This is a genomic window from Brevibacterium renqingii (assembly GCF_017808095.1).
Lineage (GTDB): Bacteria > Actinomycetota > Actinomycetes > Actinomycetales > Brevibacteriaceae > Brevibacterium > Brevibacterium renqingii.
Genome location: NZ_JADBHG010000005.1, coordinates 1 through 54,801, shown reverse-complemented (window position 1 = coordinate 54,801; position 54,801 = coordinate 1). Strand labels below are relative to the sequence as shown.

Below are 54,801 nucleotides of genomic sequence, written 5' to 3'. Positions count from 1 at the left end.
ACCGATCTACGCGGTGGGCGGCCAGAACCTCGGATTCCTCCCGGGCAGCGAGGGAGAGAAGATGAACCCGTGGGCCGAGGCGGTGTTCGACACTCTGAGTGCCCTCGTGAGCAAGAACGTCATCGACGAGGTGGTCGACCGCGGGATCCTCGAGGTGCTGCCGCTGACGCACATCAGGGGACGTTCGCTCCACGACGCGTTCGTCATCGTCGACGAGGCGCAGTCCCTGGAGCGCAATGTGCTGCTGACCGTGCTCTCACGCATCGGCATGAATTCGAAGGTCGTGCTCACCCATGACGTCGCTCAGCGGGACAACCTGAGGGTCGGCCGCCACGACGGCATCGCTGCGGTGATCGAGAAGCTCAAGGGCCATGACCTCTTCGCCCACGTGACGCTGACCCGGTCGGAGCGTTCGGAGATCGCGGCTCTGGTCACCGATGTGCTTGAGGAGTTCGATCCCTTCCGTGCCTGAGGAGCGGCCGGCGGTGCAGCGGTTTTGTGGTCGCAGAGCCGAGGAAATCGGCGCAGATCCGCCGGTCTGCCTCGGTTCTGCGACCACAAACGGCGTTACGCTCCTCGGCCTGAGGCACGAAACGGCGCCCGGACGTGTTCGTCCGGGCGCCGTGTACTGCACCGGCGGGCCGAGAGCTTACCTGTAGTCGCCGATCATCGTGGTGACGTCGAGTGCCTTGTCGAGGTCGGCCTCCGTGATCGAGCCGTCGGAGACGAAGCCGAGTGCGATCGTCGCCTCCTTGACCGTGATCTTGTTGGTCACCGCGTGCTTGGCGATCTTCGCGGCTGCCTCGTAGCCGATGACCTTGTTCAGCGGGGTGACGATGGACGGGCTCGCCTCGGCGAGGAAGCGGGCGCGCTCCTCGTTGGCAGTGAGACCGTCGATCATCTTCTCGGCCATGACGGTCGAGGAGTTCGCGAGCAGGCGGATCGACTCGAGCAGGTTCGACGCCATGACGGGAATGCCGACGTTGAGCTCGAAGGCTCCATTGGTCGACGACAGCGACACGCTCGTGTCATTGCCGATGACTTGGGCGGCGACCTGGATGGTGGCCTCACAGATGACGGGATTGACCTTGCCGGGCATGATCGAGGAGCCGGGCTGCAGGTCGGGGATCGCGATCTCACCGAGGCCGGTGTTCGGACCCGAACCCATCCACCGCAGATCGTTGCAGATCTTCATGTAGCCGTAGGCGATGGTCCGCAGCTGGCCGGAGGCCTCGATGAGCCCATCGCGGTTGGCCTGCGCCTCGAAGTGGTTGCGCGCCTCGGTGATGGGCAGGCCGGTCTCCTCGGCGAGGATCTCGACCACGCGGGAGGAGAAGCCGTCGGGGGTGTTGATGCCGGTGCCCACCGCGGTTCCGCCCTGCGGCACCTCGGCGATGCGGGGCAGAGAAGCCTCGATGCGCTCGATGCCGTAGCGGACCTGCGCGGCATAGCCGCCGAACTCCTGGCCCAGCGTCACCGGGGTGGCGTCCATGAGATGGGTGCGGCCGGACTTGACGATGGAGGAGAACTCCTCGGCCTTCTTCTCGAGTGAGGAGGCGAGGGTCTCCATTGCAGGGATCAGGGTGCCGACGAGTGCCTTCGTCACAGCCAGGTGGACGGAGGTGGGGAAGACGTCGTTCGAGGACTGTGAGGCGTTGACGTGGTCGTTCGGGTGCACGTCGATGCCGTCGGCCTCGAGCGCCTTGGTCGCCAGCGAGGCCAGAACCTCGTTGGTGTTCATATTCGACGAGGTGCCCGAGCCGGTCTGGAAGACGTCGATCGGGAACTGCTCATCGTGCTTGCCGGCGATGACCTCGTCCGCGGCATTCTGGATGGCGGTGGACCGCGCCTGGTCGAGGACGCCGAGTTCGAGATTGGCCTTCGCTGCGGCTTTCTTCACCTGTGCGAGAGCGGCGATATGAGCCGATTCGAGGGTCTTTCCGGAGATCGGGAAGTTCTCGACGGCGCGTTGCGTCTGGGCGCTGTAGAGGGCGTCTTTGGGGACTTTGACCTCACCCATGGTGTCGTGTTCGATGCGAAACTCTTCGCTCATTGCTGTCCTTTCCGTTGAGCTGGCGGGATGATGTCGGTGACGTCGACGACCGAGGCGGTCGGGGGTCAGGAGGCGTAGCTCGAGACGGCTGCCTCGTTGCCTCCGTATTGGGCGACGACGGTGGTATGACCGTCGTGGAGCTGATAGGTGAGTCCGACGATGATGAGTCGGCCCTCGTCGACGGCGGTCTTGATGATCGTCGACAGCTGCATGATCTTGTCGACCGTGTCCATGGTGTTCTGGGCGACGGTTTCGTTGATCGTGGTGCGATTGTTCTTCCTGGCCCTGGCCACGGTGGGCAGGAGGCGGGCGACGACGTCTGAGATGAAGCCGGGGGGAGTCTCCCCGGAGTCATAGGAGTTGTACGCCGCTGTCACAGCACCGCAGCTGTCGTGGCCGAGGACGACGAGCAGGGGCGTGCCGAGCATCTCGACGCCGTATTCGAGGGAGCCGAGCGTCACGGGATCGACGACCTGGCCGGCGTTGCGGACGACGAACATGTCTCCGAGACCGACGTCGAAGATCATTTCGGCGGCGACTCGGGAATCCGAGCAGCCGAAGAGGGTGACGAAGGGCTTCTGATCGTTCGACAGAGCTTCACGTCGTGCTGTGTCCTGATTGGGGTGCTGCGGAACGTCGTCGACGAACCGCCGATTTCCCTCCAAGAGTCGATTCCAAGCCTGATTGGGCATCGCTATCGAACCTGCTTCCGATGTCGAGATAGAGAGAGTCGCACCCGGGTTCGGGTCCGGCCGGGAGGTCAGATGAGTCCGCGTCGCGCGGCCTCCTCGGCGGCCTCCACGTATGAGTGGGTCTTCGCGGCTTGATGTTCGGCGAAGACCTGACGGACGGTGCCGGACTTCGAACGCATGACCAGCGAATGAGTGGTGACATGGCCGCCCTGGAACTTCACCCCGTCGAGCAGGTCGCCGTTGGTGACCCCGGTGGCGACGAAGTAGCAGTTGTCGCCGGTGACGAGCTCATCGGTGCTGAGTACCTGATTGACGTCGAGCCCTGCCTTCGCAGCCGCCTCGCGCTCGGAGTCGTCCTGCGGCCACAGACGGCCTTGGATGACTCCGCCCAGGGCCTTGATGGCGCACGCGGTGATGATGCCCTCAGGGGTGCCGCCGATGCCCATGAGCATGTCGACACCGGTACCCGGACGGCAGGCTGCGATGGCGCCGGCGACGTCACCGTCGGAGATGAGCTGGATGCGGGCGCCGGCTGCGCGGATCTCGTCGATCATCTGCTGATGGCGAGGACGATTGAGGATCATCACGGTCACCGACGTGGGGTCCTTGGTCCCCTTCGCCTTGGCGACGCGGCGGATGTTCTCGGCGATCGGCAGTCGCAGGTCGACAGCGTCGGCGGCCGCTGGGCCGGTGACGAGCTTCTCCATGTAGAACACGGCGGAGGGGTCGTACATCGCTCCGTCCTCGGTCACGGCCATGACCGAGATCGCATTGGGCATGCCGAGGGCGGTCAGGCTGGTGCCGTCGATCGGATCGACGGCCACGTCACAGTGGGCGCCGCCGCCATCGCCGACCTGCTCACCGTTGAAGAGCATCGGCGCCTCATCCTTCTCGCCTTCGCCGATGACGACGGTTCCGGCCATGCGGACGCTGGAGATGACGTTGCGCATCGCTGCGACGGCAGCGCCGTCGGCGGCGTTCTTGTCGCCGCGGCCGACCCAGGGAGCGGCGGCGATGGCTGCGGCCTCAGTGACTCGGACGAGCTCGAGGGCGAGGTTGCGGTCGGGAGCATCGGCTCCGACCTGCGCCTGCTGGGACCAGGAGTCGGTGACTGCGACGGGCGGAGCCTCGTCGTCGACCCGGCCACGGTCATGATGAGATTTCACGTCAGGATTCTCTATGGAGTCACTCATGCTTCCAATTGTGCCACTCCGCCGTCGAGACCAGGGACAGCGGCATGGTCTGTGGTCTCGACCACCTCGGCGCGCCGGGGATTGGCCCTACGCGCGCGGGACGAGGACAATGGCGTTGTGAATGTCCGAACTGCCACCGATGCGAAGGGATCTCAGACGGCCGTGAACGTCACGGAACCGGGTCCCAGGGGAGAGTCCATGTCTGACGAGTCCGGAGTCATGCTCCCGGGTTCCAGGGAAGAGATGCGTTTCCTGCGGAAGAACTCGAACTGGGTCAACATGATCATCGCGATCCTCGCCTGTTTGGCGGTTGTCGTCGGAATCCTGTTCATCGCGCCGCAGCCGGAGGTCGACTCCGAACGTGTCGTCGACTACCAGGGCATCGCCGAGCAGTCCGAAGGCAATGCCGACTTCGATCTGATCGTCCCACAGATCCCCAGAGGATGGTCGGCGAACGAGGCAAGCCTCGATCGGTTCAATGACTCCGAATACGTTTCGTGGTACATGTCATTCATCGGTCCCGAGGACCAGTGGGTGAGCATCGAACAGGCCAAGGCGAGCGAGAACTGGGCGAAGAAGAGCACCGACGGTGCCGTCGCCGCTGAGACCGTGACCGTCGGCGGAGTCGACTTCCAGGTCTATCGCACCGACGAAGCGAAAGAATACTGGGTCACGCACAAGGACGATGTGTACGTCGTCATCACTGCGACAGCTTCCCCGGATACGATCAATTCCTTCGCCGATCAGGTGGCCGCGCAACTGAAGTGACCGCGCCCGCCTGAGCTGCGCGTCCGGCTGAGTCGCGCGGCCGGCTGAGTCGCGGGTCGCGGTGCCTGCGGTCACTCGGTGTCGGCGGCGGTTTCCTCGCGGGCCTTGTCGAGGCGTTCCCTGGCTCCGTTGAGCCAGGACTGGCAGCGATCGGCCAATGCCTCGCCGCGTTCCCACAGCCGCAGCGACTCCTCGAGCGGCAGATTGCCGGTCTCCAGTCGTTTGACGGTCATGACGAGCTCTTCGCGGGCCTGCTCGTAGCTGAGCGTGCTGATATCGGGCTGATCCTGCTGCATGGCGGGTTCGGTCATCGGTGTCTCCTTCATAGCGGCGGAACTGTGTGGTGGCGGGGTGGATGAACTGGTTCAGTTCGCGGCCGATGGAGTGACGCTGCGCTTTGCGACTGTCTGCTCCTTCGGCTCGTCTGTCAGCTTCCGGACTCGGGGCCGGTGTCCTCGGCTTCGGAGCTGTCAGGGGTGGTCTCGGTGATCTCGGCATCGAAGCGTCCCTGGGCGACACGGACGTGCACCGTGTCTCCCTCCGCGACGTCTGCGGCATTGCGGATGGCCTGGCCGGCGTCGGTCTGCACCACCGCGTAGCCGCGTTCGAGGGTGCGCAGCGGTGACAGGGACCGCGCGTGCGAGCGGAGGTGATGGATCTCGTTCTGGGCCTGGATGACCAGTCCGTTCGCCGCCTGCAGGCCGCGACGGCGGATCGTCGTCAATTCGTTCTCGTGCGCGGTGACGAGTGTCTGCGGTTCGGCCAGCACCGGACGGGAGCGCACGGCGGTGAGCATCTCCTGCTCCCGGTCGAGGATGCGGTTGACCGCCGCTTCGAGTTCGGCCCGCGCCCGCAGGAGGTTCATCCCCTCCTCGGCGACGTCGGGCACGACCCGTTTGGCCGCATCCGTCGGTGTCGAGGCGCGCATGTCGGCGACCTCATCGAGGATGGGACGGTCAGCCTCGTGCCCGATGGCCGAGACGACAGGGGTCCGTGCAGCGGATACGGCGCGGACCAGGGCTTCGTTGGAGAACGGCAGGAGGTCCTCCATGCTGCCGCCGCCGCGAGCGATGATGACGACGTCGATCTGCGGATCTTCGTCGAGCTCGGCGAGGTTCTTCATCACACCGGGCACCGCATCGGGGCCCTGCACGGCACAGTTGCGGATCTCGAACTCCGCGGCGGGCCAGCGCAGGTGGACATTGCGCACGACGTCCTTCTGCGCGTCCGAATCACGGCCGGTGATGAGTCCGATCCGATTAGGCAGGAACGGAAGTCGCAGCTTCCGACTCGGGTCGAAGAGCCCCTCTGCCGCCAGCTGCTTCTTCAAGCGCTCGAGACGGGCGAGGAGCTCACCCAGTCCCACGGCGCGGATGTCGTTGGCGCGCATCGTCAGGCGACCGGTCTTGGTCCAGAAGTCCGCCTTGAGATTGGCCACGATATGGCTGCCCTCGGTCAGAGGGGCACCGGTGCGCTCGAGAACGTTCCTCCAGATCTGCACAGGCAGGGACATCTCGACGTCGGAGTCGCGCAGAGTGAGATAGCTGGCCTTGCCGCGGTGGTTGAGCTCGACGACCTGCCCCTCGATCCACACGCTCGACATGCGGTCGATATAGGACTTCATCTTCGACGAGAGCAGACTCAGCGGCCACGGGTTCTCCGCCGTGGTCTCGGCTGCGGTGGCCGCGAGCTCCCTCGGTTCGACGGTTTCGCCGAGTGTTCCGGGAGTGCCGGAGATTCGTTGCGCCATGGTGTGTCCCCTTCCGATCTCCAAGCCTAACGAACGCCACTGACGCAGCCCACTTCTCGAATCCTGTGCGCTGCCCGCGTCCCCGGCCTAGACTGGAGGGATGACCGCCGTATCCGTTCCCACCCCGACGATTCCGCGTCAGCGCCTGGCTCCGAAGGAGATCCGGACCCCTGACGGCACCGAGCAGCGAGTCCTGCTGGCCGCCCCGCGCGGCTACTGTGCGGGAGTCGATCGGGCGGTGATCGCCGTCGAACGCGCCATCGAACACTACGGTGCCCCGATCTATGTGCGCAAGGAGATCGTGCACAACAGACACGTCGTCGAGACCCTGTCCGAACGCGGTGCGGTCTTCGTCGATGAGACCGACGAGGTGCCGGAAGGGGCACGCGTCGTATTCTCTGCCCACGGCGTCTCTCCGACCGTCCACGCCGAGGCGGCCGAGCGCTCCCTGGCCACGATCGATGCGACCTGCCCCCTGGTGACGAAGGTGCACAAGGAGGCGATCCGCTTCGCTCGCGACGGCTTCCGGATTCTGCTGGTCGGCCACGCCGGTCACGAAGAGGTCGAAGGGACCATGGGGGAGGCACCGGAGCACATCACCCTGGTGCAGAGCCCTGAGGAGGCGCGCACCGTCGCAGTGCCCGCAGGCGCGAAGCTCGTGTGGATCTCGCAGACCACTCTGAGCGTCGACGAGACCATGGCAACCGTCGATATTCTGCGCGAGCGCTTCCCGCAGCTGCAGGATCCGCCGAGTGATGACATCTGCTATGCCACCCAGAATCGGCAGGTCGCGGTGAAGAAGATCGCGCCCGAAGCGGACTTGGTGCTCGTCGTCGGTTCGGCGAACTCATCGAATTCCGTGCGTCTGGTCGAGGTCGCCCTCGAGAACGGGGCGAAGGCGGCACACCGCGTCGACTTCGCCCGCGAAGTCGACGAGACCTGGTTCCACGATGTTGCCACTGTCGGTGTCACCTCCGGGGCAAGCGTGCCTGAGAACCTGGTCCAGGACGTGCTGCAGCTGCTGGCCGACTACGGATTCCACGCCGTCGAAGAGGTCGTCACCGCCGAGGAGGACCTCATGTTCTCCTTGCCGAAGGAGCTGCGCAGAGACCTAAAGGCGGCCGGGCGGAAGACGTCGAACCGTGCAGACGGCGCCGACCGCAGCCACGACCTCGGCTGAGGGCTTTCTCGGCTCTCAGCTCGTTCCCGTATGACGATCACGCAGATCGGCGGGACTGCGCTCATCGAAGGACATCGACCGCGGACGTGTGAGCTCCTCGGCGCTGACGCCGCGTGAGCGCACGTCGAGTTCCGCAACAGCATCGAGCTCCTCGGCAACGATCCCCGTGGACGGAAACTTCCGTGCGGTCACGAGGAACCGTGTTTCGAGTGATGAGACGAATCGGTTGTAGTCCTCGACGGAGCGGTCGAGACTGGACCCCATTCGTGAGACGTGGGTGATCAGGGTGCCGACTCGTTCGTAGAGTTCGGTGCCGAGCCTGAGGACCTCCGTCGCCGAGGTCGACATGTCGGCCTGGCGCCAGTTGAGCGCTACGGTCTTCAGCAGCACCAACAGGGTCGCCGGCGAGGCGAGGACGACGTTCTTGCCCAGGGCATGATCGATCATCTTCGGATAGCTCGCAGCTGCTGAGGAGAGCAGGCCGTCGGTGGGGACGAAGCAGACGACGAAGTCGGGGGAGGAGTCGAAGGACTTCCAGTATTCCTTCGACGCCAGGGCATCGACATGCCGCAGCAGCGCCCTGGTATGGTCTTCGCCCTCCGTACCGTCGGCGGAGGAGTCACTGGCGTCGGCGCTCATGCGCGCCGACAGCGGCGTCTTCGCATCGATGACGATGGTTCCGCCGCCGGGCAGGTGCACGACCATATCGGGCCGGTGGCGCTTGCCGTCACGGTTCGCGGTCACCTGGGTGTCGAAGTCGACGTGGGGGAGGAGGCCGGCGTACTCGACGATGCGTTTGAGCTGCACCTCGCCCCAGTCGCCTCGGTGAGTGGTCGAGTTCAGGGCGTTGGCCAATGAACCGGCGGACTCCTGCAGACGGAGGTTCTGCTGGCTCAAGTGACCGATCTGAGAGTTCAGGCGTGTGATCTGTTCGATCTGCGTCCGGTCCTGGGAGTGCAGGTTCTCCTGCAGGTTCTTCACGCTCGCCGCCAGCGGTCCGATGGCCGCGGTGATCTCTCCGGCCATCTGCGCATCGGCCTCGAGGTCCTCGGTCCGTTCGGACAGAATGCGCGAGGTCGTCTCGGCACGAGTGAGTCGTTCGAGGTAGCGCGACCGAGTGAGTGTGCGTCCGAGGAGGAAGCCGAGGGCAGCGGCGAAGACGATCGCCACGACGAAGGCGACGATGACACCAGATGCGGGGAAAGCGTTCATGGATCCAGGGTGACAGAGGGCACGGACACGGGAATTCGAGGACCACCTCGGCGACGGCTAGACTGGGATACCGTGGCTCTGACTATTGGAATCGTGGGACTGCCCAATGTGGGCAAGTCGACCATGTTTAACGCACTGACCAAGAACCAAGTTCTCGCCGCGAACTACCCGTTCGCGACGATCGAACCGAACGTGGGTGTCGTGCCCCTGCCGGATGCGCGACTGACGCGACTGGCGGAGATCTTCTCCTCCGAGAAGATCCTCAATGCGACCGTGGACTTCGTCGACATCGCCGGCATTGTGCGCGGCGCCTCCGAAGGCGAGGGCCTGGGCAATCAGTTCCTGGCCAATATCCGCGAAGCAGACGCCATCTGCCAGGTCATCCGTGGATTCGTCGATGACGATGTCGTTCATGTCGACGGCAAGATCAGTCCCGGCGACGATATCGACACGATCAACACCGAGCTCATCCTCGCCGATCTCCAGACCCTGGAGAAGGCCCGGCCCAGGATCGAGAAGGAAGTCAAGGGCAAGCGCGCACCCGCTGAGCAGCTGAGCGCGATCGATGCCGCCTCCGAGATCCTCGAGAGCGGGAAGACCCTCTACCAGGCGATGCAGGCCGACAACTTCGACGTCAGTGCGCTGCGTGAGCTGCAGCTGATGACGGTCAAACCCTTCCTCTACGTGTTCAACGTCGATGACGAAGTGCTTGCCGACGAGGGCAGGAAGGCCGAGATGCGTGCCCTCGTGGCTCCTGTCGAGGCGATCTTCCTCGATGCGAAGTTCGAATCCGAGCTCGCCGAACTCGACGAGGACGAGGCCCGGGAGATGCTCGAATCGACCGGACAGGAGGAGAGCGGACTCGACCAGCTCGCCCGCGTCGGCTTCGACACGCTCGGCCTGCAGACCTATCTGACCGCCGGCCCGAAGGAATCCCGGGCGTGGACGATCCCGAAGGGAGCCACCGCCCCCGAGGCGGCCGGTGTCATCCACACCGACTTCCAGAAGGGCTTCATCAAGGCCGAGGTCGTGTCCTTCGACGCTCTCGACGCCAACGGTTCGATGGCTGCCGCGAAGGCTGCCGGCAAGGTCCGTATGGAAGGCAAGGACTACGTCATGGTCGACGGAGATGTGGTGGAGTTCCGGTTCAACGTATAAAGAGCTGTTCTGTGCGTCGGTGAGTCCTGACAATGAGGTCCGCAAACCGACCGAGGTGAAATCCGCGGTTCGTCGCCTCTGTGACGCTCACTCGGCAGCGGCGCGTTTTCAGGTGCACTGCCCACCGCAGCCGGCTTGTCTTCGTCCTGTCCGCTCACGAAACAGCAAGGTCGCGGGGGAGTGGCCTGCGTTAGAGTGACCCCTGGTGCCAGCATGATCGCAATCATGAGATCTGATGCAGGTGGAATGCAAACCTGAAAGATCGAAAGTCGAGGACTGAAGATGACCGACAGCACGAGATCGTCACAGCGATCGGTGCCACGTGGCATCGGGAAGGCAGTCTTGACGGCGGTGCTCATTCTCGCGCTCGTGATGGGCGTGATCGCTGCGATCATCGGAATCGCATCGCTCGTGCCCGGGCTCGGGCCCCTCAGCCCTGCTGCGGCGCGTTTCGCGCCCACTGTGGCACCGATATCGGCTCTGGTGGGTCTGATAGTGCTCGTCGTCGGAATCATCGCTGTACGCAGGGGCCAACGCCGCACTGGTGCCGTCACGTCAATGCTCGGCGGGGCCGGCGCGGCTGCGAACCTCGCAGTCGTCATCGTTCTCGTCGGCGCCATCACGTCCGCGGGCGGCTCGGTGAACCTGTTCACCGCAACGTTTGGCTTGTCCGCTATCGATGCGGCAGCGCCCGACCGCCAGGAGGTCTACGAGAAGACGAGTTCGGGAGACGATCTGTCCGTGTCGGTCTACGAGCCGGCGGGCCAGAAGGATTCGGCACCGACCATCATGTACGTCCACGGCGGCGGATGGATCGCAGGCGAGCCCGATGCATCGAGCTCAGAACTGCGGGAACTCGCAGATCACGGCTACTTGGTCGTGTCGGTCGAGTACGAACTCGCCACTCCGGACAACCCGACCTGGCATAGTGCACCTTCGCAGGTTGCGTGCGCGGCCACCTGGATTCAGGGCCACGCAGACGAGCTCGGTGCAGATATGGACCGTCTCGCGTTCTGGGCTGAGAGCTCCGGTGGCAACATGGTCGCCAACACCGCCGGTGCCGCCGCACAAGGCGCCGCCGAGTCCTCGTGCGGAGGTGAGGTCCCTGTCCCGGACGCCGTCGTCGCTGATTACCCCGCGTTCGATGTGACGGGCCTCTACGAGAACGCTCCTGCCGGCCCGGGCGCGGGTACTGGCACACGCATCTTTGCGACCAGTTTCACGGGCGGCACACCGGAGGAATACCCGAAGCGCTACGCCGCGGTGGATTCCCTCACGCATCTCACTGATGCCGCGCCGCCCATGCTCGTGATGACCGCGATGCGCGATGACACCATCACGCCGGCTGACCAGCTCGCTTGGGCTGATTCTGCCCGTGACCGCGGAGTCGACGTCCGGGCGGTGCAGATTCCATTCGCAAACCATGCCTACCCGCAGAAAGCGAAGAACTCGCTCGGCAGCCAGGGCCACCTGAGCATTGCAGAGAACTACTTATCCGAACGACTTCGCTGACCACGGAGTGAAAGCTTGTCCCAGGGCGACCCATCGTGGAAGCCGTACGCGTGTCCGCGCAACCGTCCTGAAGACCGGCGATTGGCTATGGTGGTGGTTGAGCGAACGATCCGGTTCCGCCACCATTCGAAACAGGAGCCTTCACCAATGAGTTTCTCCGTCTATCTTTCCGGCGAGATCCACACCGATTGGCGCGATGAGATCCGACGCGGCGCAGAGGCCGCCGGTCTGGACATCGTGTTCACCGCGCCGGTGACCGACCACCCTGCCAGCGATGCCGCCGGAGACCACCTCGGTGAGAATGACAGCCGATTCTGGCGGGACCATCAGTCGGCCAAAGTGAACGCCATCCGCACACGCACCCTCATCGAGAAGAGCGACATGGTGGTGGTGCGGTTCGGCGACAAGTACAAGCAGTGGAATGCGGCCTTCGACGCAGGCTACAGTGCCGCTCTCGGCAAGCCATATGTCACGCTGCACGACGCGGACATCGTCCATCCCCTCAAAGAGGTCGATGCCGAAGCCCAGGCCTGGTGCACGACAACCGATCAAGTGGTCGAGACCCTGCGCTACGTGCTCATGCCCTGACCCGATACGTGCCGCCGACCTCGAGTGCCTTATTCATCGGGACGATGTGTGGTTGGATGAGGGGCATGGCACACCGATCCGATCTCAATGACGACGACCGCAGATTCCTCCGCCGCAGTGTCGACCTGGCACATGAGGCGCTTGAGTCCGGTGACGAACCGTTCGGGTCCGTCCTGGTTGATTCCCAGGGCCAGGAGCTCTTGGTCGATCGCAATCGAGTTGCCGGCGGCGACCACACCCGTCACCCCGAATTCGCGATCGCCCGCTGGGCGGCTGCCCACCTCAGCCCGGAACAGCGAGCGGTATCAACCGTGTACACCTCCGGCGAGCATTGCCCGATGTGTTCGGCAGCCCACGCATGGGTCGGGCTGGGACGAATCGCCTACGCCAGCAGCAGCGAACAGCTGACGGGATGGCTCAATGAGTGGGGTCTTCCCACCGGCCCTGTCCTCCCGCTGCCGATCAACGATGTTGCACCCGGCATCGACGTCGCCGGACCGGACCCGGAGCTCAGCGACGAAGTGCGCCGACTGCACGCCCGATTGCACGGGATCACGCTCTGATCGGGACTGCACCCGAGGGACGAGGTCGACGATGGTGGAGGATCGAAACCGCCGGGTTGCGCAGCCTCGGGGACGTCACCGACTTCCGTCGCCCTCGAACATGACTCGACCAGGCACCGGCTGAAGAGACCCCGTGCCCGGCTGTTGTCTCAGACGAGGGCGCCCGCGACGAAGGCGGCTTGAGCGACGTGCTGGACGGCGTCATCGACGACCGAGACCAAGCGGACGCCACGAGTGACTGCCGGCGTCCAGTTCTCATCGATGACTTCGCCGAGGTCGGCATCGTCGAGGGTGTTCACGTACTCGGCGCACGCGTCGAGCGTGGCTTTGAGGTAGTTGACGAGAAGCTGCTGATCCTCGACGCGGACCTGCGCGGCCTGCTCGGGAGTGTGCCCGAGCCCGACGGTGTCGCCGACCTCACCGAGAGCGAACTGCTCCCGGAATTCCTCCCACTGCTGCGGCCGTCCGGTGAGGTCGGAGAGCTGCACATCGATCTCGCGGCCACTGTGCCACAGCAGCCAGGCGATCGAATTCGGATGACCGCCGAGGTGGGTGTTGAGCTGTTCGGGGGAGAGCTCGGGCAGTGCCTCGGCGGCCTGGGCAGGACGCTGGACCAGATCGGAGAGAATATCGTTGGCATTCATGGTGCCCATTCTGCTCCCCGATGCTGCTCCTGTCACGGGGCAGCGATCTCACCGGGAATGTCAGGCCCCAAGGAACTGCAGCCAGGACTCACGCGTCCGCACTCGGTTCGGATCAATCGGGACGCGGCCGGCGACGATTGCGCTTGATCTCAGAGCGCCGCTGCTCGGAGCGGACCCGACGGCGACGGGAACTGCGTGAGGGCTTCGTCGCTCGCCTCTGCACCGGTGGGGCCAAGGCCTCCCGCAGCAGGTGGGCCAGGCGCATCCGTGCGTCCTGTCGGTTCTTCAGCTGCGAGCGCTGCCGCTCCGACGTCACCGTGAGCACCGTCCCGGACAGCCTCGGTGCCAGACGGATGAGCACCCGATCGCGCTGTCCGGCGCTGAGAAACGACGCAGTCGCCAGGTCCAGGCTCAGCTGCACGCGGGAATCAGAGGTATTGACGTGCTGGCCGCCTGGGCCCGAGGACCGGGAGAACTGCTCGGTGAGTTCGGCGGCGGGGATGACCAGTCCGGCAGGGATCCCGGGCCCAGCCGGAACGCGCACATCACCGTCCATGTCAGCTCGGTTCCGGGTCGCCTTCGCAGACGCCGGGTGCGGAGTCCTCTTCGCGCAGCCTCGGCGTGATCTGCTTCTCCGGTCGGATGCCGTGCTTATCGGCATAGAACTCACGGATGCGGTCCATGTCCTCGGCGATGTCCCCGGTCATCTCCAGAGTCGGCCCCAGGCCCGTCGTCCGCGTGAGAGAGTCAACGTATCCCAGGGTCACCGGCATGCCCGTCTGCACAGCGATGCGATGGAATCCCGACTTCCAATGCGTATGCCCGCCCCGGGTTCCGTCAGGGGTGATGACGAGACCGAAGACCTCATCGGCACGGACTCGGTCGACGACCTCGGCGACGATCCTGCTGGGATCGGTTCGATCCACGGGAATGCCGCCGAGGCCTCGCATGATCGGCCTTCGCCACCCGGCGAACAGGGAATCCTTGCCCAGCCAATGCACCTCGACTCCGAGACTCCACGCGATGGCGAGCATGAGCACGAAGTCCCAATTGGAGGTGTGCGGTGCCCCGATGAGGATGGTCGGACGCTTCGGGGCGGGCTCGGTGACGAGCTTCCACCGGCCGAAGGTCCAGAAGGCGCGGGCGATGAGGCGTCGGATCATGGTCTCAACGGTAGAGCACTTGAGACGGCGAACCTATCGGCGTCCATGTGAGTGCGCTGAGAACCGCGCGTGTGCGGCTGCGAGCACCGGGTGCAGCCTGCGAGGGCTGAGGACGAATCCGCCGCGGATGAGCAGACGCGGGTTCAGGCCCCTTCCCCGCAGCCGACGGGTGGCCTCCTCGGTGAGCAGGCATACGAGGGCCTTCGGCCCCCGAGTCGTGGCTCGTTCGTAGACGACCTCCTCGACGTCGTGCCAGGCCAGGAGATGCTCGGGCAGAATCCGTCCGCGACGGGCGAGCGATATGCCATCGGGAGAGATCACAAGTGACACGCGTCGACGCAGGCGCACAAGCACTCCGATCGGGGCGAGGATGAGGCATCCGATGATGCCCGCGACCAAGGCCCATACTCTCAGATTCACCGCGAGACCGATCCAACTGCCGCCCTGGCTCAATGTGCTGTCGATGAGGAGCACGAGGACGGCGAGCAGGCCGACGCCGAGGATGAACATGACGATCGCCGCGCGGACGATACGCCGCGCCGAAGTGGGTATGAGGGCAGGCCTTCCCAGGTCCAACTGCCGCATGATGGCGGCGTGCGAAAGGTCCCCGGGCATGCCACCAGCTTACTGTGCGGAATAATCCGGACGTTCCCGTCGCTATGTCCGAGACCACGCATCACCAACAGCAGAGGAAGATATGTCTGATTCAGCTCGCGTCGTCATCCTCGGCGGGCATGGAAAGATCGCGCTTCTGGCCGCACCCAAGATCAAGGTCGCAGGCTTCAGCGTCGATTCCGTCATCCGCAATCCGCAGCAGTCCGCCGATGTCGAAGCCACCGGGGCCAACCCCGTCGTGCTCGACATGGAAGCCGCTGACACGCAGGCGCTGGCGGACGTCTTCTCCGGCGCCGAGGCAGTCGTCTTCTCTGCCGGCGCCGGAGGTGGAGACCCCGCACGCACCAAAGCCGTCGACCTCGATGCGGCGAAGCGTTCGATCGATGCCGCAGTTCAGGCCGGAGTCAAGCGCTTCGTCATCGTCTCCTACTCCAGTGCCGGCGTCGACCTCGACCGAGTCGACCCAGAGAGCTCCTTCTACCCCTACGTCCAGGCCAAGCACGGAGCCGATGAGCACCTGAGGGCCAGCTCTTTGGACTACACGATCCTCGGCCCCGGCGGACTGACCCTTGAACCCTCGACAGGCAAGGTCCTCATCGCCGATGCCGCCGGAGACCTCGACGGCAAACGTCCCGACCCAGACGTGCGAGTGACCTCGCGCGAACTCGTCGCCGATGTGATCACCCACGTCATCTCCGCATCGGCTGCGGTGCGTGAGACCGTGAACTTCTACGACGGTCAGACTCCCATCGCCGAGGCGATCAGATGAGATGACGCGTGACCGAGGCGGCCGGTCGGAGTCAATCGACGTCCGACCGGCCGTTGTCGTGCATCGGCGGTTCAGCGCACGCGGTTCCACAGCTGATGGGTCAGTCCACTCGCAGATCCGATGGTCTCGATCGAGAATCGGTCTTGGACATCGGGCAGGCCCTGCCACAGCGGTTGTCCCCGCCCCAGGGTGATCGGCACGATCGCGATGTTCATGAAATCGACGAGATCGGCGGCCAGGAACTGCCGGATCGTCGATGGGCCCCCGCCGATGCGCACATCGAGTCCACCGGCGGCCTCGTAGGCCATAGCGAGGACTTCGTCGATGCCGGCGTCGACGAAGTGGAATGTCGTCCCGTTCTCGAACTCGAGCGGATCACGAGGGTGGTGGGTGAGTACGAAGCACGGTGTCCGAAACGGCGGCTCCCCACCCCACCAGCCGCGCCACCCGTCGTCGGGCCACGGCCCGGTCTGCGGCCCGAATTTGCGTCTGCCCATGATCTCCGCCCCGATGCCCTGACCCCAGAGCGCGAAGAGGGTGCGGTCGAGGGTGATCGGACCGTCGATCGTGTGGACTCCATCGATTCCCTGACCATCGAAGTGGCTGAAGAGCCTCCCCGCCTCGCCGATGGGTTCGTCGAAGGTGACGAACTCACCGGCGGAGAACCCGTCGAGTGAGACGAATTGACTGTGGACTCGAGTGCGGGCCATGAGCCCTCCTCAGTGATTGCGGATTACAATTGGTTCTAGCCTAGACGTGCCTATTTCCAGCTGCAATCAGATTCGGAGGAATGATGCCGACCGAGCCACGATCTGGATGTGCGATCAATGCCGCAGTCGAGGTGCTGGGTGATTCATGGAGCCTCATCGTGCTCCGCGACATCGTCTTCGGTGGGCGGCGCTACTTCCGGGAGCTGCTGGTTCGCAACGATGAGGGCATCGCCTCGAATATCCTCTCAGCTCGTCTGCGCAAGCTCGTCGATGAAGGTCTGCTGACGCGGGAGACCGCGGCTCGGGGTCAGCGCGCGCAGTACTCGCTCACTGAAGCCGGCATTCAGACCCTGCCGGTCATGGTCGCGCTCGGGGCGTGGGGGATGGCTCACCGGGAGACCGCCGCCGAGCTGACGATCCGCGCCAGGCTGATGGCCGAGGATCCCGGGCTGGTCGCCGAGCTCATGGACGAGCTGCGGGAATCCCACCTCGGTGTGCCACGGCCGGGCCCCGGGGCCTCGCGAGCCTCGGAGCGGCTGCAGGCGGCCTACGAGGCCGAGGTCGCTGCCGACTGACCGGGATCGAATCGGCAGCGGTCGATGTGGTCTTGCCGGTATCGGTCGGATGTGGTTCCATGGAATAAGTGCTTGTGAAATGCAATCACTTTCCCGTCGAGCATATCTCAGAGGAGCGATTCCCCGACGGAGAGGCCATGGTCTACGAGCACGACGACTTCCGCACGGGTGGGAGCTTTCTCGCTCGATGCGGGACTCCCGGTGAGCTGGAGTTCGCGTCCGTAGGGCAGTACAGCGCGATCGAACCGGGGCGTTACGTCGTGTCGAGCGAAACGGTCAGCCACAGCAACTCGGTCCTGTCGGCCGCGCTCATCACCTGGACGCTCGAGGCGATGCCGACCGGAACGCGAGTGAGCATCGTCGACCAGGTCGCCTCCTTCGTCGGGCAGGGCATGATCGACGGGCACAAGAACGGCCACGAAGTGTGCCTGCGGCAGCTCGGCAGCTTCCTCAGCCGGTGAGGTCCTCCGCCCACGGGAGGTCGGCCCCCTCACGCCCCACCGTGAGCGCCGCCAGCCGCGCCGCACGTTCGCCCAGACGCCGGAGTTCGGCTTCCCCGAGAGTGCACAGGGGCTTCCGCAGCGTATGCAGATCGTGGATGAGGGAGACCATGAACGTGTCCCCGGCCCCGATGGTGTCCTTGACCTCGACCTCCGCCGACTCCACCGGAATCCGCGCCGAGGCGGTCGCCACGATCGCCCCGTCGCCTCCGCGAGTCAATGCCACCAGATCCGGTCCGAGCCCGAGGACGCGATCGACCTGAGCCTGCGCATCGAGGTCGGGGTAGAGCCAGGCGGCATCGGCATCGCTGAGTTTGACGAGGTCTACGCGAGCGGCGAGCTCCTCGAACCGAGACAGAGCCGCTTCGTGCGGTCCGATGGTCGAGGGTCTGATGTTCGGATCGAAGGTCAGCAGCGGAGCTTCCGGAGGTGCCTCGCCGGGTGAGGCGAAGCGTGCGATGAGACGGTCGACCGCCTCGGCCCCCGGTTGGAGGAACGCGGCGATCGAACCGAAGTGAAAAACCGCTCTGGCACGGTCCTCGACCAGGGATTCGTCGGGATCCCACCGCAGCCGGAAGTCGTAGTCCGCGGTACCGTCCCGGGCCAATCGTGCCGCCGCGGTCGAGGTTCTGCCGTTCGGTCGGGCGAGGACCTCGACGTGGGACTCCCGCAGATGCGCGAGCAGGAATCCGCCGTGGAAGTCGTCCCCGAGGTCGGTGAGGAGTGCGACCTCATCGCCGAGGCGGCCGAGCCCGAGCGCGACATTCGCCGGGGCGCCCCCGGGAGCGTAACGGTTTCGAGCACCGGATGTGCTGACGATGTCGATCAGGGCCTCACCGGCGACGAGAATGCTCATGGCGCTGATTCTACGGTCGATTCCGCAGTGCGTTCATCTGCACCAATCGTACGGGAATCGATAGTCGGCAACGCCTGAGCAAGTTTCATGTCAGTGCCGTCTGGAAGTGTGTTGTCATGGATAAGAACACGCTTGATTCAGACGTCAGAACGATCATCGATGGAGCATCCGCCCGCCTCCTCGCCCCACGGCCGGGCGAATGCCTGGTCTGCTATGTATTCCGCCAGCTCGGGGAGTTCGGCTGCAACGGTACGCACCGCTTCGCCGCGGGCTACCGCGACCGGACTGCGCCTCGGGCCACAGCGCTCCTCGAACGTTTGGGAAGCATGGGCGCATGCTGCTGTGACTGCGAAATGTTCCTCAATGCCTTCACCCTCGCCCATAAGCCGTGGATCACCAGCATGCCCTTCGGCGAACTGATCGGCACCAGGTTCGACCGTGACGAAGCGGTCGACCTGCGCGGGGCGTTCGGCATCGACGAGCCGCCGTCGAGCACCGTCTACCTGTGCTGCCGACTCGTTCGCCGGGGATCGACCCAGCCCTGCGGGAACTGGTCGAGGATCCGTCGCCGGTGACAGCGGATGAAACGGTCGTTCGAAGGAGCATGGGCGGCGAAGTCGGGCAGAATGGGACCATGTCTTCCACGATCCCTGTGTTCCTCGACTGCGATCCCGGAATCGACGATGCGCTCGCCCTCGCCTATCTGTGCTGTCAGGACGACGTGGACGTCGTCGGAATCGCGGCCTCCGGCGGCAATGTGGATACCGAGCAGGTCGTGGCGAACACCCTTGGGTGGCTCGAACTTGCCGGACGCAGCGATATCCCGGTCCACGCCGGCGATCCGCTGCCGCTTGCGTGGCAGGAACTGAGCGAGGCACGCGAAGCAGGCGCTCCCGAATATGCCGACCTCACCCATGGCAGCACCGGTACCGGATACGCTGAGCTGCCGACGCCGACGGTCCCTGTCAGTCCGGTGTCAGCGGCGCAGGCGTGGATTGATGCGGCACGCGCGCACCCCGGGGAGATTGTCGGCATCGTCATCGGACCGTCAACAAATCTCGCACTCGCACTCGCCATCGATCCGGAGCTGCCGAACCTGTTCCGACGGCTCTTCATCATGGGCGGGGCCTTCAACTATCGGGGCAACACGCATCCGACGACCGAATGGAACGTCACCTTCGACCCCGAAGCAGTTGCCCGGGTGCTCGCGGCGTTCGGCGCGGCCCATGCCGCCGGGGCTCTGGCCCACCTGCCGGTCATCGCGCCGATCGAAGCCACCGAAGCCGTTGAAATGACGCCCGACAGGTTCGCCGACATTGTCGACGCGGCAGGCGAGACCGATCAGAGGTGGCGGGCGATGCTGGCCGAGCTGTCCGAAGCACTGCGGTTCTACTTCGAATTCCACGAATCCGACGGGCTCGGTCATCTGGCACACATCCACGATCCGTTCGTGCTCGCCTGTGCCCTCGAATGGGCCCGCCAGGGCGATGCCGCCGGGGTGGTGACGAACGGAAGCCAGGGCGCGCTGCCTTGGGCGACGACGCTGGGTGCGCCCGTCGACGTCGAACTTACGGGTACCCTCACGCGGGGCGAAACCATCGCTGACTGGCTGGGGCGGTGGGGCCGGGACGTGAACGCCGAGATCGTCCGCTCGATCGATTCATCCGCATTCCTCGACCATCTCAGCACCACGCTGGTGAAAGGACCACCGGACACCCCCTGATCCCGGACGTGTCAGTTCGGACCTCTGAGGTCTCACGATCTCGGCGCGGCGGATGGTTCTGTGGTGTAATGGCGGCACGATGACTGCCCGCGGGGAGGATGAGCGATGATGCACGGTCCAGCGGCGCTGTTCGCTTCGTGGGCGCTGCACGACGTCGAGAAAGTGCTGACCTTCCCCGCCACAGCCGATCATCTGGCCGAAGTCACTGGCATCGAAGCGCTGCGGATGAACACGAAGCAGAGTGTGGTCGCAGTCGGACTCGTCGGTGCAGTTGTCGCCTGGGCAGGAGCTCGGGGGGGGGGGGGACGGCCGGTGACTCACGCCTCTACCGGTATGCGGTCGCAGGTCTCGAGGGTCATGTGTTCACTCATCTGCTGTCGTCTCTGCTGCTGCGAGGGTATACGGCCGGCGTGATCACCGCTGTGCCGATCATGTGGCCCGGGGCTGCCGCTGCGCGAAGAGAGCTGGCTGCTCTGGGCAAACCGTTGGCTGACGCCGAGTGGAGGAACGGCGGTGGGCTCATGACAGGCGTGGCCCTGGCCGCCCAGATTGCCGTTCGAATCGACTGGTTTGCTCGGCTCAGAAGTCGTAGGACGAGTCGGAGGTCGCGGCCTCGGGCCCGCGGATCCTTTGCAGGTGGAGGTGCCGGATGAGGCGGATGACCGGGCGGATGAGCATCTCCACGCTGCCGATGACGAACAGCCACGTGCCCGAATAAGTCAGGGACTCGGAGAAGAACATGAAGCTGCCGATCAGGAACCACAGACCGATGAGGACATCATTGGCAATGCTGATGAACTGGTAGCGCTGACGGATGACGAGTTCCTCTCGTCCGATCCGCAGATGGAAGTCGTGGCTGTCTTCATCCATTCTTCTCTCCTCCCTCGGTCTTTGCCACAGAAGCCTACTGCGGCGGGGAAGAGTTCGCAGGTCATCCGGCGACTCCGTTGCGTCAGTGTCGACGACTGGCGTGAGCGCATGGACCCGCACCCGAGGCCGCGTGACATGAGCAGACAGGTCCAGATCACCGCCGGCAGCTCAAATGAGACTTTTCTCAGAAACACCGATCACGCATTGGTTCGCTGTTACCGTGAGGGCTATGAAGACGCATGGCATGGCAATCAGCACGGTGACAGGCATCGCAGCGCTCGCTCTGGCCCTGGCCGGCTGTTCGGGTGCCGGCTCCGAAGACGACTCCGGTGACGCGCAGTCGTCGCCCGCGGCCACCGGTTCTGCCGCGAGCGGCGAGTCCGGTTCCACCGATGAGCCGAGCGATTCGGCCTCCGAAGAGGGCGGCGACGCGGACGCGTCTGGCAAGGCTCTGCCTGCCGATGCCGACCTGAGCAAGGAATCTCCATCAGTCAGCCCCGAGGATGCGATCGACACGGCGCTGAAGAAGACCGGTGACGGCATCGTGCACGGCATCGAACTCGATTGGGACGAGACCGACAGCGCTTGGCAGTACGAGGTGTCGATCCTCGACGGCAACACCGACCACGAGGTCGAGATCGACGCCGCGACGGGCAAGATCGTCGACCACGACAAAGACGACACCGATGATGAGGAGAAGGCCATCGACCTCAAGGAGCCGATGACCTTCGATGAGGCGCTCGACCTCGCACAGGAGAAGTCCTCGGGCCGTCTCGTCGGATGGAAGCTCGAATACGACGACGGCAAGAAGGAATTCCAGTTCGACTTCGACCAGGACGGCGAAGAGACCGAAACCACGGTTGACACGGAAACCAAACGCGTCACCGTCGACGATGACTGACGCAGGCCGCCTCACGGTGATCGCCGGGCCCATGTTCTCCGGCAAGTCAGAGGAGCTGATGCGGCGGGTCCGACGCGCCACGATCGCCGGAGTCGAGGTTCTCGTCGTGTCCCATTCCCTCGACACGCGGTCGGACATCTCGACGATCACCTCCCACATCGGGATGAATATTCCCGCCGTACCTCTCGGCGACGTCGAATCCCTCGTCGAGGCGGCTGGTGCCGAGGACTACGACCTGGTCGCCATCGACGAGGCTCAATTCTTCGGTCCCGATCTGGTGCCTGCCGTCGATGACCTCCTCAGCAGGGGCGTCGACGTCATCGTCGAAGGGCTGTGCGTGACCTTCGACGGCGCCCCGTTCGAACCGCTGCCGAGCTTCATGGCCGTGGCAGAAGAAGTTCTCAGGCTCACTGCGGTGTGCACCGTGTGCGGGCGCGACGCCGTCTTCCACCAACGTGTGGACCGGACCGAGGCGCGAGTCGCCGGAACAGGGACCGCGAGCGCAGACTCCGAACGCCCGACTGTCGCCGCCACCGAGATCGATGCCAGCCACGTCGGGGGCCTCGACTCCTATGTCGCTCGCTGCCGCAAGCACTTCACCGGAGCGGCACGGTAGACCTCAGTCGTCAATGCTCTCCCACACCTCGCGCCAGATGCGGGCGAGGTCGGCGATCTGATAGTGGGCGTTGAGGCCACTGGGCTGCGGGACCACATGGAGAGCCACTTCGGACGGCCACCGAGCGATGAGAGAGGTGTCCTGACGACCGAACCGGGCTTTGGGCTGCTGATAGCCGATCCGGAACGAGGTGATGCCGGCGATGGCCACCGCGTGGGGTCGGATCGCGGACAGTCGGTCGATGAGACGATCAGCACCTGCACGCAGCTCCTCGCGGGAGAGTTCGTCGGCCCGCACGGTGGCGCGCCCGGTCAGGTTCGTCAGCCCGATGCCGCGTCGGAGCAGCTGCTGTTCGTCGGCGGGGTCGAGTCCGCGGGAAGCGTCGACCTGGTGGTCGGTGAGTCCCGCCTGATGCAGTGAGGGCCAGAACCGGTTGCCGGGCCGGGCGAACGGGGCGTTGACCGCGGCCGTCCATAGGCCCGGATTGATGCCGACGATGAGCATCTTCACTCCTGAGCCGTCACTCGGCAGAACGTCGTCGATCGCATTCGGATCGTCGGTGGAGACTGCCGCGAGATCGTCCTTGGTCGGTTTGCGGCCGCCCAAGGGGGAGGGCCGACGGTTGCTGGCGATGCTTTCCTCACTCACGTCTTTCACACTACCGTCGTACCATGACCCATGTGCATGTGACCCCTCGGGCCGGGGAGTCCTCGCCCTTCCACTTCGACGACCAGTGGACCGCCGAGGCCGAAGCCGAAGCCGTATGGGCGATACTCGAAAGGGTCGAGGAGTGGCCGCAATGGTGGCGGGGCCTGTCGAGTGCCGAACCCGTGGGTGAGCGGCTGGTGTGCGGAAGCCGAGCGCGCATACTGGTGCACACACCACTGGGCACGCCTCTGCGCTTCGTCATCGAAGCCCAGGAGGTGAGGGCGCCGCAGCTGATCAGCTTCAGCGCCCACGGTGATCTGCGCGGCCACGGAGTCTGGACGCTCAAAGAGGACCGTCGGTGCACACAGATCGAGTCGCTGTGGTGCGTGACGACCGCGCGCCGGTCGATCCGCATGCTCCGGCCCCTGTCGGGTCTCATGCATGCGGTGGTGATGAGAGCCGGTGAGCGTGGTCTCGCCGCCAGACTGGCAGCCGGGCCGCCTCAGGCCTGAGCCGACCAGGCGGTGATGCCTCCGGCCAGGGAACGCAGTCGCACTCCGGGCGGGACGGCGTCGTTGAGGAGTTCGACCGCCTCGGCCGAGCGCGCTCCTGACTTGCAGTGGATGACGATGTCGCCGGGTGACTCTCCGCGTTCGGTTCTGCGCCCGATCGTTTCGGCGACCGCATCCCAGCCGCGTTCGCGCACGCTGGCCAAGGGCAGGTGCAGGGACCCGGGGATCGATGACAGTTCCCTTTCCCAGTCCTCACGCACGTCGATGAGCACCGCCTGTGTGCCGAGTCCGACCAGCTCGGCAGGGGTGATCTCCTCGATCCCGGCATCGGGCCCGGCAGCTGTCCCGGGCGCAGCGGCGGCAGCACAGGCTGCGGCCACCTCGGTGAGGTCGGTGACGGCCGGCCGCTCGGGGTCGGGGGAGAACCGCAGCGTCGAATACTCACCGTCCAGAGCGTCATAGCGCAGCAGGCGGCCGATGAAGGGGGTGCCGATGCCGCAGATGAGTTTGATCGCCTCGGTGGCCATGGCCGACCCCACGGTTCCGCAGAGCACCCCGAGGACACCTCCTTCGGCGCAGTTGGGCACCGAATCGGGGTCCGGGATATCGGGGAACAGGTCGCGCAGCATCGGACCGTGACCGGGAACGAAGGTGCTCACCTGACCGGCGAACCGGAAGATCGTGCCCCACACCAGGGGAGTGCCGGTGAGTTCGGCGGCATCGTTGGACAGATATCGGGTGGCGAAGTTGTCCGCCCCGTCGAGGACCACATCGTGGTCGGCGAAGAGGTCGAGTGCATTGTCAGGACTCAGCCTGGCCTCGATCGTGCGCACGTGCAGAGAGGGGTCGAGCCGCCGCAGGGCCTCGGCGGCCGAGTCGACTTTCGGCCGCGCGACATCGACGCTGCGATGGATTACCTGACGCTGGAGGTTCGAGGTCTCGACCACATCGTCATCGATGATCGTGATCGACCCGATCCCGGCGGCCGCGAGATAGTTGAGCACCGGCGCACCGAGTCCGCCTGCCCCGATGACCAGCACCGAGGCCGCCCGCAGACGTCGTTGACCCTCGAGCCCGAATCCCGGCAGGCTCAGGTGCCGGGCATAGCGTGCCAACTCGTCCCGGTTCAGCGTGTCAATGGGTTCGACCAGGGGACCGGGATTCACGCTGTCCGCACTCGCAACGGGCGTGGTCGCCTGCGCTCCGGTCATCGGGCTGCGACCAATCCGTCGAAGGTCGACGATGCCAAGGCCAGTGGTCGTTTCGGTATCCGCCCGGCCCCGGCCGCCAGATAGCCGGATTCGACTGCCAAGGCCATTGCCCGGGCCATCGCCTGGGCGTCGTGGGCGCGGGTGACTGCGGAGGCCAGCAGCACGGCGGTGCATCCGAGCTCCATCGCCAGAGCGGCGTCGGAGGCGGTGCCGACACCGGCGTCGAGGATGATCGGCACGTGGGCGCGGGAGACGATGGTTTCGATATTGTGCGGGTTGAGGATGCCCAGGCCGCTGCCGATCGGCGCGCCGGCTGGCATCACCGCTGCCACTCCGGCGTCCTCGAGTCGCTTCGCCAACGCCGGATCGTCGTTCGTATATGCGAAGACCGTGAATCCGTCGAGGACGAGTTCCTCGGCCGCGGCGAAGAGTTCGATCGGATCGGGCAGCAGAGTGTCCTCGTCGGCGATGACCTCGAGCTTCACCCAGTTCGTCTCGAGTGCTTCCCGGGCCAGCTGTGCCGTGAGCACGGCATCCCGGGCGGTATAGCATCCGGCGGTGTTCGGCAGGATGCGGATGCCCAAGCGCTGCAGCATGGTGAACACGGAATCACGCGATTCGGCGTCGAAGCGACGCATCGCCACGGTCGTCAGTTCTGTGCCCGAGGCCCGCAGTGCGTCTTCGAGAATGCTCAGCGAACTCGCGCCTCCGGTGCCCATGACGAGGCGGGAGCTCAGATCCGTGCCGTCGATCGTCCAGGTCATATCAGCCTCCCTGCACAGCGGTGACGATGTCCACGGTGTGGCCGTCGGTCAGAACGAAACCGGACCAGCCTCCGCGCCGGATCACTTCGCCGTTGACAGCGACGGCGATGCCCAGACGGCCCCCATCGGCAGGGGTCCCGTCCTCGCGCAGCTCCCGTCCGGTGACTTCGGCGACGAGGTCGAGCGCCGAGGTGGCACCGGCCAGTTCATGCGGTTCGCCATTGAGGACGATAGTGGCTGCCTGTGCTGATTCGGTCATGGTTTGCTCCTCTTCGAGGTCGTGGTGGGCAGAACAGCGGTGTCGGCGGCATCATCGAAGCGCCGAGGTGAGACGGAGGCGAGAGCGCCCGGTGGCAGCCATTCGGGGCGGCGACCGACAGCGAGTTCGGCACCCAACAGACCGCCGAGCGGGGCGAGGAGGATGCCGTGCCGGAAGTAGCCGGTGCTGACGACGCAGCCGGCGTCGATCCGACCGATCAGGGGCACATCGTCGGGGGAGCCGGGGCGGGCACGAGTGGTGATCTCGGTGATCTCGCAGTCGAGTATGCCCGGAACCAGACGCTGACCATCGTGGAGGAGGCGGTGGACCGATCCGGCGTCAGTGCCGGCTCGACCGTCCTCACGGGAGCTGGCTCCGAGCACGAGCTCCCCATCGGGGCGGGCCACGATGTAGACGGAACGGCCGTTGACGAGGCCGCGGATGGTGCTCGACAGCAGGGGAGTGCGCGCGGCGGGAGCACGCAGGCGCAGAACGTCGCCCCATACCTGGCGCACGGGCAGCCGCGGGGCGCCTGCTACGGCATTCGAGGCTGCTCCGGCGGCGAGGACGACCTGGTCGGAGATCAGCTGCCGCCCGTCCTCGAGCTCGACACCGACGGTGGCGTCTCCGTCGCGCAGCAGCCCGGTCACTCGCGCAGACAGGAGTTCGGAGGCGAACACCGAGCGCAGGGCCGAGACCACTCTCCTGGGGTCGATGGACTGATCCTCGGGGATGCGCACGGCACCGGCGACCGAAGGTGACAAGGACGGTTCGAGCTCTCGCGCCCGTGAACCGGTGATGAGTTCCGTTGCGAACCCGGCTCCCGACTGGGCATCCCGCAGCTCGCGCAGCGCCTGCAGATCGGCACGATCACCGGCACATACCAGGGTTCCGGTGTCGGTGAGGCCGAGATCGGCTGCGTCCGTGTCGGCCACCTCGGCGGCGAACTCCGGGTACATGTCGGCCGCGGTGCGCAGCAGCGGGTACAGCAGCTCCTGCCCCCATACGACCTCGGCGGCCGGAGCGAGCATGCCCGCCGCGGCATGGGAGGCGCCCATCGCGGGATCGGGATCGATGACCGTGACATCGGCGCCGAGGTGGCGCAGGTACCAGGTGGTGGACAGGCCGATGATTCCGGCACCGACGACGATGACGTGCATGGATTCTCCCTCCGGCGGCATGATCCGCATCAGGTCTGACGGTCGGCTGTTACACCCTCTCAGCCTCGTTGGGAGGCTCCCGCGAACTTCCTCTACTCTATGACCATGACCACCGATATTCCACCGCACACCGACGTGTCCGACTCGAGAAGAGCCTGGCGGGAAGCCGAATTGGCTCGGGCTAGCCTCTACCTGTGCACCGATGCCAGGAGTGCCCAGGGTGATCTTCCCGAGTTCCTCGATGCTGCGTACGCCGGCGGCGCCGACATCATCCAACTGCGCGACAAGACCCTCGAAGCCCGAGACGAGATCGCCGCCCTCGAGGTGCTGAAGGAAGTCGCTGAACGGCATGGGAAGCTGTTCTCCGTCAACGACCGTGCCGATATCGCACTCCTGGTCGGCGCCGATGTCTTCCACATCGGCCAAGGGGATCTCACCAGCGCTCAGGCTCGCGCCGTGCTCGGACCCGATGTCCTTCTCGGTCGCTCCACCCATTCGCGGGAACAGGCGCTCGCCGCCGAAGCGGACGGCGAGATCGACTACTTCTGCGTCGGTCCCGTGTGGGAGACTCCGACGAAGCCCGGCCGGCCGGCCGTGGGCACGGGTCTGCTGGCCGAGACGGCTGCTTCGGCGGTCAAACCCTGGTTCGCCATCGGTGGGATCAAGGCCGGTCCCAGACTCTCTGAGGTCCGGGAAGCGGGCGCGGAGCGTGTCGTGGTGGTACGTGCGATAACCTCGGCAGTCGATCCCGCTGCGGCCGCGCGGGTGCTCAAGGAGGAATCGGCATGACGGGTACCACGCACAGCGCAGCGAGCGGACAGGAGCCGACGATCCTCATCGCCGGTGCCGGAGCCACCGGAGGAGCCTTCGGCACCTACCTCATCGAGGCCGGCCGCAACGTCACCTTCCTCCTTCGGGAGACGAGGGCGGAGCGGATCCGTGCCGAAGGGCTGCGCTTCGTCTCGCCGGAGGCTGATCGGACGAACTCCGTCAGCGTGATCACCGCCGCGGAGCTCGAGAGGAGCCGGCAGACCTTCGACCTCGTCATCATCGCGGTCAAGGCCAACGGTCTCGATGCCGTCCTCGACGACGTCCGCCCCGCCGTCGGCGCTGACACGCGGATCGTCCCCTTCCTCAACGGCATGGCCCAGATCGACCGTCTGCAGGCCGACTACCCGGGTCAGACTCTCGGCGGGCTCGTCAAGATCGTCGGCACTGTCAAGGACGGTGCGGTGCATCAGCTCACCGACCTGGCCGTGATGACGATCGGCGACCTCTCCGGCGATGAGGTGCCCGAGTCCGTGTCCACGGCTCTCGACGTGCCCGGCTTCAGATTGCAGGTCATCGACGACATCGTCGGCGGGCTGTGGGAGAAGTGGATCTTCATCGCCGCGGCCGGAGTCGTCACCTGCCTGTTCCGGGCGCCGGTCGGAGCGATCGTCGACGCCGACGGGCGGGCTCATGTGCTCCGGATCATCGAGGAGCTCGAATCCGTGGCGGCCGCGGCGTCCCATCCGGTGTCCGCGAGGTCCCACGAGATGACCGTGTCGATGCTCACGGCAGAGGGGTCGGAGTTCACTTCGTCCCTCTACCGGGACGTCACGGCAGGTCTGCCGAGCGAAGCCGAGCACATCCTCGGCGATCTGGCCCGCAAGGCCGCCGAGCTGGGGGTCGACACCCCGCTGCTCGACCTCACGCTGGTGCAGCTGCGCGCCGGGGAAGCTCAGCGGCGTCCCTGACCTCGGCAGTGCCTGTGCGCAGCATCGCCAGATACGGTTCGGTCGGCTGGGTGTGCTCGATGTCGGCCGAACCGTGGGGAGCGGTGAATGTGACGCTGGGGACGCCGTCGACGTCATCGAGGACGATGAGCGTCTCATAGCCTCCCGGCCCCACCGAATGAGACGCGCCGACGGGCAGGTCGAATGCGAGGCTCTCCAATGGACTGTCGGCCTCGGGCGGACGATTCATCTCCTGGGCGGCGATATCGGCGAACTGTTCGGCGGTGATGAGATAGGCCTTGGCCGGAGTGGGACCGGGAACATGATGGTCATAGAAGGCCATCCCGCCGCCCCAGACCTTCGACGAACCGGCGAAGTAGATCGTTCCGGGCAGTTCGACGCAGGCCTCGGCCCGCGGCGGTGTGCCGTCCCTTGCACCCGGATAGCTCACGTGCGCTCCGGGCGGCCGGCCGCCCTGAAGATAGCAGGCGAGCCGATCGCGAGCCATGTTCGAACCGTAGCTGACATACCACACAAGTGCTTGAGACATCCATTTCATCGTGCCACGTTGCCCCGGGCGGCTGTCGAATTCGGACCCCGCAGTGTGTCAGAGGTCTCGCAAGGTCGGAGCGGCACCTGCCTGCCGCGACCGGAATCGGCGATGATGGACACCGTCGGCCGGTTTCGTTCCCGGACCCTAGAATGACGAGCGCACAGCCGCGACCGAGGAGAGAGATGAAGCGCCGACTTCCCGACATCAGAGAACTCGCCCCCTTGCTGAAGTTCGAACCGCCCCGACTCGACCGAGTGGCCGCAAGGCTCGACTCCGCCGCCGATATCTGGGATCTGCGACGCATCGCCCAACGTGTGACCCCGCGCGCACCTTTCGACTACGTCGACGGGGCGGCTCTGGACGAGCGGACCCTGAGCAGGAATCGCAACGCCTTCGCCGAGGTGGAGCTGCTGCCGCGCATTCTCCACGGTGTCGACGCCCCGGACACTTCGACGACAATCGCCGGATCCCGAACTCGTCTGCCGTTCGGCATCGCCCCGACCGGATACACGAGGATGATGCACTCCGAGGGTGAGGTCGCCGGTGTGCGCGCGGCGACGAAGGCCGGAATCCCGTTCTCACTGTCGACGATGGGAACGACCTCGGTCGAGGACGTCGCACAGGCGGCCCCGGACTCGACCCGGTGGTTCCAGCTCTACCTGTGGAAAGACCGGCAGCGCAGCCTCGACCTGCTGCAGCGAGCCCAGGCCAGCGGTTATGAGACTCTGCTCGTCACCGTCGATACGCCCATCACCGGGCAGCGGCTGCGTGATCACCGGAACGGATTGACGATCCCGCCGCGGCTGACCTTGGGTACGATCCTCGACGCCTCGTACCGGCCGGGCTGGTGGTTCAATTTCCTCACCACCGAACCGCCGAAATACGCCTCCCTGTCGGATACCTCGCAGTCCTTGGCGGAGATGACGCAGACGATGTTCGATCCCACCCTCGACCTCGATGACCTGCGGTGGATCCGGGAGCAGTGGTCGGGTCGCCTCTTCGTCAAGGGCATCCTCACCGCTGACGACGCACGTCGGGCTCAGTCGGTCGGAGCCGATGGCCTCGTGGTCTCCAACCACGGCGGGCGCCAGCTCGACCGTGCCCCCGACTCACTGACTTCCCTGGCCGAGGTCCGCGCCGAGGTCGGAGCCGACATGGAACTCATCCTCGACTCCGGAATCATGTCCGGCACTGATGTCGTCACCGCTCTGTGCGCCGGAGCGGACTTCGTCCTCATCGGCCGCGCCTATCTCTACGGGCTCATGGCCGGCGGTCAGAGGGGAGTCGAACGGGCGATCGAACTCATCCGACAGGAGGTCCTCACCGCCATGGGGCTCATGGGCGCCCGCAGCATCTCCGATCTCGGCCCCGACCTCGCTCGCGGCCTGCCCTCGGCACCGCAGAAGACGAGTCCGTTCGCATCCAGATCGGCAGCGGAGACGCGCAGGAGCGAGGAAGGCGTCTGAGCAGACGGTAGACGATGTGCCACAGCCGGGTCGAGGATAGGACTGTGAGGATGAGGAGGCGCGAGAGTTGATCACAGCAGCGAGCGTGGGAGAGCAGCTCGAATCAGTGTCGGCCGAGACGCCGCGCATCCTCATCGTGGGAGCAGGCATCGCGGGGATCACCCTGGCCCAGCTGCTCAGAGTTCAGGGGTTCGAACCGGTGCTCGTGGATCGGTCCGCCGACGCGCGACGCATGATCGGAGACAACCGGGCCGGGTACATGCTCGCGCTCATGCCCATGGTCGACCCGATCATCGACGCCCTCGGCGTTCGGGACACCTATCTCGACGCCAGCGTCGGCATCGACCGCTATGTCGCCCATGCGCACTCCGGGCGCGTTCTCCGGCAGGACCGCCTCGGCGATCTGCTGGCCGAGTACGGTGACTACCGGGGGATCTCCCGGGCCGCGCTGCTGACGGTGCTCACCGGTGATGACTGTCCGGTGGCTTTCGGCACCACTGTGTCCGGGCTTGCTGAAGACGAGCGATCGGTGACCGTCACGTGGGGCGATGATTCCGGTGCGGCAGCGGAATCGGCGCGTACCGCGTTCGACATCGTCGTCATCGCCGACGGAATGAACTCGCGGACCCGGGACCTCGCACCGAGTCGCGGCTCCCTCGGCGCAGCCCGGTCGGCAGACGCGGTGGACACCTTGGACACGGCGTGGGGAGGCTGGGTGTGCTGGGCGGATGCCGACGGGAGCCCGGACGCCGTCGACGAGATCTGGGGCGACGGCTTCTTCCTCGGCATGTATCCGGTCAAGGACGGCATCGGCGTCTTCCTCGGATGCCCCGACTCACGGGAGCCGCTGGGGTCGCGACGGTTCGCCGATGAGGTCAGGGCGAAGCTGAAGGTGCTGCCACCGCGCATCGATGCCTGCCTCGCGGCGATCGCCACAGCCCGAGACCCGTTCTTCTGGCCGTTGCGTGACTCCCGCGCTCGCCGTTGGGCCGAGGGACGCACGGTCCTCCTCGGCGATGCGGCGGCCGGCTTCCTCCCCACGGCCGGCATCGGAGCCGGCATGGCGATGGAATCCGCCCACATGCTCGCCCGTGCGATCGCCGCAGGCCGCGACGACCCGGTGACAGCGCTGAAGCGCTTCGAGGACCGCCAGCGTCCGCGCGTCGAGGCCGCCCACGAGAATTCACGCGCCCTGGCAGGGCTGATGTTCGATCGGTCCCGGCTGCTTGCGGCCGCCCGCGACCAGGTGTTCCGGATTCTCAGCATCAGGACCGCACTGAAGCCGATACTCAAGCTGCTCGAGACCCCGGCCGAGCAGATGTGAGCCTGCTCGCACCCGGAGGATCCCCCGTCCGTGACAGGTCCGGCTGTGGTAGGAATGGCCAGGGTCCTCGTGCGTGGACCCGCCGAACCACGAGCGAGGACGACCATGAGAACACCTGCCGCCGAGGCGACCGGAGAGCGCCGACTCAGACGGGGACTGAAGTCGAGGCACCTGCAGATGATCGCCATCGGCGGGGCCATCGGCACCGGACTGTTCCTCGGTTCCGGCGGAACGATCTCCCAGGCCGGGCCTGGCGGCGCCGTGCTGGCCTATGCGGCGATCGGCGTCATGGTCCTCTTCGTCATGCAGTCACTGGGGGAGATGTCCACGCATCTGCCGGTGGCCGGGTCCTTCCACACCTATGGAACGAAGTACGTCAGTCCCTCGTTCGGCTTCGCGATGGGATGGAACTACTGGTTCAACTGGGCGATCACCCTGGCAGCCGAGCTCGTCGCGGCCGGAGTCATCATGTCCTTCTGGCTGCCCGGCGTGCCGTCGTGGGTCTGGGCCGCGAGCTTCCTCATCCTGCTCGGCGGTCTGAACTTCCTCTCGTCGAAAGCCTTCGGTGAGGGTGAGTTCTGGTTCGCCGCCATCAAAGTCATCGCCGTGCTGGCGTTCCTCGTCCTCGGTGTGCTGATGATCGTCGGCATCATCGGAGGCTCCGCGCCGGGCTTGCGCAACTGGACGACGGGAGAGGCACCGTTCGTCGGCGGCTGGATGTCGGTCATCAGTGTGTTCATGATCGCCGGCTTCTCCTTCCAGGGGACAGAACTCGTCGGTGTCACGGCCGGGGAGTCGGAGAACCCGCGCAAGGACATGCCGCGAGCCATCCGGACCGTGTTCTGGCGCATCATGCTCTTCTACATCGGCGCCATCGTGATCATCGGCTTCCTGCTGCCCTACACCGATCCGTCGCTGCTGGCCTCGGCGAACAACGAGGACGTCACCGCTTCGCCATTCACGCTCGTGTTCGAACGCGCCGGAATCGCCGTGGCCGCGGGAATCATGAACGCCGTCATCCTCACCGCGATCCTCTCGGCCGGCAACTCGGGCCTCTACGCCTCGACCCGCATGCTCTACGCCATGGCCAAGGACGGAACCGCGCCGAGGCTGTTCGCCCGACTCAACGAACGCGGAGTGCCTGTCATGGCACTGCTTGCCACCGCCGTGATCGGACTGTTCGGGTTCCTCTCCGAGGTCATGGGCGACGGAGGTGCCTACACATGGCTGATGAACGTCTCGGGCCTGTCCGGATTCATCGTGTGGGTCGGCATCGCCTGGTGTCATTTCAGGTTCCGACGCGCCTACCTGCGGCAGGGGAATTCGGTCGACGAGCTGCCGTACCGTGCTCCGCTGTTTCCGATCGGTCCGATCATTGCGCTGATCATGCTCATCGTCGTCATCATCGGCCAGAACGTGCAGGCCGTCGTCAACGGCCGCCTGCTCGAAGTCGCCAGCGCCTATGCCGGTCTGCCGGCATTCCTGCTGCTGTGGCTCGGGCACCGAGTGATCACGGGCCGACGTTCGCGGATCGTCCGACTCGAAGAGATGGACGTCGCCGGCCTCGAGGTCAAGGCGCCCTGAAGAAGCCGGACACATGCCGACACGAACGGCCGTGAGTGTGCATTTCTGAGTTCGACAATGGGTTAAGCTAGGCTCGCCTTACTATTCGAAAAGGAAGCCATGCGCCGAACACTCGCCCCGATTCTTGCCTCCCTGCTCGTCCTCGCCGGTTGCGGCGGAGGCGGCTCGGACTCCGCGGACACCTCCGGGCCCAACGTCGACACCAAATTCGGGTCTGTCGAAGTCCCCGCCGACCCGCAGAAAGTCGTTGCCCTGGGCTGGGGAGATGCCGAAACGGCTCTGGCCCTGGGCGTACAGCCTGTCGGGGCCTCCGACTGGGTCGAATTCGGCGGCAAAGGCGTCGGTCCCTGGGCCGAAGACCTCTACGACGAGGCTCCGGAGATCATCGCCACCATGGAGCCCGACTACGAAGCGATCGCGGCCCTCGAACCGGACCTCATCCTCGACACGAAGAGCTCCGGCGAACAGAAACGCTACGATCGCCTCTCCGAGATCGCGCCGACCGTCGGTCCTCCGAAGGGTGGGGACGACTACCTGACGACCATGGACCAGCAGGTCGAACTCGTCTCCCAGGCGCTGGGCAAGGAGGACAAGGGCGAGAAGCTGCTGAAGGACCTCGACGCGAAATTCGCCGAAGCCCGCAAGTCCCATCCGGACTTCGACGGGAAGTCCGTGGCCGTGGCCGCGAAGACCTCGGAAGGCTGGGGTGCCTATATCGACGGCACCGAGCGGGTGCAGTTCATGGAGAACCTCGGTTTCACCCAGTCGGAGAAGATCTCGGCGCTCGAACCCGAAGGCTTCACCGCACCGATCTCGGAGGAGAATCTCGATCAGCTCGACGCGGACCTGCTCGTCGTGTTCCCCATCTACATCAAGGATTCCGAGGTCACCGACGACTCCGTTTTCAAGCGGGTGCCTGCCGTTGAGGACGGCCACGCCCTGGTGCTGACCGAAGACCTCAACGACGTGCGCCAGGCGTTCTCCCTCAACTCGGTGCTCTCGGCGGCCTACGCCGCTGACAGAATGCCCGAACTCATCGAGAAGCATCTGGGCTGAGTCGCTCGGGCGGCCGCTCGGCGCTCGACGCCCGTCGTCGGAGTCGGCTTCAGCTGTGGCGTCCGCCGCGCAGCGCCTCGAGGCCGATGTCGATGATGCGCGCGTGGCGGACCTCGGCGAGCGAGCCGATCGGCAGCCACTCGGCGCGGTCGGTCGTCCCGCCGACTTCGAGGGTGCCGAGCGTGCCTCCGGTGATCCGGGCCTCGAAGACGACCCGTGCGCCTTTGAACGGCCGCGGGGTCGAGGTCCCGAACGCAGGATTGCGACGCGACTCCGTGAACGTATGCGTGGTCAGAGGGCGGATCAGCTCGGCATCGTAGCCGGTCTCCTCTTTGATCTCGCGTATCGTGCCCTCTTCGATGCTCTCGTCGAATTCGATGCCCCCTCCGGGGAGCGTCCAGATCGCGTGGACGTGGTCCCGACCGCCGTTGAACCAGCTGAGAAGGACTTCATCATCGTCGTTGACGATGACGGCATAACCGGCAAGTCGAGTGTCATATTCGGAGAAGTGCATGACCTCACCCTACCCGCGCCCGTGACAGGGGAGCGGCTGTCAGCCTCGCCTCCTGACCCGCTAGGCTGGAGTGGTGACCACCATCTTCAGCAAGCGCGTGGGTGAGACCGGCCGACGCATCGTGTTCCTCCACGGACTGTTCGGCCGCGGCAAGAACTTCACCCGGATCGCCAAGGCGCTCGCCCCCGAGTTCTCGAGCCTGCTCGTCGACCTGCCCAACCACGGAGACTCCGATTGGACCGCAGCGTTCGACTACATCGAAATCGCCGATGCAGTCGCGGATCATATCGCCGAGGTGACCGAGCCCGAACAGCGGCCGGTGCACCTGGTGGGACATTCCCTCGGCGGCAAGGTCGCCATGGTCCTCGCCCTGCGCCGCCCCGATCTCATCGACCGGCTCGTCATCGTCGACATCGCCCCCAAGGCCGGCGGATCCACTGGCGTCTTCGAGCATCTGCTCTCGAGCCTGGCCGACCTCGACCTCGACCGAGTGGAATCGCGCACGGACGCCGACGTCGCCCTGCAGGAGCCGATTCCGGAGGCTGCCACCAGGGGATTCCTGCTGCAGAACCTGCGCCCGACCTCGTCAGGCTATGCCTGGCAGCCCAACCTCGAACTCCTGTACTCGAGCCTCGATGCCATCGGCGACTTCCCGGATATGGGCGATGCGCAGTTCGACCACCCTGTCTTGTGGGTGGCAGGCGAGGACTCCGAGTACATCAGCAGAGATGACCTGCCGCAGATGCGCGCACTGTTCCCGCGGACCACACTGCTCACCGTCAAGGGCTCAGGACACTGGGTGCATTCGGAGAAGCCGCAGGCCTTCGTCTCAGCTCTGACCACTTTCTTCGGCAGATCCTGACGAAGGAATATGCTGAAGAGGTCCGACGTTGCCCCAACGAGCTCGTCATAGTCACCTATGTTTCAGGAGGAATGCGTGAGCACTTCGATCCCGGTCGATGGCACACCGAAGTTCGCCGAGTACGCGGACGGAACACGACTGGTCAGCACCGAATGGGTTGCTGAACATGCCGGCGACCCCGGACTCGTCATCGTCGAAAGCGACGAGGATGTGCTGCTCTACGAGACCGGCCACATCCCCGGAGCCGTCAAGGTCGATTGGCACACCGAGCTCAATGACACAGTGACCCGCGACTACGTCGATGGCGAAGGCTTCGCAGCGCTCATGTCCGCCAAGGGCATCTCGCGAGATGACACCATCGTCGTCTACGGAGACAAGTCCAACTGGTGGGCAGCCTACGCCCTGTGGGTGTTCACCCTCTTCGGCCACGAAGACGTCCGGCTCATGGACGGCGGACGTGCCAAATGGCAGGCAGAGGGCCGTGAGATGACGACCGAGAAGCCGAAGCCCGCGCCCACCGACTATCCCGTCGTCGAACGCGACGACTCGGCCATCCGCGCCTTCCTGCCCGAGGTTCGCGACAGCCTCGGCGCATTGCCTCTTATCGACGTGCGCAGCCCCGAGGAGTACTCCGGCGAACGCACCCACATGCCCGCCTACCCGGAGGAGGGCGCCCTGCGAGGCGGTCATATCCCGGGCGCGAAGTCCATGCCCTGGGGCAAGGCGGCCAATAAGGACGGCACGTTCAAATCCGCGGCCGAGCTCAAGGAGCTCTACACGGAGCAGGCCGGTCTGGGAAGAAGCGACGAGGTCATCGCCTACTGCCGCATCGGCGAACGCTCCAGCCACACCTGGTTCGTTCTCAAACACCTGCTCGGGTACGAGAACGTCCGCAATTACGACGGGTCCTGGACCGAATGGGGCAACGTTGTGGGCGTGCCGATCGCCACCGGTTCCGAGCCCGGGGAGGTGCGCGGAGCCTGATGACCGCCGAAACCGCGCCCGAGACCGCCGACCTGCCGGAGGGCCTGGCAGACATCGTCAACGACTTCGCCGACACCGAGACCGATGACCGTCTGCAGCTGCTGCTGGAGTTCGCGACCGATCTTCCCGAGCTGCCCGCGCAGTACACGGATCATCCGGAGCTGCTCGAGCCCGTGCCCGAATGCCAGTCGCCGATCTTCCTCGTCACCGAGGTCGAGAGCCCCGAAGCCGGGGACGAAGCGGTCGTGCGGCTGCACTTCTCCGCGCCGCCGGAGTCGCCCACGACCCGCGGGTTCGCCGGGATCCTGCACGATGGCCTCGACGGTGCCACTGCCGGGACGATCCTGTCGGTCCCGTCGGATCTGCCTCTGCGGCTGTCGCTGTCGGCAATCGTCAGCCCGCTGCGACTGCGCGGAATGAGCGGAATGCTCTCGCGCATCCAGCGACAGGTGTCCGAGAGGATCGGCAAGATCACAGCCGGTTGAGCCTCATATCGCTTGGCTGAGATGGCCGCGTGAGTTACAGTGTGGTTAGCCTGCCCTTAGTCGCCGCACTCGAGAAGGACCATCAGATGACCGGTTCCGCCACCGCTTCTGCGGCGAAACCGCACACTGACAGCGGTCAGCCCGCTGGTCGGAAACTGTGGTTCAAGCGTGTGGTGGGGCTGGTGACCGCCTGCATCGTGCTCATCGTCGTGGTGCTGGCCTCACTGGCCATCGGTGCCCGCGACATGCCCGTGTCCGAAGTCCTCGGCGCGTTCTTCTCACCCAACGGCAGCGATGACCAGCTCGTCGTCCTCGAACTCCGCCTGCCGAGGACCGTGCTCGGCGTCCTCGTCGGCATGGGGCTGGGCCTGGCCGGAGGCCTCATCCAAGCCCTGACGCGCAACCCCTTGGCGGACCCCGGCATCCTCGGCGTCAACGCCGGAGCCTCCTTCGCTGTCACCATCGGAGTCGCGTTCTTCGGAATCACCTCGATCACCGGCTATATCTGGTTCGCCTTCCTCGGCGCGCTGATCGCCACGATCGGGGTCTACATCATCGGATCCTCGGGACGCAGCCGCACGGTCGACCCGATCCGCCTCACATTGGCCGGAGTCGCCGTGGCCGCAGTGCTCACCGGGCTCACCAAGGGGATCCTGCTCACGAATGAACGCGCATTCGACGCGTTCCGGTCGTGGGACGTAGGTGCGATCGCCGGCCGCGACTTCGACACGATCACCGCGATCCTGCCGTTCATGATCATCGGCATCGTACTCGCCCTGGCTTTGTCCCATTCGCTCAACGCGGTGGCGCTCGGGGACGATCTGGCCGCCAGCCTGGGAACCTCGGTCAACCGCACTCGAGTGTTCTCCATCCTCGCCGTGACCCTGCTGGCCGGAGCGGCCACGGCAGCCGCCGGCCCGATCGGCTTCATCGGACTGATGATCCCGCACATCGCTCGGTGGATCGTCGGCACCGATCAGAGGTGGATCCTCGGATACTCTCTCGTGCTCTCTCCCATCCTGCTCCTGGCCTCCGATGTGATCGGAAGAGTGGTGATGAAACCCGGCGAACTCCAGGTCGGAGTCGTCACCGCATTCGTCGGTGCACCGGTGCTCATCGCCCTGGTCCGTCGGAAGAAGGCGAGCGGTCTGTGAAAACCAGCCATCTTGCGGTGCAGGAACGCACACTGAGTCCTCATCCGAGAACCCTGCCGGGGGAGAGGGTCGACTTCGGTCGGCCGATGCTGCGTGTCTTCGGCGTTCGACTCGACATGCGCGTCCTCATCACCGCCGGCATCGTGGCGCTTCTCGCTCTGGCCTGCGGATTCGCCGGTCTCATGCTCGGGAAGTTCTCCCTCTCCATCGGAGAAGTCTTCCAAGGCCTGTTCGGGATGGCGGACAAGCGCATCGTCAACACCGTGGTCGGTGAGTGGCGCGCCCCGCGTGTGCTCGCCGGCATCGTCCTCGGCGCCGGGCTCGGAGTCTCCGGAGCCGTCTTCCAGTCGCTGACTCGCAATCCACTCGGCTCCCCGGACATCATCGGTTTCTCCACCGGGGCCTACACCGGTGGAATCGTCACCATCATCGTCTTCGGCACGAGCTTCGTCTCGACCGCCGCCGGAGCGATCATCGGTGGACTGCTCACCGCCGTGATCGTCTACATGCTCACCTGGAAGGGCGGAGTCCAAGGCTTCCGCCTCATCATCGTCGGCATCGCTCTGACAGCGATGCTCAACGCCTTCAACACGTGGCTGATCCTGCGGGCCGACCTCGAACTGGCCATGGCCGCGGCCACCTGGGGTGCGGGAACACTGAACGGGATGGGGTGGTCGACTATCGCTCCCGCCGCTGTCGCCACCGTCGTCCTGGGACTGGCCTGCGGACTCTTCGCGCGTGACCTCGGGACCCTGGAGCTCGGCGACGACGCTTCCAAAGCCTTGGGGGTGCGCAACGAGCCTGTGCGCGCAGCCCTCATCGTCGTCGCGGTGGCGCTCGTGGCAGTGGTCACGGCGGCTGCCGGACCGATCGCGTTCGTGGCATTGGCCGCCCCGCAGATCGGACGGCGGATCGCCAAAGCGCAGGGAACCAGCCTGCTCGCCTCTGCCGCTGTCGGTGCTCTGCTCCTCGTGGCCGCCGACCTCATCGCTCAGCATGCCTTCGGCGACATCCAACTGCCCGTCGGCATCATCACCGTGAGCATCGGCGGAATCTATCTCATCTGGCTCCTCATCCAAGAAGCTCGGAAGGCATCATGAGCACTCTCAACGCGGACACACACTCGCCCCTGGTCGCCCAGCATCTCGATCTGGCCTATGACCACCGCGAGATCGTGAGCGACCTCGATGTGGCCATCCCCGACGGGAAGTTCACAGTCATCGTCGGTCCCAATGCGTGCGGGAAGTCCACTCTGCTGCGGGCCCTCGCCAGGCTGCTCCCTCCCGCTGACGGTGCAGTGCTGCTCGACGGGAACAACATCGCGAAGATGAAGACGAAGAAGATCGCCCAGCGTCTGGGGCTCCTCCCACAGACATCCATCGCTCCGGAAGGCATCACGGTCGCTGAACTCGTGGCCCGCGGCCGCCACCCGCACCAGTCGTTTCTCCGTCAGTGGACCGATGCCGACGAAGCAGCCGTGCTCTCGGCACTGCGAGCGACGAACACCGAAGAGCTGTCGTCGCGACAGGTCGACGAGCTATCCGGCGGTCAGCGCCAGCGGGTCTGGGTGGCCATGGTTCTGGCCCAGGAGACCTCGCTGCTGCTGCTCGACGAGCCGACGACCTTCCTCGACGTCGCCTTCCAGATCGAGCTGCTCGACCTGTTCTGCCAGCTCAACCACGAGTACGGCCACACACTCGTCGCGGTGCTCCACGACCTGAACCAGGCCTGTCGCTATGCGGATGAGATCATCGCGATGAAGGACGGCGAGATCGTCGCCCAGGGCAGACCCGAGGAGATCATCACCGCCGAACTCGTCGACGAGGTCTTCGGCATCAGCTGCACCGTCATCGACGACCCCGTGACCGGAGCGCCGATGATTGTGGCGGGTATGCCGAAGAAGACCTTCGCCGACAGGTGAGCCGGATGCGGACTGCATCTTCAGCTGCGCCGATCACGGGGAAGTGACGAAGCAGATCGCGCCCGGTGCTCAGGACCAGTTCGCGAGGTAAGAACTCACTTTTGTGCGGCTCTGACCAGCCCGGTGATCCCCAGCACAGCACTCACGGCGACGGCGCCCCAGATCGCACCGAGGACGAGGGAGAAAGCGGTGTTCACCAGCCAACCGAGAAAGCCACCGACAGCGGGAATCGCTGCGACGGGCGTTTCGAGATGGTGGACGAAGCCGTAGAGGACGTGGAAACCGAGTTCATCGGTGCCGACGAGGATGATGTGCCCGCCGACCCAGAGCATGGCGAAGGTGCCGACGACGGAGAGCAGGGCGAGCAGCTTCGGCATGGCGCCGACGAGGAAGCGACCGAACTTCTGCGGACCTTGAGCGTCCTTCGTCGCCAGGTGCAGACCGATATCATCCATTTTGACGATGAGTGCGACGACGCCGTAGACGCCGATTGTGATCGCCAGGGCGACAAGGACCAGAATGAACGCTCGGCTCGTCAAAGACTCCTCGGCCACCTCGTTGAGCGCGATGACCATGATCTCGCAGCTGAGGACGAAATCGGTCGTGATGGCCGAGCGGACGATCTTCTTCTCTGCTGCGGCGCCGTCGGAGGCGTTCTCTTCCGTTTCGTCGCTGTGGGCCTCACGGCTCTTCTCATGGTGGGCGATCCAACCGAACTTCTCGAAGATCTTCTCGGCGCCCTCGAAACACAGATAGGTGCCGCCGATCATGAGCAGCGGAGTGAGGAGCCAGGGCAGGAACTGACTGAGCAGCAGGATGATCGGCAGAATGATGACGATCTTGTTGACCAACGAGCCCAGGGCGATGCGCTCAATGATCGGCAGTTCGCGTTTCGGGCTGACCCCTTCGACGAACTTCGGAGTCACCGCTGCATCGTCGACGACGACGCCGGCGGCCTTCGCGCCGGCACGCGATGCCCCGGCAGCGACATCATCGAGGCTGGCAGCGGAGAGTTTGACGAGAGCGGCGACATCGTCGAGGAGTGCGATCAGACCCCCGGCCATCTATCGGCCTTCGTTGGTATCGGCTGAGCCGGGCGGCTGCCGGAGCAGAACACCGAGGTGGTTGTCGGCCGTGTCGAAGAGGTTGAGCCGATTCCCATCGGGTTCGACCCGACGGGCCTTGGGCACCCAGGTGAGCATTCCCGGCGCGGCCATGAGCGTTGTCATGGACGGTGCGATCATCAGGCCTTCGGCTTCCTCCGACCACGAGGTGGCGATGGCATTGGCCCCGTCGCTGCCGCGCACCGTGCCGTCCTCGAGGAATGCGAGGAAGGCTCTGTCGTTCTTCTCGGCCGCCCAGCGGCCGACTACCTCATGTGTCATTTGTCTTCCTTCTCCAATCCGCCGATGACCTTGCCGTTGCTGTCTTCGACCTTCATGACATTGCCCTCGATCGTGGCCGTGGATGCCTTGCTCAACCAGGGGTCGACGCCTGCGCAGGCTTTCTGAGTGGTCATGAACGATTCGATGATGATCTCGTCTCCCTCGACCTTCCACGTGGTCGCGATCGCATTGCAGCCGTCCGAGCCTTTGAGGGAACCGTCGTCGGAGAACTCGAGGAAGGGATCTCCCTTCTCAGGAGAGGTCCACTTGCCGACGGGGTCGATCGTCGACGCGTCCTTGCTCGGAGACGCGGCCCCGGTCGACTCGCTCGGAGCCGAGGAGCTCGGATTCCGGGGATCGACCCCAGTGTCACATGCGGCGAGCGGAAGCGTGAGCGCCAGAGCGGCCACCCCGAGCGCAAACCTGCTCAGATTGCGCGAAACGGCCGTCGTTCGAAGCGGTGTGTGGTTCGACATGCCCTGATCATAACGGCCGCGGTTCGACGGGACCTGTACGAACGTCGAACTCGGGCGAAGAAGTGACTTCTGTAAGTTGTGTTCACCTACAACTCACATTGTCCTTGCCATGCGTCGTGACCAAACCGTAATCTTTCACACGGTTGAAAATCTGACACCGAAGATGCGCCCCACCGATCGGTGAGCCGTGTTGAGGAGCCGGACAATCGAAGCACCGACAACGATCAAGGAAATCAACAGTATGCAGAAGAAACTCGTTCAGAGTTCACTGGCACTGAGCGCCGTTGCGGCGCTGGGCCTGGGAAGCGCATTCGTCGCCTCTCCCGCGATGGCCGACAGCGCCCCGCAGAAGCTGGATCTTCAGAGTGAAGCTCAGGTCCAGAAGGCACTGTCCGGAATCGAAGGCGTCAACGCCTACGGTGCCGACGGCGGCAAGCTCAACATCGGCGTCGCCGAGAAGACCGACGAGGTCAAGGATCTCGAGAAGAAGTACAACAACATCAAGGTCACCGAGGGCGTCAAGGAACTCAAGCCCTACGCGAAGAACGACCTCGTCGGCGGTTCCGGATACCTCGTCAAGGCCGGCGAGGCCGGTGGCGCCTGCTCGACAGGTTTCACGGGCTGGGACGGAGATGGCAAGCCCGTTGTGCTGACAGCCGGACACTGCTCGAAGATCATCAACGAAGAGACGAACGAGTTCGACGGCGACACCACTGTCGATCAGACCGAGAAGCCGTCGACCTCCGAGGCCAACGGGGGAGAGGGCTTCCAGGCCTCCGGCAGCGGCGTCATCGGCAAGTGGGGCTTCCACAGCTTCGGCGGCGACCTCCTCGAAGGCTCCGACCAGAACAAGTGGCCAGAGCCCAGCGAGTCCGACATCGACTTCGCCGTCATCGACGTCGATGAGTCGAAGTACAACGTCAAGAGCGGTATCACCGACTGGAAGACCGCCGACTCGGACGAGCTGGCCAAGTCGACGACCGACATCACGAAGGTAGGATCGCACAAGGACGGCTCGATCAAGAAGTCGGGCCGGACCACCGGCCAGACCGAAGGTGAAGTCCTCCCTCGGTCGGAATACAATTTCGACTACCAGAACGTCGGCGGCCGCTGGGTCCACGGATTCGGCGTGACCGCACCGGCTGACAAGCCCTTCTCGCAGCCCGGCGACTCGGGCGGCGGCGTCTACCAGGGTGAGACCGCCGTCGGTGTCATCTCCGGTGGCGGAAACCTCGATGCCGACACCTCATTCACTTGGGTCGCTGACCTCGACCACTCGCTCGAGCAGTCCGGTACGGACTTCAACCTGGAGAAGCCGGGCGAAGAGACTCCTGAAGCACCCGATGCTCCGAAGGTCGAAGACCAGACCATCGAGCCCGAGGAGAAGATCACCGGCAAGGCCGAAGCCGGCGCCGAGGTCAAGGTGTCGTGGAAGGCCGCTGAAGGAAGCGAGTCCGGCACCGAGGCGGCGGAGGGAGACTCCGAGACGGTCAAGGCCGATGAGAACGGCAAATTCTCCGTCGAAGGTCCTGAAGAAGCCGGCGACTACAAGGGCGTCGCGACGGCATCTGCTGAGGGACAGCAGTCCAAGAAGACCGAGTTCGACCTGACCGTCGAGGAGGAAGAGACTGAAACTCCTGCTCCCGCTGAACGCGAGATCAGCGTCGACCCCAAGGAGATCGCTGCCTCTGAGTTCGTGAAGGAAGACGAGGGCGTGACTATCACGGTCAAAGGCTTCGATGAAGGCGAGAAGGCGACCCTCAAGGTCGCTTCAGGTCCTGAGAACGTCAAGGGCATCACCCTCAAGGAAACCGCGAACGAGAACGGCGCTGCTGCATTCGCCATTTACGGCACGAGTAAATCCGATCCCTCGGCCTACCTCGGCAAATATGATGTCCAGGTCACCGGCGCCAACGACGCCGAAGACGAAGACGCTCTGACGGGCTCCTTCGAGGTCGTTGCCGATGAAGACGGCAACGGCGGCGGCACCGGCGGCGGTGACGACGGCAACAACGATGGTGGAAACAACGACGACGGTAACAGCGATAATGGCAATGGTGACGGCGGATCCGATCTGCCTCGCACCGGTGCCGAGCTGACCGGCCTCGCCGCCGGAGCGGGCCTCCTCGTCGTAGGTGGAACCGCAGTCGTTCTGACGATGCGCCGCCAGAAGAAGAACTGAATCCAGCGCGGCTGACCGCCTGACGGTCCGCCACTGCTCGATACCGATGCCCCTGGTCGTCTGACCGGGGGCATCGGCTATTCAAGGTCGCCGGGGAGCAAGGGCCAGGAAGCCATCTCCTTCTACGTCGCCTGCAGTTTCGTACATTTAGTTCACAGTTTCGGTACTACTTTCTTGGTAGTCGATGAGTGGAGCCCGTAACCTTACCGTGACTTAGGTCATCGAATTGTGACATTGTTCCCTCAAAAAGAGAGACGGCTACTTATGCAGAAGAAACTCGTGCAGAGTTCGCTGGCTATGACAGCGGCTGCGGCACTGGGTCTCGGCGGCGCCTTCGTTGCCGGTCCCGCAATGGCGGATGAGCCAGAAGCGCTGGAAATTCAGAGCGAAAGCGACTTGCAGAATGCTGTCGCCGAGCATCTGACGGAGGACAGCGGAGAAATCCCCGAAGAGATCGGCCGGTTCGGATTCAGCGGAGGACACCTGAAGCTTGGCGTCACTGAAAAGACAGCTGAGGTCCAAGAGCTTGAGAAGAAGTACGACAACGTCGATGTGAAGGTTGGTTCTCAGTACGCGTCGTTCGAGGCTCAGGCAGCGAAGGATCTGGTCGGCGGAGCTGGGTACCTCATGGAATCGCCCGAGGCTGGAAAGGTCGGAATCTGTTCAACTGGGTTCGCCGGCTGGGACAGCAAGGGAAACCAGGTTGTCCTTACGGCAGGACATTGCGCGGAACACACTGATGGGGCCGGTAACCCTGCAGGAACAAATCCAATTCTCGACATGGAGTTGCCCTCCGCCGCCAAAGCGGCTGGCGGCGAGCAGACTGCGCCCGCCGAAGTCGGGTCCCCAGGAGAGTGGGACTTCTACCAGTACGGTCTTCCCGGCGTAGAAGCACCCGCAAATGAAGACGAAGAGAAGCTGGCGATCGATTTTGCATCATTCAAGGTCTCTGGCGATTTCACCAACCATGCTGAAGTCACTGACTGGACGACTGCGGATGAGGACGACCTGTCACTGAGCACTACTCCAGTGAAATCAATCGGTGACCCTACAGTGGGTGCAACCGTGTCTAAGTCGGGCCGGACAACCGGTAAAACTTCAGGCACTGTCGCGACTGGAGTTGACGACGATATGCCGTATGCAGCTGTCAGCGATCGGGTGGTTCATGGCTTCCAAGTCGATGCTAATGACGGCGTGTTTAGTCAGCAGGGAGATTCCGGCGGTGCCGTTTACCAGGGTGAAACTGCCGTCGGCGTTATTTCGGGCGGGAACCCTGACGGAAGCATGGGATGGGTTGCGGACCTTAAGAATTCGCTCGAAAAGTCAGGTGTGGACTTCCAGCTGACCAAGCCGGATGACGGCGGCGACGATGCTGAAAACGACGCTGACGCGGACGCCGCCGCTAACGATGCTGAAGCTGATTCCGGTGCTGACGGTGAGGATGCGGATTCTTCCTCAGCCGCGGACGGTGATGAGGCGAATGCGGATGCTGATGCCAAGGGTTCTGATGCCGACGCCGATGCCGACGGCAAGGACTCCGACGGAGCCGACGATGCCGACGGCAAGGACGCAGACGCTTCCTCCGGGGCAGATGGAAAGGACGACAAGGCCGACTCGGACGCCGACGGCAACGAAAAGCCGGAAGCTCCCAAGGTTGGAGACCAGACAGTCGTCGAAGGCGGACAGATCACCGGACAGGCCGTTCCGAACGCCGAAGTGAAGCTGACTTGGAAGCCCGCCGGCGCCAATGCAGGATCGTCACAGGCCTCTGCTCAGGCCGCGCCTGCACAGGGAAGCACGACCGTCAAGACTGACGCCAATGGTAAGTTCACCGCAGAGGCTCCTGCCGAAGCCGGTGACTACAACTACACCGCAGTCGTTCATGCCAACGGTCAGGACTCGGCAGCCACCGAGTTCGTGGTGACCGTTGAAGCTGAAGAGGCCCCGGCCGAGCGCAAGCTGAGCATCGAGCCGAAAGAAGTTGCTGCCTCCGACTTCGTCCAGCAGGACAAGGGCGTGCAGATCACCGCTGAAGGCTTCGACGAGGGCGAAGAGGTCACGCTCGAGGTCGTTGCCGGTCCGGAGAACGTCGAAGGCATCACCCTTGACGAGGTCGCGAACGAAGACGGAGTCGTCGGATTCTCCATCTACGGCACCAACGCCTCCGACCCCTCGGCTTACCTCGGTAAGTACGATCTCCAGGTCACCGGTGCCAACGACGCCGAAGACGAAGATGCTCTGACAGGCTCCTTTGAGGTCGTTGCCGATGAAGACGGCAACGGCGGCGGAACCGGCGGCGATGACGACGGCAACAACGATGATGGAAACGGTGACGGCGGATCCGATCTGCCCCGCACCGGTGCCGAGCTCACCGGCCTGGCCGCCGGAGCCGGACTCCTCGTCGTAGGTGGAGCCGCAGTCGTGCTGACCATGCGTCGCAAAAAGAACAACTGAGGTTGAACACCACGGTCTCAGGCTGACCGTTTGAATGAAAGTGCCCCTGGTCGCTCGGCCAGGGGCACTTTCTCAACTCACGCCCAGTCTGGGCCGCTACGTTCGCTCATACCGAAGATCAACAGGCAGTGGGTGGTGCCCGCAGGCGCGGTCAGGAAGGAGCCTCGGATGAGCCTTGAAGACGATCCGTTCGACTATCAGGTCACCAAGTCAGGAGTTCTGCTCATTCGCCGAGGCGGCCGCACCGTGATGGAGCTGGGCGGAAAGAAGGCTGCGGCGCTCATCCCCAGGCTCGGCCGCGACGCCGACAGCGACCAACAGCTGCTGGCCCGCGTGACGGGCAACTACCGCCACGGAAACGAACGACAGATTCGCGGCGACTGAATCTGGCTGGACGTTCGTTCAGCTATTGATAGTGTTGTGACATGAGTCAAACGCCCTCCAGCGAATTCGTCCGTGCCACCGCCGTCGAGCGACAGGGCGACCACACCTTCACCGCCGAGCTCGATGCCGGGTGGAAAGTGGGAGGCGCCGTCAACGGTGGATACCTCCTCGGAGTCGCCGGTCGGGCGTTGCGTGACCTCAATCCGAGTACACCGGATCCGTTGGTGATCTCCACTTTCTACCTCGGACCGAGTACGGAAGGACCTGTCGACATCTCGACGCGGACACTGCGGGAGGGCAGATCAACGGCGAGCTACGGGATCGAACTGTCGCAGAACGGAGCGCCGACTATCTCAGCGATGGCCACGATGGGCAACCTCGGCGCGCTTCCCGACGATGTTGCCACCACCGCCACCCCGCCGCAGCTTCCCCCTCCGGATGAGTGCATCAGCGTCGCCGAGGCCAGCGACGACTTCCACAAGGCCGCTCCGATCATCGACTGTTTCGATATGCGTTTGGACCCGGCGACCGCTGGTTTCGCGGTGGGCAAGCCCAGCGGCCGCGGGCTGCTGCAGGGGTGGATCCGCTTGATCGATGGGGCGGACCCGGATCCGCTGTCGCTGCTGACCTTCCTCGATTCCTTCCCGCCGGTGATGTTCGATCTCGACAGATTCAACTGGGCGCCGACCATGGAGCTGACCGCGCATGTCCGTGCCCTGCCGGCCCCCGGGTGGATCAGCGCACGCATCTCCACCCGAAACATCGCTGGGGGCATGTTCGAAGAGGACTGCGACCTCTGGGATTCGACGGGTCGACTGGTCGCGCAGTCGCGGCAGTTGGCACGACAGCCGCGCGGCTGAGGAGAAGCAGCCGACGTCCGGTTGCGACCGTCGTGCAGCCGGCGGGCGCACATCCCATAGGGTGGGGAGCATGACGAACTCCTCGATGTCGGACACAGTGACTGCGCCGGCGCGCCCCAAAGGGCTCATCCCGCTCGATCTCATCCGCGGCTTCCTCATCGGCAGCGCCGAGCTCGTTCCCGGCGTCTCGGGCGGCACAATCGCGCTCGTCACCGGCGTCTACGACCAGCTCATCGACTCCGCCGCTCACGTCGTGTCGGCGGCCAAAACGCTCGTCACCGGACCTCATCGTGTCTCCGGTGCTGTGGCGGAGCTGCGGCGCACCGATTGGTTCCTCGTCGTTCCTGTACTCCTCGGCATGGCGACCGCCGTGTTCACCGTCGCCGGTGTGATGGAGTCCTTCGTCACCGCCGAGCCCGAATTGGCGCGGGGACTGTTCTTCGGCCTCGTTGCAGCCAGCATCGCAGTGCCTCTGCGGATGCTCCCGTCACGCACCTCGCGCCAGCCCATGCTCCTCGGGGTCCTCGCATTCCTGGCCGCGGCTGCTCTCGCCTTCTGGATGACGAGTTTGGCTGGGGGAGCCGATGTGGAGAACCCACCGCTCATCGCCGTGTTCTTCGTCGCCTCGATCGCGATCTGCGCACTCGTGGTCCCCGGCGTCTCCGGGTCGTTCTTCCTGCTCGCTGTCGGGATGTATTCGACCACCCTGCGCGCTGTCGACTCACGCGATTTCGGATACCTCGGAATCTTCATGCTCGGAGCGGTCCTCGGCCTGGCGGTCTTCGTGAACATCCTGAAGTTCTTCCTCCACAACCATCGGTGGTGGACGCTCATCGTCATGGCCGGACTGATGTTCGGATCGCTGCGGGCTCTGTGGCCCTGGCAGACTGCCGCCGAAGTCGGTGCAGATGGTCAAGCCCACGGGGCAGGCGGCCTGCTCGCACCCGTCGACCCTGTGCTCGGCCCGATTCTTCTCGCCGTTCTCGGCGCAGTGGTCGTCATCGCGCTCATCATCATCGAGACCATCTTCACGCACTCGGAGAAGGAACCGGCCAAGCAGCCCGGACAGCAGCCGTGAACATCAAGATCTGCTCTCTCGACTCTCACGTAGAGTGAGAGAGACAGCAGTAACCTCTGAAGAAGGAGAGAATCAAGTATGGCCAACACAGCATTTCAGGGATCTCCCGTCAAGACCGTCGGTGAACTGCCGACCAAGGGCGAGCAGGCGCCAGCCTTCAGCCTCGTCGGTGGAGACCTCGGCGAAGTGAACTCGCAGGACAACTCGGGCAAACGCGTAGTGCTCAATATCTTCCCCAGCCTCGACACGGGAGTCTGCGCCGCCTCGGTGCGGAAGTTCAACGAACTGGCGGCCGGACTGGAGAACACCGCCGTTCTCTGCATCTCCAATGACCTCCCATTCGCCCAGGCACGCTTCTGCGGAGCCGAGGGCATCGAGAACGTCGTCGTCGCCTCCGGATTCCGCAGTTCGTTCGGCAAGGATTACGGCATGACCATGGTCGACGGCCCATTGGCAGGCCTGCTGGCGCGATCTGTCGTCGTCCTCGACGAGAAGGGCACAGTGACCTACACCCAGCTCGTCGACGAGATCACCACCGAACCCGACTACGACGCGGCGATCGAGGCTCTGGGAGCCTGACCGCAGCCGCTGGTCGAAACGTCGACCCGCAGACTCAGTGATCACAGAGCCGGGTGGGATGCTTGGATGCGTCCCACCCGGCTCTCACATGTCGATGACACCGACGGGCAGAGCGTAGTCGACCCCGGCGAGTTCTCCGCCGGACGTGGTGATCGAGGGAATCATGTCCTTCGGCGCGGGATGATCGCTGAGCGCCTGGAGATAGATCTGATGCGCCTCCAATGAGCGCACACCGCGATCGACATGCTCGGCCGTGAGAGCGACGGCGTGAGTGGGCTCGGCTCCGTTGATCAGCAGGCGAGCGGCCTTCCACGCCTCAAGCCCTTCGTCGTTGAGTTCGGTGAAGATCCACGGATTGTCGGCGTCGCGGATCGCATCGGCGGTGGCGATGCCGGCGTTGCGATGATCGACATGGTTGAGCCCCCACCTGGCCTTGAGTTCGAAGTTGGTCACCATCACCGTGTCCGGCCGGAACTCACGGATCTTCCTCGCAATGGCACGACGCAGTTCGTGGGAGGGTTCGACGAGCCCATCGGGGAAATCGAGGATCTCCAGATCGTCGACACCGACGATGGTGCACGCTCGGCGCTGTTCGGCCGCGCGCAGCGGGGCGACCTGTTCCGGGGACATATCCCGGATGCCGGCTTCGCCGCGAGTGAGCAGCAGGTAGGAGACCTTCTTGCCTTCATCGGTCCATTTGGCCACTGCCGCAGAGCCGCCGTATTCCATATCATCGGGGTGGGCGACTACGCAGAGCACACGATCGACATCGGTATCGTCGAAGAGCGGGAGTTCAGTCATGACACCAGGCTATGCGTCCGCACTCAGTTCTGCCAGAGACGGTCGCCGAGGACGGGCGTGGGTACGATGAGGGAGACCGTCCGACAGTGTGGAGGCCGAGCGTGAAGAACAGACTGCTCCTGGTGGGCACGGTGGTCCTGAGCCTGTGCCTCGGAGGGTGTTCGGCGATCAAGGTCAGCAGCTCCGAAGACGCCGCATCGAAACCGGCGCGAGTGGGCATCAGCGACGGGCAGTCGACTCCCACGTCCAGTCGGACCGATTCGCTGGTTCCAGAGGGAATGACCGAGACCGCCGTCGACCTCGGCACCGAATGTCCGGTCGATGTCAGTCTTGCGCTGAGCCCGGAATGGGTCGACGAATCCGGATACGACGGGTATCGACTCTATGCCTCCGCCTCGGGTGCGCTCATCACGGTCAACTGCTTCGAAGACGACGAAGGGTCGGCTCAGGAGCTGGTGCAGAAAGCTCGCGAGCGAATGTTCAGCACCTCGGGATCGGCGAAGGTCGGCGAAGCATCGGGGTCCCTGAGCGGGGGAGAGTATTGGGCCGTCCACGGCACGCTCGCACCCGACGACATGCGGGCGGTCGACAAGGAGGAGTCCGTGATCTACGGAGTCGTCGTCGGGACCTCCGTCGAGGGGCGCCTTTTCAAAGTCAGCGTCGACATGCTCGCTCAGGCCGAGGACACGAAGGCTCAGGAGCAGTTCAGGCAGATGCTGCCGACTGTCCGACTCGACGGGCACGGGATCGAGACTCCGGACCTGCGCTGAGTGATCTCAGCCTTCTGCCGCGTTTCCGGTTGCGTCCTCGGCTGCCACAGGCATGGTCTCCGAACGGGACGTTCGTCGTGGTCTCCGACCTCCGTGCATCCGTTTGAGGAGCTCTCTGGCAGCGATCCTGCCGGCTCGGGTGGCACCCACCGTCGAACTGGCTGAGCCGTAGCCGACGAGGAAGATCCGCGGATCATCTTTGACGGCCACCTCGGTGTCCATGGCGATTCCGCCGTCGGGAGTGCGCAGATGCAGAGGCGCGAGATGTTTGAGCGCGGCTCGGAAGCCGGTGTTCCAGAAGATCACGTCGACCTCTTCGGTCCGCTCACTCGTGAACGGGGCCCAGGATTCGGGCACCGCAAGATGGTCACTGGCGGATGGTCCGAGTCCGTCTGCAGTGGTCGTCTGCCGACCGTCCTCCTGGCCGGGGAAGTGGACGCCATGTGGGAGCACCCGGTCGAACATGCCGCGTGAGACCAGCACGCCGGAATCGACGCCGTCGCGGAATTCGGGACGGATCGGCAGGCCCGTGGTGCGGACGACACTGGCCGGGGCGAGCCCGGACAGGGTTCTGTCGCGTACCGCCTTCTCGACTTCGAGACCCCACTGGCCATCGAACTCTCTGGCCGTGAAATTCGGGGGACGGCGTGTGGCCCAGAGGGTGTCGGTCACCTCGGAGAGCTGGAGCAGGAACTGCGTGGCGGAGATGCCTCCGCCGACGACGAGCGTGCGCAGGCCGCGGAAGTCATCCACCGTGCGGAAATTCACCGTGTGCAGCTGATGCCCCTCGAAATCCGCGATTCCGGGCACATAGGGCACATAGGGCTGCGTCCATGTGCCGGTCGCGTTGATGATGAAGTCGGTCGACAGCCGCACTCGCTCATCGTCGATCTCGGCGGTGATCTCGAGCCTGCCGGTTCCGCGTTCCTGGGAAGTGACGGCGGCCACCTCGGCGGGACGAACGACGCAGAGTTCGAGTTCACGCTCGAACCGGGAGTAGTAGTCGGAGACCACCTGCGAGGCGGGCACATTCGGATCCGGTCGACCGAGCGGGAATCCGGGCAGGTCCGCCACATGGTTCGTCCTCCCCAATGTCAGCGAGTCCCATCGCTCGCGCCACGCCCCGCCCGGCCCGGCTCCGGCATCGAGGACGATGAAGTCTCTGCCCGGGACCAGACCGTCGCGCCACAGGTAGTGTGCTGCGGACAGTCCCGCCTGGCCGGCGCCGATGATGACGACGGACCAGTGGGAGTCGATGAGGAGCTCATTGATTCGGCACACCATGGCCTCATTGTTCCAGGTTCCCATCGACCGTGCTGTCGGCGGGCGTGCCTCTTCGCCGCCTCGGGTGCCAGGAAGCAGCGAGGCTGGTCATGGCCGCGATTCGGATTGACCGGTCCGGCGAAGAGGAGAAAGATGATCCGGTGACCTCCGAACCGAATACCGTATCGAACCCCTGGCGAGCACTGTGGGCGCTGTGCCTCGGCTTCTTCATGATCCTCGTCGACTCGACGATCGTCTCCGTCGCCATGCCCGACATCATGGAGTCCCTGAACGCCGATATCAATGCCGCCATCTGGGTCACCTCGGCGTATCTCCTCGCCTATGTGGTGCCTCTGCTCATCACCGGCCGACTGGGGGACAGGTTCGGCCCGAAACGGGTCTATCTGGTCGGACTCGTCGTGTTCACCCTCAGCTCCCTGTGGTGTGGGATGACCACCAGCGTCGAAGCCCTCATCATCGCCCGTGTCATCCAAGGGGTGGGTGCCGCCTCGATGACGCCGCAGACCATGGCTGTGATCACTCGGATCTTCCCGCCCGACCGGCGAGGGGCCGCGATGGGAATGTGGGGTGCCGTCGCGGGTGTCGCCACCCTGGTCGGACCTATCCTCGGCGGGGTGCTCGTCGATGCCTTCGGCTGGGAATGGATCTTCTTCATCAACATCCCCGTCGGCGTCATCGCCCTGGTGATGGCCATCTGGCTCGTACCCAGCCTCGAGACACACCCGCACCGGTTCGACTGGTTCGGCGTGGTGCTTTCGGCCGGCGGAATGTTCCTGCTGGTCTACGGCATCCAACAGGCGCACGGTGCCGGTTGGGGACCGCTCATCGGTCCGGTCACGGTGCCTTTCGTCATCGCCGGCGGGGTCGTGGTCCTCATCGGATTCGTGCTGTGGCAGAAGGTCAACCGATCAGAGGTGCTTGTGCCTCTGTCGCTGTTCAAGGACAGGAACTTCACTCTCGCTGCGATCGCGATGACCACGGTCGGCTTCGGCGTGACGTCGATGGCGTTCCCGATCATGCTGTGGGCGCAGACCGTGCTCGGCTACTCGCCGACGCAGTCAGCGCTGCTGCTGGCTCCGATGGCGATCCTCTCCGGGGTGCTCGCGCCGTTCGTCGGCCGCCTCGTCGATCATGGGGATCCACGTGTCCTCGCCGGCATCGGACTCGGTGCCTTCTCGATCGCGCTGTTCTGGTTGGGGTCGATTCTCGACGTGCATACTTCGCTGTGGGCGGTCATTCCGCCGGTGCTGCTGTTGGGTGTGGCCAATGGCTTCATGTGGTCACCGATCAGTTCGACAGCCACGCGGAATCTGCCCCTGCACCATGCCGGGGCCGGTTCGGGTGTGTACAACACGGTGCGACAGGTGGGCGCAGTGCTCGGCAGCGCAGCGATCTCCGCAGCGATGGAGTCGCGTTTGGCCGCGAACATCGGATCGTCGAGCGGCGCTGTCGGTGGCGCCGAGGCGGGGACCGGTCCCGCTGCAGATGTGGCCGGAGGGACGTCGACAGAGATGCCGGAGGCGGTCGCCTCTGGGTTCGCTCACGCCATGGGGCAGTCGTTGTGGGTACCGGCAGGGCTCATCGTCATCGGTTTCGTCGCGGTCTTGTTCTTCGAACGGCCGAAGCCGCGAGTACGCGGCTGAGGCGCGAAGGTGCTCAGGCACAGTCAGGGCCGCGAGGATTCGCACCTGAGTTGCTTCACTTTAGTGTCCCCAACCCGGGCCTGTAGTTTTCGACGTGGCTGACGAGCTCGGCGGCCTGC

General features: G+C 64.9%; 60 protein-coding genes and 1 riboswitch (1 of these 61 only partly in view). Of the genes, 35 read left to right on the top strand and 25 right to left on the bottom strand.

Going from position 1 to position 54,801, the window contains the following annotated elements:
- Nucleotides 1-472, top strand: partial view of an RNA 5'-3' helicase PhoH2 gene (gene phoH2 / locus IIE29_RS10795; RefSeq protein ID WP_209325268.1) — the 3' portion only. It extends 836 nt beyond the left edge of the window; 472 of the gene's 1,308 nt are visible here — the last part of the coding sequence; the start codon falls outside the window, past its left edge; it ends in the stop codon at nt 470-472.
- A gap of 177 nt (nt 473-649) precedes the next feature.
- Here the strand turns inward: phoH2 and IIE29_RS10790 are convergent, their stop codons facing one another.
- The 3 genes from IIE29_RS10790 to glpX form a co-directional block, all read right to left on the bottom strand.
- Nucleotides 650-2,053, bottom strand: coding sequence for a class II fumarate hydratase (locus tag IIE29_RS10790; protein ID WP_209325267.1), 1,404 nt, complete (start codon nt 2,051-2,053; stop codon nt 650-652).
- 65 nt (nt 2,054-2,118) lie between these two features.
- Entirely contained in the window at nt 2,119-2,745 is a 627-nt protein-coding gene (locus IIE29_RS10785; protein WP_209325266.1) for a carbonic anhydrase, read from the bottom strand.
- 68 nt (nt 2,746-2,813) lie between these two features.
- Entirely contained in the window at nt 2,814-3,938 is a 1,125-nt protein-coding gene (gene glpX / locus IIE29_RS10780; RefSeq protein ID WP_209325265.1) for a class II fructose-bisphosphatase, read from the bottom strand.
- A 198-nt stretch (nt 3,939-4,136) separates the two neighbouring features.
- Between glpX and IIE29_RS10775 the strand changes: the two genes are divergently transcribed.
- Entirely contained in the window at nt 4,137-4,706 is a 570-nt protein-coding gene (locus IIE29_RS10775) for a DUF4245 domain-containing protein (protein WP_246475894.1), read from the top strand.
- Nucleotides 4,707-4,777: 71 nt separating this feature from the next.
- On the opposite strand, the gene IIE29_RS10770 is transcribed toward IIE29_RS10775, so the two are convergent.
- Both IIE29_RS10770 and xseA read right to left on the bottom strand, forming a co-directional pair.
- Entirely contained in the window at nt 4,778-5,017 is a 240-nt protein-coding gene (locus tag IIE29_RS10770; protein ID WP_209325264.1) for an exodeoxyribonuclease VII small subunit, read from the bottom strand.
- Nucleotides 5,018-5,133: 116 nt separating this feature from the next.
- Nucleotides 5,134-6,456, bottom strand: coding sequence for an exodeoxyribonuclease VII large subunit (xseA, locus tag IIE29_RS10765; RefSeq protein WP_209325263.1), 1,323 nt, complete (start codon nt 6,454-6,456; stop codon nt 5,134-5,136).
- Nucleotides 6,457-6,556: 100 nt separating this feature from the next.
- Between xseA and IIE29_RS10760 the strand changes: the two genes are divergently transcribed.
- Nucleotides 6,557-7,636, top strand: a complete 1,080-nt coding sequence (locus tag IIE29_RS10760; protein ID WP_209325262.1) for a 4-hydroxy-3-methylbut-2-enyl diphosphate reductase — start codon at nt 6,557-6,559, stop codon at nt 7,634-7,636.
- A 15-nt stretch (nt 7,637-7,651) separates the two neighbouring features.
- Here IIE29_RS10760 and IIE29_RS10755 read toward each other — a convergent pair whose 3' ends face one another.
- Entirely contained in the window at nt 7,652-8,848 is a 1,197-nt protein-coding gene (locus IIE29_RS10755; RefSeq protein ID WP_209325261.1) for a DNA recombination protein RmuC, read from the bottom strand.
- Nucleotides 8,849-8,920: 72 nt separating this feature from the next.
- On the opposite strand from IIE29_RS10755, the gene ychF reads away from it, so the two are divergent.
- From ychF to IIE29_RS10735, 4 genes are all read left to right on the top strand, one after another.
- A complete protein-coding gene (gene ychF / locus IIE29_RS10750) occupies nt 8,921-10,006 on the top strand; it encodes a redox-regulated ATPase YchF (protein WP_209325260.1) in 1,086 nt (361 codons plus the stop codon).
- A gap of 639 nt (nt 10,007-10,645) precedes the next feature.
- Nucleotides 10,646-11,518 carry an alpha/beta hydrolase gene (locus tag IIE29_RS10745; protein WP_209325259.1) on the top strand — a complete coding sequence of 291 codons (873 nt, stop codon included), beginning with the start codon at nt 10,646-10,648 and terminating at the stop codon, nt 11,516-11,518.
- Between the two features lie 147 nt (nt 11,519-11,665).
- The gene (locus IIE29_RS10740) at nt 11,666-12,106 is read left to right on the top strand and encodes a YtoQ family protein (protein ID WP_209325258.1); all 441 of its coding nucleotides are present in this window, start codon (nt 11,666-11,668) and stop codon (nt 12,104-12,106) included.
- Between the two features lie 65 nt (nt 12,107-12,171).
- Nucleotides 12,172-12,669: a nucleoside deaminase gene (locus IIE29_RS10735; protein WP_209325257.1), complete on the top strand. Its 498-nt coding sequence runs from the start codon at nt 12,172-12,174 to the stop codon at nt 12,667-12,669.
- 149 nt (nt 12,670-12,818) lie between these two features.
- On the opposite strand, the gene IIE29_RS10730 is transcribed toward IIE29_RS10735, so the two are convergent.
- The 4 genes from IIE29_RS10730 to IIE29_RS10715 all read right to left on the bottom strand — a co-directional run bounded on the left by IIE29_RS10730 (nt 12,819) and on the right by IIE29_RS10715 (nt 15,091).
- Nucleotides 12,819-13,313: a mycothiol transferase gene (locus IIE29_RS10730; RefSeq protein WP_209325256.1), complete on the bottom strand. Its 495-nt coding sequence runs from the start codon at nt 13,311-13,313 to the stop codon at nt 12,819-12,821.
- Between the two features lie 112 nt (nt 13,314-13,425).
- A complete protein-coding gene (arfB, locus tag IIE29_RS10725) occupies nt 13,426-13,869 on the bottom strand; it encodes an alternative ribosome rescue aminoacyl-tRNA hydrolase ArfB (protein ID WP_209325255.1) in 444 nt (147 codons plus the stop codon).
- Between the two features lies 1 nt (nt 13,870).
- Nucleotides 13,871-14,476 (bottom strand): 1-acyl-sn-glycerol-3-phosphate acyltransferase, encoded by a 606-nt coding sequence (locus tag IIE29_RS10720; RefSeq protein ID WP_209325254.1) that lies wholly within the window; start codon nt 14,474-14,476, stop codon nt 13,871-13,873.
- Nucleotides 14,477-14,509: 33 nt separating this feature from the next.
- Nucleotides 14,510-15,091, bottom strand: a complete 582-nt coding sequence (locus IIE29_RS10715; RefSeq protein WP_209325253.1) for a hypothetical protein — start codon at nt 15,089-15,091, stop codon at nt 14,510-14,512.
- 82 nt (nt 15,092-15,173) lie between these two features.
- Here IIE29_RS10715 and IIE29_RS10710 point away from each other — a divergent pair, with 82 nt between their 5' ends.
- Nucleotides 15,174-15,860: an SDR family oxidoreductase gene (locus IIE29_RS10710; protein WP_209325252.1), complete on the top strand. Its 687-nt coding sequence runs from the start codon at nt 15,174-15,176 to the stop codon at nt 15,858-15,860.
- A gap of 71 nt (nt 15,861-15,931) precedes the next feature.
- Here IIE29_RS10710 and IIE29_RS10705 read toward each other — a convergent pair whose 3' ends face one another.
- Complete coding sequence (locus IIE29_RS10705) at nt 15,932-16,570, bottom strand: dihydrofolate reductase family protein (RefSeq protein ID WP_209325251.1); 639 nt, start codon at nt 16,568-16,570, stop codon at nt 15,932-15,934.
- Nucleotides 16,571-16,653: 83 nt separating this feature from the next.
- Here IIE29_RS10705 and IIE29_RS10700 point away from each other — a divergent pair, with 83 nt between their 5' ends.
- Nucleotides 16,654-17,145: a winged helix-turn-helix transcriptional regulator gene (locus IIE29_RS10700; RefSeq protein ID WP_209325250.1), complete on the top strand. Its 492-nt coding sequence runs from the start codon at nt 16,654-16,656 to the stop codon at nt 17,143-17,145.
- Between the two features lie 137 nt (nt 17,146-17,282).
- A complete protein-coding gene (locus IIE29_RS10695) occupies nt 17,283-17,606 on the top strand; it encodes an SRPBCC domain-containing protein (RefSeq protein WP_209325249.1) in 324 nt (107 codons plus the stop codon).
- On the opposite strand, the gene IIE29_RS10690 is transcribed toward IIE29_RS10695, so the two are convergent.
- Nucleotides 17,596-18,501 carry a carbohydrate kinase family protein gene (locus tag IIE29_RS10690; RefSeq protein WP_209325248.1) on the bottom strand — a complete coding sequence of 302 codons (906 nt, stop codon included), beginning with the start codon at nt 18,499-18,501 and terminating at the stop codon, nt 17,596-17,598. The genes IIE29_RS10695 and IIE29_RS10690 overlap by 11 nt on opposite strands.
- 116 nt (nt 18,502-18,617) lie before the next feature.
- Between IIE29_RS10690 and IIE29_RS10685 the strand changes: the two genes are divergently transcribed.
- On the top strand, nt 18,618-19,076 hold the full coding sequence (locus IIE29_RS10685; protein ID WP_209325247.1) for a DUF2695 domain-containing protein: 459 nt from the start codon (nt 18,618-18,620) through the stop codon (nt 19,074-19,076).
- A gap of 59 nt (nt 19,077-19,135) precedes the next feature.
- Nucleotides 19,136-20,224: a nucleoside hydrolase gene (locus IIE29_RS10680; protein WP_209325246.1), complete on the top strand. Its 1,089-nt coding sequence runs from the start codon at nt 19,136-19,138 to the stop codon at nt 20,222-20,224.
- Nucleotides 20,225-20,803: 579 nt separating this feature from the next.
- On the opposite strand, the gene IIE29_RS10675 is transcribed toward IIE29_RS10680, so the two are convergent.
- Nucleotides 20,804-21,094, bottom strand: a complete 291-nt coding sequence (locus IIE29_RS10675; protein WP_209325245.1) for a YrhK family protein — start codon at nt 21,092-21,094, stop codon at nt 20,804-20,806.
- A gap of 244 nt (nt 21,095-21,338) precedes the next feature.
- On the opposite strand from IIE29_RS10675, the gene IIE29_RS10670 reads away from it, so the two are divergent.
- A complete protein-coding gene (locus IIE29_RS10670; RefSeq protein WP_246475893.1) occupies nt 21,339-21,995 on the top strand; it encodes a PepSY domain-containing protein in 657 nt (218 codons plus the stop codon).
- On the top strand, nt 21,988-22,611 hold the full coding sequence (locus IIE29_RS10665; RefSeq protein WP_209325243.1) for a thymidine kinase: 624 nt from the start codon (nt 21,988-21,990) through the stop codon (nt 22,609-22,611). Before IIE29_RS10670 ends, IIE29_RS10665 begins: the two co-directional genes overlap by 8 nt.
- Before the next feature lie 3 nt (nt 22,612-22,614).
- Here the strand turns inward: IIE29_RS10665 and IIE29_RS10660 are convergent, their stop codons facing one another.
- Entirely contained in the window at nt 22,615-23,259 is a 645-nt protein-coding gene (locus IIE29_RS10660) for a mismatch-specific DNA-glycosylase (protein ID WP_209325242.1), read from the bottom strand.
- Between the two features lie 23 nt (nt 23,260-23,282).
- Here IIE29_RS10660 and IIE29_RS10655 point away from each other — a divergent pair, with 23 nt between their 5' ends.
- Nucleotides 23,283-23,771 carry an SRPBCC family protein gene (locus tag IIE29_RS10655; protein WP_209325241.1) on the top strand — a complete coding sequence of 163 codons (489 nt, stop codon included), beginning with the start codon at nt 23,283-23,285 and terminating at the stop codon, nt 23,769-23,771.
- Here the strand turns inward: IIE29_RS10655 and moeB are convergent.
- The 4 genes from moeB to thiO all read right to left on the bottom strand — a co-directional run bounded on the left by moeB (nt 23,762) and on the right by thiO (nt 27,165).
- Nucleotides 23,762-24,937: a molybdopterin-synthase adenylyltransferase MoeB gene (moeB, locus tag IIE29_RS10650; RefSeq protein WP_343071873.1), complete on the bottom strand. Its 1,176-nt coding sequence runs from the start codon at nt 24,935-24,937 to the stop codon at nt 23,762-23,764. The two genes, IIE29_RS10655 and moeB, sit on opposite strands and share 10 nt — an antisense overlap.
- A gap of 41 nt (nt 24,938-24,978) precedes the next feature.
- On the bottom strand, nt 24,979-25,746 hold the full coding sequence (locus IIE29_RS10645; protein ID WP_209325239.1) for a thiazole synthase: 768 nt from the start codon (nt 25,744-25,746) through the stop codon (nt 24,979-24,981).
- Between the two features lies 1 nt (nt 25,747).
- Entirely contained in the window at nt 25,748-26,005 is a 258-nt protein-coding gene (gene thiS / locus IIE29_RS10640; RefSeq protein WP_209325238.1) for a sulfur carrier protein ThiS, read from the bottom strand.
- Nucleotides 26,002-27,165, bottom strand: a complete 1,164-nt coding sequence (gene thiO / locus IIE29_RS10635) for a glycine oxidase ThiO (RefSeq protein ID WP_209325237.1) — start codon at nt 27,163-27,165, stop codon at nt 26,002-26,004. The genes thiS and thiO overlap by 4 nt, the downstream gene beginning before the upstream one ends.
- Nucleotides 27,155-27,258: riboswitch (TPP riboswitch) on the bottom strand. Its footprint overlaps the gene before it by 11 nt.
- Nucleotides 27,259-27,270: 12 nt before the next feature.
- Here thiO and thiE point away from each other — a divergent pair.
- Both thiE and IIE29_RS10625 read left to right on the top strand, forming a co-directional pair.
- On the top strand, nt 27,271-27,954 hold the full coding sequence (thiE, locus tag IIE29_RS10630) for a thiamine phosphate synthase (protein WP_209325236.1): 684 nt from the start codon (nt 27,271-27,273) through the stop codon (nt 27,952-27,954).
- Nucleotides 27,951-28,904 carry a ketopantoate reductase family protein gene (locus IIE29_RS10625; protein ID WP_209325235.1) on the top strand — a complete coding sequence of 318 codons (954 nt, stop codon included), beginning with the start codon at nt 27,951-27,953 and terminating at the stop codon, nt 28,902-28,904. Before thiE ends, IIE29_RS10625 begins: the two co-directional genes overlap by 4 nt.
- On the opposite strand, the gene IIE29_RS10620 is transcribed toward IIE29_RS10625, so the two are convergent.
- Entirely contained in the window at nt 28,858-29,433 is a 576-nt protein-coding gene (locus IIE29_RS10620) for a histone deacetylase (RefSeq protein WP_209325234.1), read from the bottom strand. The genes IIE29_RS10625 and IIE29_RS10620 overlap by 47 nt on opposite strands.
- 185 nt (nt 29,434-29,618) lie before the next feature.
- Between IIE29_RS10620 and IIE29_RS10615 the strand changes: the two genes are divergently transcribed.
- From IIE29_RS10615 to IIE29_RS10600, 4 genes are all read left to right on the top strand, one after another.
- Nucleotides 29,619-30,902: an alpha-hydroxy acid oxidase gene (locus tag IIE29_RS10615; protein ID WP_209325233.1), complete on the top strand. Its 1,284-nt coding sequence runs from the start codon at nt 29,619-29,621 to the stop codon at nt 30,900-30,902.
- 67 nt (nt 30,903-30,969) lie between these two features.
- Nucleotides 30,970-32,226: an FAD-dependent oxidoreductase gene (locus IIE29_RS10610; RefSeq protein ID WP_209325232.1), complete on the top strand. Its 1,257-nt coding sequence runs from the start codon at nt 30,970-30,972 to the stop codon at nt 32,224-32,226.
- Between the two features lie 105 nt (nt 32,227-32,331).
- A complete protein-coding gene (locus tag IIE29_RS10605) occupies nt 32,332-33,810 on the top strand; it encodes an amino acid permease (RefSeq protein WP_209325231.1) in 1,479 nt (492 codons plus the stop codon).
- Nucleotides 33,811-33,909: 99 nt separating this feature from the next.
- Nucleotides 33,910-34,866 carry an ABC transporter substrate-binding protein gene (locus tag IIE29_RS10600; RefSeq protein WP_209325230.1) on the top strand — a complete coding sequence of 319 codons (957 nt, stop codon included), beginning with the start codon at nt 33,910-33,912 and terminating at the stop codon, nt 34,864-34,866.
- Nucleotides 34,867-34,915: 49 nt separating this feature from the next.
- Here the strand turns inward: IIE29_RS10600 and IIE29_RS10595 are convergent, their stop codons facing one another.
- Nucleotides 34,916-35,380 carry an NUDIX hydrolase gene (locus IIE29_RS10595; protein WP_209325229.1) on the bottom strand — a complete coding sequence of 155 codons (465 nt, stop codon included), beginning with the start codon at nt 35,378-35,380 and terminating at the stop codon, nt 34,916-34,918.
- Between the two features lie 73 nt (nt 35,381-35,453).
- On the opposite strand from IIE29_RS10595, the gene IIE29_RS10590 reads away from it, so the two are divergent.
- The 6 genes from IIE29_RS10590 (at nt 35,454) to IIE29_RS10565 (ending at nt 40,786) form a co-directional block, all read left to right on the top strand.
- The gene (locus IIE29_RS10590; RefSeq protein ID WP_209325228.1) at nt 35,454-36,242 is read left to right on the top strand and encodes an alpha/beta fold hydrolase; all 789 of its coding nucleotides are present in this window, start codon (nt 35,454-35,456) and stop codon (nt 36,240-36,242) included.
- Between the two features lie 75 nt (nt 36,243-36,317).
- A complete protein-coding gene (locus IIE29_RS10585) occupies nt 36,318-37,226 on the top strand; it encodes a sulfurtransferase (RefSeq protein WP_343071872.1) in 909 nt (302 codons plus the stop codon).
- Nucleotides 37,226-37,711, top strand: a complete 486-nt coding sequence (locus IIE29_RS10580) for a SufE family protein (RefSeq protein ID WP_209325226.1) — start codon at nt 37,226-37,228, stop codon at nt 37,709-37,711. Before IIE29_RS10585 ends, IIE29_RS10580 begins: the two co-directional genes overlap by 1 nt.
- 86 nt (nt 37,712-37,797) lie before the next feature.
- Nucleotides 37,798-38,865 carry an iron chelate uptake ABC transporter family permease subunit gene (locus IIE29_RS10575; protein WP_209325225.1) on the top strand — a complete coding sequence of 356 codons (1,068 nt, stop codon included), beginning with the start codon at nt 37,798-37,800 and terminating at the stop codon, nt 38,863-38,865.
- An 86-nt stretch (nt 38,866-38,951) separates the two neighbouring features.
- Complete coding sequence (locus IIE29_RS10570; protein WP_216629730.1) at nt 38,952-39,965, top strand: FecCD family ABC transporter permease; 1,014 nt, start codon at nt 38,952-38,954, stop codon at nt 39,963-39,965.
- Nucleotides 39,962-40,786, top strand: a complete 825-nt coding sequence (locus tag IIE29_RS10565) for an ABC transporter ATP-binding protein (protein WP_209325223.1) — start codon at nt 39,962-39,964, stop codon at nt 40,784-40,786. Before IIE29_RS10570 ends, IIE29_RS10565 begins: the two co-directional genes overlap by 4 nt.
- A gap of 95 nt (nt 40,787-40,881) precedes the next feature.
- On the opposite strand, the gene IIE29_RS10560 is transcribed toward IIE29_RS10565, so the two are convergent.
- The 3 genes from IIE29_RS10560 to IIE29_RS10550 are packed head-to-tail and all read right to left on the bottom strand — an operon-like array spanning nt 40,882 to nt 42,647.
- The gene (locus IIE29_RS10560) at nt 40,882-41,850 is read right to left on the bottom strand and encodes a DUF808 domain-containing protein (protein WP_209325222.1); all 969 of its coding nucleotides are present in this window, start codon (nt 41,848-41,850) and stop codon (nt 40,882-40,884) included.
- A complete protein-coding gene (locus IIE29_RS10555) occupies nt 41,851-42,171 on the bottom strand; it encodes an META domain-containing protein (protein ID WP_209325221.1) in 321 nt (106 codons plus the stop codon).
- Nucleotides 42,168-42,647, bottom strand: a complete 480-nt coding sequence (locus tag IIE29_RS10550) for an META domain-containing protein (RefSeq protein WP_209325220.1) — start codon at nt 42,645-42,647, stop codon at nt 42,168-42,170. Before IIE29_RS10550 ends, IIE29_RS10555 begins: the two co-directional genes overlap by 4 nt.
- A gap of 241 nt (nt 42,648-42,888) precedes the next feature.
- Between IIE29_RS10550 and IIE29_RS10545 the strand changes: the two genes are divergently transcribed.
- The 6 genes from IIE29_RS10545 (at nt 42,889) to tpx (ending at nt 50,184) form a co-directional block, all read left to right on the top strand.
- Nucleotides 42,889-44,829 (top strand): LPXTG cell wall anchor domain-containing protein, encoded by a 1,941-nt coding sequence (locus IIE29_RS10545; protein ID WP_209325219.1) that lies wholly within the window; start codon nt 42,889-42,891, stop codon nt 44,827-44,829.
- Between the two features lie 264 nt (nt 44,830-45,093).
- Nucleotides 45,094-47,283, top strand: coding sequence for an LPXTG cell wall anchor domain-containing protein (locus tag IIE29_RS10540; protein ID WP_209325218.1), 2,190 nt, complete (start codon nt 45,094-45,096; stop codon nt 47,281-47,283).
- 168 nt (nt 47,284-47,451) lie between these two features.
- Nucleotides 47,452-47,667, top strand: coding sequence for a hypothetical protein (locus IIE29_RS10535; RefSeq protein WP_209325217.1), 216 nt, complete (start codon nt 47,452-47,454; stop codon nt 47,665-47,667).
- 41 nt (nt 47,668-47,708) lie between these two features.
- Nucleotides 47,709-48,527, top strand: a complete 819-nt coding sequence (locus tag IIE29_RS10530) for a thioesterase family protein (protein WP_209325216.1) — start codon at nt 47,709-47,711, stop codon at nt 48,525-48,527.
- 70 nt (nt 48,528-48,597) lie between these two features.
- Nucleotides 48,598-49,605, top strand: coding sequence for a DUF368 domain-containing protein (locus tag IIE29_RS10525; RefSeq protein WP_209325215.1), 1,008 nt, complete (start codon nt 48,598-48,600; stop codon nt 49,603-49,605).
- A gap of 78 nt (nt 49,606-49,683) precedes the next feature.
- Nucleotides 49,684-50,184 (top strand): thiol peroxidase, encoded by a 501-nt coding sequence (gene tpx / locus IIE29_RS10520; RefSeq protein WP_209325214.1) that lies wholly within the window; start codon nt 49,684-49,686, stop codon nt 50,182-50,184.
- An 84-nt stretch (nt 50,185-50,268) separates the two neighbouring features.
- Here tpx and IIE29_RS10515 read toward each other — a convergent pair whose 3' ends face one another.
- A complete protein-coding gene (locus tag IIE29_RS10515) occupies nt 50,269-50,985 on the bottom strand; it encodes a PIG-L deacetylase family protein (protein WP_209325213.1) in 717 nt (238 codons plus the stop codon).
- 101 nt (nt 50,986-51,086) lie between these two features.
- On the opposite strand from IIE29_RS10515, the gene IIE29_RS10510 reads away from it, so the two are divergent.
- Nucleotides 51,087-51,755 (top strand): hypothetical protein, encoded by a 669-nt coding sequence (locus IIE29_RS10510; RefSeq protein WP_209325212.1) that lies wholly within the window; start codon nt 51,087-51,089, stop codon nt 51,753-51,755.
- A gap of 6 nt (nt 51,756-51,761) precedes the next feature.
- Here the strand turns inward: IIE29_RS10510 and IIE29_RS10505 are convergent, their stop codons facing one another.
- On the bottom strand, nt 51,762-53,063 hold the full coding sequence (locus IIE29_RS10505; RefSeq protein WP_343071871.1) for an FAD-dependent oxidoreductase: 1,302 nt from the start codon (nt 53,061-53,063) through the stop codon (nt 51,762-51,764).
- A 116-nt stretch (nt 53,064-53,179) separates the two neighbouring features.
- Between IIE29_RS10505 and IIE29_RS10500 the strand changes: the two genes are divergently transcribed.
- Nucleotides 53,180-54,682 (top strand): DHA2 family efflux MFS transporter permease subunit, encoded by a 1,503-nt coding sequence (locus IIE29_RS10500; RefSeq protein WP_343071870.1) that lies wholly within the window; start codon nt 53,180-53,182, stop codon nt 54,680-54,682.
- Nucleotides 54,683-54,801: the final 119 nt, after the last annotated feature.

Bases quoted from the DNA above. Each gene is read 5' to 3' on its own strand.
- IIE29_RS10790 (WP_209325267.1), bottom strand. From the start codon at position 2,053: ATGAGCGAAGAGTTTCGCATCGAACACGACACCATGGGTGAGGTCAAA.
- IIE29_RS10785 (WP_209325266.1), bottom strand. From the start codon at position 2,745: ATGCCCAATCAGGCTTGGAATCGACTCTTGGAGGGAAATCGGCGGTTC.
- glpX (WP_209325265.1), bottom strand. From the start codon at position 3,938: ATGAGTGACTCCATAGAGAATCCTGACGTGAAATCTCATCATGACCGT.
- IIE29_RS10775 (WP_246475894.1), top strand. From the start codon at position 4,137: ATGTCTGACGAGTCCGGAGTCATGCTCCCGGGTTCCAGGGAAGAGATG.
- IIE29_RS10770 (WP_209325264.1), bottom strand. From the start codon at position 5,017: ATGACCGAACCCGCCATGCAGCAGGATCAGCCCGATATCAGCACGCTC.
- xseA (WP_209325263.1), bottom strand. From the start codon at position 6,456: ATGGCGCAACGAATCTCCGGCACTCCCGGAACACTCGGCGAAACCGTC.
- IIE29_RS10760 (WP_209325262.1), top strand. From the start codon at position 6,557: ATGACCGCCGTATCCGTTCCCACCCCGACGATTCCGCGTCAGCGCCTG.
- IIE29_RS10755 (WP_209325261.1), bottom strand. From the start codon at position 8,848: ATGAACGCTTTCCCCGCATCTGGTGTCATCGTCGCCTTCGTCGTGGCG.
- IIE29_RS10740 (WP_209325258.1), top strand. From the start codon at position 11,666: ATGAGTTTCTCCGTCTATCTTTCCGGCGAGATCCACACCGATTGGCGC.
- IIE29_RS10735 (WP_209325257.1), top strand. From the start codon at position 12,172: ATGGCACACCGATCCGATCTCAATGACGACGACCGCAGATTCCTCCGC.
- IIE29_RS10730 (WP_209325256.1), bottom strand. From the start codon at position 13,313: ATGAATGCCAACGATATTCTCTCCGATCTGGTCCAGCGTCCTGCCCAG.
- arfB (WP_209325255.1), bottom strand. From the start codon at position 13,869: ATGGACGGTGATGTGCGCGTTCCGGCTGGGCCCGGGATCCCTGCCGGA.
- IIE29_RS10720 (WP_209325254.1), bottom strand. From the start codon at position 14,476: ATGATCCGACGCCTCATCGCCCGCGCCTTCTGGACCTTCGGCCGGTGG.
- IIE29_RS10715 (WP_209325253.1), bottom strand. From the start codon at position 15,091: ATGCCCGGGGACCTTTCGCACGCCGCCATCATGCGGCAGTTGGACCTG.
- IIE29_RS10710 (WP_209325252.1), top strand. From the start codon at position 15,174: ATGTCTGATTCAGCTCGCGTCGTCATCCTCGGCGGGCATGGAAAGATC.
- IIE29_RS10705 (WP_209325251.1), bottom strand. From the start codon at position 16,570: ATGGCCCGCACTCGAGTCCACAGTCAATTCGTCTCACTCGACGGGTTC.
- IIE29_RS10700 (WP_209325250.1), top strand. From the start codon at position 16,654: ATGCCGACCGAGCCACGATCTGGATGTGCGATCAATGCCGCAGTCGAG.
- IIE29_RS10695 (WP_209325249.1), top strand. From the start codon at position 17,283: ATGGTCTACGAGCACGACGACTTCCGCACGGGTGGGAGCTTTCTCGCT.
- IIE29_RS10690 (WP_209325248.1), bottom strand. From the start codon at position 18,501: ATGAGCATTCTCGTCGCCGGTGAGGCCCTGATCGACATCGTCAGCACA.
- IIE29_RS10685 (WP_209325247.1), top strand. From the start codon at position 18,618: ATGGATAAGAACACGCTTGATTCAGACGTCAGAACGATCATCGATGGA.
- IIE29_RS10680 (WP_209325246.1), top strand. From the start codon at position 19,136: ATGTCTTCCACGATCCCTGTGTTCCTCGACTGCGATCCCGGAATCGAC.
- IIE29_RS10675 (WP_209325245.1), bottom strand. From the start codon at position 21,094: ATGGATGAAGACAGCCACGACTTCCATCTGCGGATCGGACGAGAGGAA.
- IIE29_RS10670 (WP_246475893.1), top strand. From the start codon at position 21,339: ATGGCAATCAGCACGGTGACAGGCATCGCAGCGCTCGCTCTGGCCCTG.
- IIE29_RS10665 (WP_209325243.1), top strand. From the start codon at position 21,988: ATGACTGACGCAGGCCGCCTCACGGTGATCGCCGGGCCCATGTTCTCC.
- IIE29_RS10655 (WP_209325241.1), top strand. From the start codon at position 23,283: ATGACCCATGTGCATGTGACCCCTCGGGCCGGGGAGTCCTCGCCCTTC.
- IIE29_RS10645 (WP_209325239.1), bottom strand. From the start codon at position 25,746: ATGACCTGGACGATCGACGGCACGGATCTGAGCTCCCGCCTCGTCATG.
- thiS (WP_209325238.1), bottom strand. From the start codon at position 26,005: ATGACCGAATCAGCACAGGCAGCCACTATCGTCCTCAATGGCGAACCG.
- thiO (WP_209325237.1), bottom strand. From the start codon at position 27,165: ATGCACGTCATCGTCGTCGGTGCCGGAATCATCGGCCTGTCCACCACC.
- thiE (WP_209325236.1), top strand. From the start codon at position 27,271: ATGACCACCGATATTCCACCGCACACCGACGTGTCCGACTCGAGAAGA.
- IIE29_RS10625 (WP_209325235.1), top strand. From the start codon at position 27,951: ATGACGGGTACCACGCACAGCGCAGCGAGCGGACAGGAGCCGACGATC.
- IIE29_RS10620 (WP_209325234.1), bottom strand. From the start codon at position 29,433: ATGTCTCAAGCACTTGTGTGGTATGTCAGCTACGGTTCGAACATGGCT.
- IIE29_RS10615 (WP_209325233.1), top strand. From the start codon at position 29,619: ATGAAGCGCCGACTTCCCGACATCAGAGAACTCGCCCCCTTGCTGAAG.
- IIE29_RS10605 (WP_209325231.1), top strand. From the start codon at position 32,332: ATGAGAACACCTGCCGCCGAGGCGACCGGAGAGCGCCGACTCAGACGG.
- IIE29_RS10600 (WP_209325230.1), top strand. From the start codon at position 33,910: ATGCGCCGAACACTCGCCCCGATTCTTGCCTCCCTGCTCGTCCTCGCC.
- IIE29_RS10595 (WP_209325229.1), bottom strand. From the start codon at position 35,380: ATGCACTTCTCCGAATATGACACTCGACTTGCCGGTTATGCCGTCATC.
- IIE29_RS10580 (WP_209325226.1), top strand. From the start codon at position 37,226: ATGACCGCCGAAACCGCGCCCGAGACCGCCGACCTGCCGGAGGGCCTG.
- IIE29_RS10575 (WP_209325225.1), top strand. From the start codon at position 37,798: ATGACCGGTTCCGCCACCGCTTCTGCGGCGAAACCGCACACTGACAGC.
- IIE29_RS10570 (WP_216629730.1), top strand. From the start codon at position 38,952: ATGCTGCGTGTCTTCGGCGTTCGACTCGACATGCGCGTCCTCATCACC.
- IIE29_RS10565 (WP_209325223.1), top strand. From the start codon at position 39,962: ATGAGCACTCTCAACGCGGACACACACTCGCCCCTGGTCGCCCAGCAT.
- IIE29_RS10560 (WP_209325222.1), bottom strand. From the start codon at position 41,850: ATGGCCGGGGGTCTGATCGCACTCCTCGACGATGTCGCCGCTCTCGTC.
- IIE29_RS10555 (WP_209325221.1), bottom strand. From the start codon at position 42,171: ATGACACATGAGGTAGTCGGCCGCTGGGCGGCCGAGAAGAACGACAGA.
- IIE29_RS10550 (WP_209325220.1), bottom strand. From the start codon at position 42,647: ATGTCGAACCACACACCGCTTCGAACGACGGCCGTTTCGCGCAATCTG.
- IIE29_RS10545 (WP_209325219.1), top strand. From the start codon at position 42,889: ATGCAGAAGAAACTCGTTCAGAGTTCACTGGCACTGAGCGCCGTTGCG.
- IIE29_RS10540 (WP_209325218.1), top strand. From the start codon at position 45,094: ATGCAGAAGAAACTCGTGCAGAGTTCGCTGGCTATGACAGCGGCTGCG.
- IIE29_RS10535 (WP_209325217.1), top strand. From the start codon at position 47,452: ATGAGCCTTGAAGACGATCCGTTCGACTATCAGGTCACCAAGTCAGGA.
- IIE29_RS10530 (WP_209325216.1), top strand. From the start codon at position 47,709: ATGAGTCAAACGCCCTCCAGCGAATTCGTCCGTGCCACCGCCGTCGAG.
- IIE29_RS10525 (WP_209325215.1), top strand. From the start codon at position 48,598: ATGACGAACTCCTCGATGTCGGACACAGTGACTGCGCCGGCGCGCCCC.
- tpx (WP_209325214.1), top strand. From the start codon at position 49,684: ATGGCCAACACAGCATTTCAGGGATCTCCCGTCAAGACCGTCGGTGAA.
- IIE29_RS10515 (WP_209325213.1), bottom strand. From the start codon at position 50,985: ATGACTGAACTCCCGCTCTTCGACGATACCGATGTCGATCGTGTGCTC.
- IIE29_RS10505 (WP_343071871.1), bottom strand. From the start codon at position 53,063: ATGGGAACCTGGAACAATGAGGCCATGGTGTGCCGAATCAATGAGCTC.